This window comes from Streptomyces antioxidans (assembly GCF_000968685.2).
GTDB lineage: Bacteria > Actinomycetota > Actinomycetes > Streptomycetales > Streptomycetaceae > Streptomyces > Streptomyces antioxidans.
This window is the reverse complement of sequence record NZ_LAKD02000070.1, coordinates 1-56,404: the sequence shown is the minus strand read 5'-3', so window position 1 is coordinate 56,404 and position 56,404 is coordinate 1. Positions and strand designations below refer to the sequence as shown.

Below are 56,404 nucleotides of genomic sequence, written 5' to 3'. Positions count from 1 at the left end.
GATGATCTCCATGGTGCGCAGCTTCGGCGCCCCGGTCATCGACCCGCCGGGGAAGCACTGCCGGGCGCAGTCCATCGCGCTGGCCCCGCCAGCGAGCCGTCCGCGCACGGTGGAGACCAGTTGGTGCACGGTCTCGTAGCTCTCGACGGCCAGGTACGGGTCGACCTCGATGCTGCCCACCTCGCACACCCGGCCCAGGTCGTTGCGCAACAGGTCGACGATCATCAGGTTCTCGGCCTGCGTCTTGGCACTCGTGGCGAGGGTGGCGGCCAGTTCGGCGTCGCGCACCGGGTCGGCGTCGCGAGGGGCCGTGCCCTTGATCGGCTTGCTGGTGACCGTGCGGTCCCTCTCGATGCGCAGGAACCGCTCCGGTGAGGAGCTGAAGACCGTGACGTCGCCGAGGCGCAGGAGCGCGGCGTACGGTGCCGGGTTCGCCCGGCGCAGCCTCAGGTAGAAGGACGTGTCGTCGTCATGGAACGGCATGTGCAGCTGGTTGGTCAGGCAGATCTCGTAGCTCTCGCCCCGGTTCAGCTGCCGTTGGCACTCCGTGATGTCCGCCAGGTACTGGCTCCGGCCGCGACCGAGGTACTCCTCGGCGTTCGGGGGCGGGGCGGCGGCGGGTTCGCTCGGCGGCCGCTCGGCGGCGGCCGGGTTCAGGCCTATCAGGAGCGCGGACGTCCGTTCCACCCACTCCTGGGCGTCGCGCCGGGTCTGCTCGTCGTGGACGGCCACCAGGTAGGTCAGTCCCTCCTGGTGGTCGACGGCGATGACCCGGTCGGCGAACATCCAGCTGGCGTCCGGCGTTTCTGCGGTGTGGCGGGCCGTGGCCCCGCATTCGGCCTTGAGTTCGTAGCCGAAGTAGCCGACGTAGCCGCCGTTCAGGTCGAACGGCAGGTCAGAGTCGGGTATGCGCCGTTCGCGCAACCGCCGTTCGAGGACGTCGAACACGCTGCCGGGGACGATCTCGACGCCCTTCGCGTCGCGCACTTCCACGGTCCCGCTGCCGGTGCGGTAGGTCAGGACCTCGCTGAGTGGGCCCGATGTGTCACCGAGGAACGAGAACCGGGACAGGCCTTCCTCCACCCGGCTGCTGTCCAGCCAGAAGCAGTAGGGGGTGTCGCCGAAGAGCTTGAGGAAGATGGCCTCGGAATCGGCGGCGGTCGGCACGACCGTGCTGATGATCCCCAGTTCCCCGGCCGCGCCGGGCGTGTCGTCCGCCCGCGCGGTGACGGCGAGGGTGTCGGCGACGGACGGCCGTTGTCCGTGCCGCGTCCGGCGGGTCAGCGGGGTCAGCTGGGCGAAGTTCTGCAGGATCTCGCGCCCGTACTGGGAAGCGATCGACTCGGGGTGGAACTGCACGCCCCACTGCGGCAGTTCGCGGTGCCGCAGCGCCATGAGCACACCGTCGTCCGCCCAGGCGGTGGCGACGAGTTCATCGGGCAGGGGCTCCCGTACGCACAGCGAGTGGTAGCGCACCGCGACGAATTCACTCGGCACTCCGGCGAACAGCGGATCTCCCTCGTGGGAGACCTTGGCGAGGTACCCGTGTCTCGGCTCGGGCGCGGCGACCACCGACGCCCCGGCCAGGTGCGCGATCATCTGATGGCCGAAGCAGACGCCCAGCACGGGGAGCGTGGCGCGGCGCAGCAGGTCGCCGAGGAGGCCGACGTCGCGGGGGTGCTGCGGCCGTCCGGGGCCGGGTGAGACGACGATGTTGTCGAAGTCCTCCAGCCGCAGGCCGGACAGCTTCGGATCGTCGTTGACCATGACGACGGGTTCCTGGCCGTTGATGTCGGCGATCAACTGGTACAGGTTGAAGGTGTACGAGTCATAGTTGTCCACCAGCAAGGTACGCATCACGGACCGTCCAAGATTTTCCTGAGCGCCTGGACGTCATCCGGTTCCAAGGTGATCCCGAAGATCTCCCCGGGAGCGGAAAGCGTCTCGTCCTTGTCGAGCTCCCGGAAGGTCGCCGGCTCCCCGGGACGTATTTCCGTGAGAGTGCTGCCGGCGAGGAGGTGCCTCACGTCGGGCTGTGTGCGCTGGAGGACCATCCGGTGGTTGAACGGCGAGCGCGGATGGGTGAGGCAGAAGTGGTTGAGGAGCTCGAAGTCCGACGGATAGCGCGCGTCGGTGGTGAAGCCGTAGAGCTCCGCCGGGCCCTCGGGGCGCAGAAACCGCAGCACGTATGCACCATTCGGTTCCCGCACCAGGTCAAAGGGCCATTCGCCGTCCAGTCGCGCGTTCTCCGCGAGGCGGATGGGGACATGCGGCCCGTACGCGCCGAAACTCACGTCGAAGAGCCAGCGCTCGTCGTCGAGCTGCACACACAGGGCGACGTGGAGCGCGGGACCGAATTTGTTCCCGGTGCGGATCCGTGTTCTGCCCGCGAACGCCGAGAACGTGAAGCCGATCCGGTCCAGCACGGCAGCCACCAGGACGACCTGTTCCAGGCACCAGCCGCCGCGGCCCTGTCGCACGATCTTCTCCTGGAGGCTGTCCAGGTCCAGCGGCACCGCGGGCCGCCCCAGCACCGCGTCGAGGTTGTCGAAGGCGATCGCGTCGACGTGGGCGGCGTGCAGACCCCGCAGCGTGGAGAGGTCCGGAGCCACGTCGCCCTGGTAGCCCACACGGGTCAGATAGGCGTCCAGGTCGACGCCGCTCCCCTGCCACATCGAATCCGTCACGCGTAGCTCATCCTTCATGTGAACTGCCCGGCGACCACGGCCGCGAGAACGATCCAGCCGAAGTACGTGTTGGAGACGAAGGCGTCCCAGCACGATTTCGGTTCGTCCAGGTCCACACGTACGACCAGATAGGACAGAAAGGCTCCCGCGCCCAGGACGATCAGGTAGAACGCCCACCCGATCGACGCCTGGGAACCGGCCCACAGGACGCCACCGATGCTGAGCACGCCGAAGATCGCCAGCCACGCCTTGGTGGCGTCGCCGAACAGCAGGGCGGAAGACTTGACTCCGATGTTCCGGTCGTACTCCTTGTCCTGATGGGAGTAGATCGCGTCGTGAATCAGGGTCCAGAAGGCCCCGCCGGCGTACAGGCCGTACACCTCAGGCGGGTAGTCGGCGCTCCCGGTCACCGCCGTCCAGCCGATCAGCACGTAGCAGCTCATCACCAGCGCCAGGAACGCCGTGGGCCAGAAGAAGATGCGTTTCATATAGGGGTACGCGACGATCAACGGGTACGAGGCCCCGGCGACCAGGGCCGCCTCCACGTTCGCCACCGCCAGGATCAGCAGTGCGACCACGCCCTGTGCGGCGGCGAAGAGGAGCGCGTTCCCGACGCTGATCGTCCCCGACGCGACGGGACGCGACACGGTACGGGCGACCCGGGCGTCGACCTCCCTGTCGACCACGTCGTTGACCGCGCAGGCCGCGCCGCGCACCAGCACCGCGGCGAGAGCGACAACCACCACCGTCAGCAGGTCCGGCCGTCGCCCGGAGGCGAGGACGACGGCCCACAGCCCTGGCAGCAGATAGAGCACATAGCCCGTGGGCCGGTCCAGCCGCATCAACAGGAGATACGCGCGGGCTGAATCCGGGCTCTTCGTGACCACGCCCGTAGATATCTTGTGCAGCATCAGGATCCAATCACCATGTCACCGGAAGTTGGATCAACCCGCCGATCAGCGTGTTGTGGCGCAGCCCCAGTTCCTCTACGCCGACAACCAGACGCATGGTGGGGAATCGCGTGACGAGTTGGGTGAGCACCACCTGCAGCTGCGTCCGGGCCAGCATCGCGCCGACGCAGGAGTGCGCGCCGCGCCCGAACACGAGGCTGTCCGTGGTGTCGCGAGCGACATCGATCCGGCCGGGGTCGGCGAAGATCGTCTCGTCGTGGTTGGCCGCGATGATGTTCAGCAGCACGAAGTCGCCGGTCCGGATGGTGACTCCGTCGATCTCGAAGTCCGTCAGCGCATAGCGGGGCATGCCGCCGTTGTGCGGGTTCGGCATCGACATCCGCAGGGTTTCCTCGACCGCGCCGGGGATGAGGCCCGGGTCGTCAAGCAACGCCTGCCACTGCTCGGGGTTGGCCAACAGCAGCGACACACAGGTGCCGATCCGGGCCACCGTGGTCTCATAGCCGCCGAACAGCAACAACGCCGTCAGCCCAAGGACCTCGTTGTCAGTGATCCCCTCGGTCGCGCAGATCCTGGAGATCGCGTCATCGGCCGGGTCTTTCCGCTTGTCCGCGACGAGTTGGCGGCAGTAGCCGAACAACTCGCCCAGTCCCTGCTTGGACTTGACCGGGTCCCCGACGTTGGCGGCGTCCTGGGTCCAGCCGCCGAACCGGTCCTTGTCCTCCTGGGGCACGCCCAACCACTCGCACATCACCTGGATCGGCAGCGGCAGCGCCAGCGCCTGGCGCAGGTCCACCGGTGGCTTCTGCGCTGCCAGTTCGTCCAGGAGCCGCCCGGTCAGCCTTTCGACCTGGGGCCGCAGCGCCAGCATCCGCTCGGGTGAGAAGTGCGGCTCCAGCAGCGCACGCAGCCGGGGGTGGTCGGTGGCGAAGTCGCCCAGCAGGCTGGCGAGCAGCGCCGACCCGCTGTCCTGCGACGCGGCCTCCGGATCGGGATGGGAGCGGCCGAGCCGGTCATCGTCGAGCAACTGCGCCACCTGGGCATGACCGGTGACCAGCCACGCCTCGTCGCCCTCGGCCGTACGAACCCGATGGACCGCGCCCTGGGACTGGAGCGTGCGCAGCCCTGGCGCGAGTCGCAGCACATTCGTCTGCTCAAAAGGCAATTGAGCTGGGGTACTCACTGACGGCCTCCGCCGGAATCGAGGTTCAGACCACTTGTCGAGGACGATCACGATCGATGGACGATGCGGTCGAACAAGGCGGTCAGTTCGGTGGACGCGGCCCGTGACAGCTCGGCTTGTCCAAGGTGCTCCAGGGCCGAGTCCAGATGGTTGCGGGACAGCCGCTCGGCCGTGTGCCGGCCGCCGGATTCCTCGACGAGGTCGGCCATCTGCTGAAGGTGCGCCGCCGTGGTGCCGTCGGCGTGCCACAGCCGGCGCAGCCGTTCACTGGCCGGGGTGTCGGCGGACAGGGCCGCCAGCACCGGAAAGCTCGGGTTGCGCCGCAGGATGTCGCTCCGGACGGGCTTGCCGGTGACGGTGGGGTCGCCCCAGATGTCCTCGACGTCGTTGAAGATCTGGAAAGCGAGGCCCAGATGCCTGCCCGCACTGCGCAGGGCGGCCAGGACGTGTTCCGGTGTGCCCGCCCGCAGGGCGGGCGTCACCAGTGCGCACTCCAGCAGCGCGGACGTCTTCTCCTCCACGATGCGGTCGTACTCCGCGATGCCGGTGTCCGGACCCAGCCGGACGGTGAGCTCGCGAGCCTGGCCCGAGAGCACCAGACCGAGGGCCTTGGCGAACGCGCTGGAGATTTCCGCACGGCCGGGGCCGGGGTCGTCGACGACCATCTGCAGCCCGAGAGCCTGCATCGCGTCCCCGGCCAGGATGGCCAGACTGGCGCCGAACACCTTCCACGCGGCTGGGCGGCCGCGGCGCAGCTCGTCCCCGTCGATGATGTCGTCGTGGATCAGGGTCGAGTTGTGCAGCAACTCCATTGCTGCCGCCTGGCACCGCATGTCCTCCGGCCGCAGGCCGACTCCATCGGCCGCCATCATCATGAGGGCGGAGCGGGTCAGTTTGCCCTCCGCACTGCTGGGGTCACCGCGTTCATCGGTGAAACCGAGGTGGTAAGAGCAGATCCGGGCCAGGGTCGGCTCCAATGCGGAAGTCTGCTGCCGCATGACGGGCGACACCGTGGATTGCACCATCCTCGGCGACCGGAAGGCTTGGAGCCCGGTCGACGAGGTGTCGAGTGCGCTCATCGGGATTCTCCTCCGGTCGCGCGCCTTCCCCATTCCTGGTCAGAATCTACGCGCATGGGGTTCGCGAATTGCACCACTGAAAATCACTGTGCTGGATATGTTGCGTAAATATCTTCTCGGCCCTTGCCCCACCTCGCCGTGCGTTCCGTCCGCCATCCTGAACGACCCCTCCCGTCGTGTCAACGACGCAGCGTGAGCATCCTCGACTTTAGTAAAAACCCCAAAGAAGGCGGCCTAAGGACTGGATTAGACTACCCTGCAGATTGGTAGCTGCTGGCCGGACCAGGGCCGTACTTTGACCGGGTCGACTGTGCCGAGATTGCCGAACAACTCTCAGGCCGGGCAGGCCTGCCTTGGCGCGGACAGCCGAGCGATATCACGCAACGTTACCGATCACTGCCAGGAATGATTTACTGAAAGCTGGAGAGGCGAGATGGCTACGTCGGCCGATTCTGGTCAATTGCATAAGGACAGGCCGTTCGACCCGTACGGCGCACATCGCGACGACCCGTATTCATTCCTGGCTGATGTCGGAGACGAGGAGCCGGTGTTCTACGCTCCTTTGCTCGGCGCGTGGTGCGTCACCCGGCGCGAGGACATGGTCGCCGTGCTGCGGGACGACCGGAGCTTCTCGGCGCGTGACCACAACCCGCGTCCCGCGGTCGCGCTGCCCGAGGACGTGAGCCGGATGTTCCGCACCTGGCGCGGCGCCGATGCGGTGGCCGTCGGCTCGCTCGACCCTCCCGAGCACGCCAGGGTCAGGGAAGTGCTCAACGCCGGGTTCACACCGGCCAGGGTCAGGGCGTTCGAGCCCACGATCCGCGCGATCGCCACCGACCTCGCCGAGCGTGTCGCGGCGCAGACGGAGTTCGATTTCATCTCGGCGTTCGCCGTTCCATACGCCCTCGAGGCGATCTGCCGGCGCCTCGGGGTCCCCGAGGAGTACTTCGAGCGCTGCCGTACGTGGTCCGAGCAGCGCATCGAACTCATGATGTCGCAGCGCAACGCCGATCCCGACCGGCTGCGTGAATACGCCCGCGGGCTGATGGACTTCGGAGCGTTCGCCCGTTCACTCGTACAGGAGCGGCTGGCCGCACCGCAGGACGACCTGATCAGCGAGCTGCTGCACGAGGGCAAGGCGGGCCGCACGCTCACCGCCGACGAGGTCTCCGTCCAGGTCCCCACACTGATCTTCGCGGGCCACATGACCTGTGCCGAGGCGCTTGGCACCCTCCTCTACCAGCAGCTTCGGTCGCCCGGCGGCTGGGCCGAGGTCGTCGACGGGACGATCGACACACGGGACCTGGTCGAGGAGGGGTTGCGGTTCGACAGCCCGCTGGCGGGCATGTACCGGACCGCGACCCGTGACGTAGTGGTGGGTGATGTCCACCTGGCCGCGGGCAGCCGGCTGCTGCTGCTGTACGGAGCGGCGGGCCGGGACAGTCGCGCCCACGCGTGTCCGGCCGCGTTCAGCCCGGACAGCCGCTCCGCCACGCACCTCGCGTTCGGGCACGGCATCCACTTCTGCCTCGGAGCCGGATTCGCCCGCGCCGAACTGGAGATCGCGGTGCAGGCCATCGCCGCCAGGATGCCGGGGCTGACTCTGGCGCCCGGACTGCCGCCACATCACCGGCCGGTGTTTCCGCTTCGGGCGTTGACCGAGCTGCGGGTACGGCAGCAGTGAGGACGGCATCCACATCGGCTTCCGGCCCGCGCCAGGACGTGGCGCGGGCCAAGGGCGTGTGCGGCGGCGGTACTTACCGTTGGACGCCGAGCTGAAGACCGCAGGTACCTACCGTTGCTGAAAGACCGCGGTCATGCGCGGACCGCGGTCAGGTAGAGGTAGCCGCTCTCCGGGATGGACCCGAACCTGCGCACGAAGTCGATGAGCGAGTCGGCCTGTTCCTTGCCGACCACATCGGCCAGCTTGTCGCGGACCGTCTCAAAGGCGTCGGCCATGAGCCCGAGGGTACGGATGACGTTGTCGGTGATGTCACGGATCTCCACGTCGACGAAACCGTTGGCGGCCAGCGCCGTCCGGTACTCGTCCACGGTGCCCAAGGAGCTCACCCCGTAGTTCTCGCAGATGTGGTCCAGGACCACCTGTCCCTCAGGGCTGATCGGGTCGCGCTGGATGACGTCGGCGATGGCGAGGCGGCCGCCGGGGCGCAGGACGCGGGCGGTCTCGGAGAGCACCTGGCCGCGATCGGGCATGTGCCACATCGACTCGAACGCCCAGGCCGCGTCGAACGAGGCGTCGGGGAAGGGCATGTCCATCGCGTCCGCGAACTGGAAGGTGGCCCGGTCGGCGAGCCCGGCCTCGGCGGTGTGTTCCGTGGCCTCCGCCGCCTGGATGTGGCTGATGGTGATGCCCACCACATTCGCCTCAGAGGCGCGGACGAGCCGCCGCGCGGGATGGCCGATGCCGCAGCCGATGTCCAGGACCCGCTGGCCGGCCTGTGCGCCGAGACCCGAGATCATCAGGTCGGTCAGGCGGTCGGTGGCCACCTCGACGGAGCTGTCGTCGGCGTCGTTCTCCCAGTAGCCGTAGTGGATATTGGGGCCCCACACGGAGCCGTAGACGCGACCGAACCCGTCGTACACGTTACGGACGTCGTCGCTGTGAGTGGGAGACTGCTCGATCGTCATGAAGAACTCCGTGTCATGGTGAAAGTGGCGGGAAGCCAGCGGCGGTTCAGCCCGGCCGGCGGTGAGCCCGCGAATGTTCGTGTTGGTACGCCACCGCAGGTCCTGCGGGTCGACCGCGAGTTGGTCCATGTCGGCCGATGACGGATCCTCTGCGGCGAGGATCTAGGTCAACCGCCCTGGAATCCGGCAGTCATATCGAAAGGCGGGTGGAAACCCGCTGCGCTGGGCTGGGCAGCCCCAGCCCAGCGCTTGCGTGCTGCTATTCTCCGCTCGTCGTGAGTTCCCTGCTCACTTCTTCAGCTCGAAGCGCAGGAAACCCAGCTTCAGGCCGCCGGCTCCCCATTCAGCGCCAAGCGCCTGGTTCGCCAGCAGAGATATCCTCAGGTTCCTGCGGTCAACTGGCGAAAGGCTGCTGTCAGTGTCCAGTACCGCCTTCGTCCAGGCGGCACTCTCCTCCCAGAACGGCAGGGTCTCTGACGTAGCGTCGACGTCATCGACCAGTTCAAAACCCGCGGCCTGCGCGGCTTCCGCGTAGTCGCGCACCGTGGCCGGTTTGGTGTAGAAGTATTCGGCCCACACATCGGCCCCGTGAGGGCGTGTGATGAATACTTCCTCGACGCACACGCTCCCGCCCGGACGAAGCACGTGGGCCAGCCGCTCGAACCACTGAGGGCGGTTGAAATACCCGCTGCTCTCGATTGCTACGGCCGCGTCGTAGGGGCCGCCGTCCAAGGGGAGCTGCATCGCATCGCTGACCAGCGCTCGGACCTTGCCGTCCACACCGCATTCCCGCGCGAACCCCTCGACTATCGGGGCGTGCTCCTGCGCGTTGGTGACCGCCGTGACGTCGGCGCCGTATTCCTGCGCCCAGAAGAGCGAGCCCCCGCCAAGGCCGCAGCCGACGTCCAGGATCTTCCCCGACAGCCGGTGTTCGGCGCCCCAGATCTTGGCCGCGTACCGCAGCAGCCCCTCCTGATGACTCCGGATGCTGCCGCGAATGGCATCCGGCGTCGCATCGTCAGCATGCGGTGGCGCCACAGAGGACGGGTAGTGGCCTACGTGATAGTGAATCCTGGGGCCAGGCCCGTATTTGCGAACGAGCCTGGCTGTTTTGTCGTCGTAGTACTGGCCAACGATTTTTACCTCATCCTGAGGCTCCAGCGCTGTTTGAGGTGAACTTGAAAGCTCATCCAGATTTGACACGGTCACTCCTCCAGAGCTCGGATGCCGACGACGTTGGCGAATAGCCTGCTGTGGTCGTTACACTGTGCTCGTCATGGCGTTGGCGAGGATGCGTGGTTTAACAAGGATCGCCGGACCGGATTCCATGTCCATCAACCGTGCCAGCACCTCCCACATGCGAGTCTGCGGCACGAGCAGCGCCTCGTTCGAAATGCAGAACCGCCCTCATTGTCCGGAGCATCGAGTCGCCCCGAAATTGAGTGGCAGCTATTGGATTCCATCCTGGGGGACGACCCTGGTCGTGTCAACGACACAGAGTGAGCATCTTCGACTTTAGGAAAAACCCCAAAGAAGGCGGCGTAAGGACTGGATTAGACTACTCTGCGGAATGGTAGCTGCTGGGCTGCACCAACGCCGAACTTCGGGTCCGGCTATTAAGACCGGCACACATGACACGGAACGGGGTGGGAATGGGTGGCGGTAAGCAGGTCCTGCTGGCCGAGCCGCAGAGTTTGTGTGCCGGTGTGCGCCGGGCGATAGCCATCATCGACCTCGCGCTGGAACAGCACGGCGCGCCGATCTACGTCCGCAAGGAGATCGTGCACAACCACCACGTGGTGGGCGAGTTCCAGCGCCGGGGAGTCCGGTTCGTCGACTCCGAGCAGGAGGTGCCGGAGGGCGCGGTGTGCGTCTTCTCCGCGCACGGCGTCTCCCCGCAGGTGCGGCGGAACGCGGACGCACGCGGGCTGGACGTGCTCGACGCGGCCTGCCCCCTGGTGGCCAAGGTGCACCAGGAGGCCCGCAGGTTCGCCCGCGACGGGCGGACGCTGCTGCTGGTCGGGCACGCGGACCACGAGGAGGTCGAGGGCACTTACGGGCACGCCCCCGACCAGACGGTCATCGTCGAGACGGTCGCCGACGCGGAGGCACTGGACCTTCCACCCGACGCCCCGGTCGCCTACCTCACCCAGACCACGCTCTCGGTGGACGAGACCAGGGACATCGTCGCCGTGCTCCAGCGCAGGTTCACCGACCTGCGCGGACCCGCCACCGACGACATCTGGTACGCCAGCCAGAACCGCCAGGACGGCATCCGCCACCTGGCTGGCCGGCGTGTCCACGGTCGGCGTGAGCGCCGGGGGGAGCGCGCCGGAGATCCTTGTCGACCAGTTGCTCGACCGGCTGGCCGAACTGGGTTACGCGGACACGTCGGTGGAACGGCGGACACGTCGGTGGAACGGGTGGCGACCGAGGACATCGTGCTCTCCCCGCCCACGCGGCTGACCGGAGCGGCGGACGTGCCGTGACCGGGCGATACCGGGCGACCCCTGCCACTGACGGCGCCGGACCATGCGGTTCATGCATGAATGCACGGATTACGCTCTCACGAACCATCGGGCATTAATCCACAGTTTCCCGCGAAATGCGCGGAGGCCACGAATCTGCTCGCAGAATCTGGAGGACGAACGCCCTCGAAACCAACGCGACACGATTCGGCGCCTGCAGTTTGTCGGACATGACGCGGACGTGATAGTCGATGGTTTTCGAGCTGAGGTACAACTCTCTCGAAAGCCGCCCGCTGGAAAAGCCAGCCGCAACACCCTCCAGGATCCTGGCCTGGACCGAGCTGAGAACCCAGTCACCGACCGGCTGGGACACTTCGCAGCCGCTCTGATCATTATCCATGGCACGCATCCATTCCACCATAAACGGAGAAATGCAAAGCGAGAAGCACTGGAATAAGATCCTAGGTGAACCCCTAAATTTTGCAGAATTCCGGCCTTGTTTTCAGCAGACCAACCAGCCCGTCCGGTCTCGTTACCGGTCCACTCCTGCCCAGCGGCCCGCAATTTCGGTTATTTCTCACCGCATCTTCCTGAATGGTGCGGTTGCCCCATAAGCCCACATCTGGCGCTTTCCGTAGATGCCGTATCAGCCGCGCTCCCGGCCAGGAAAGGCAAATCTATCCGAGACCGCGGGGGCGGGCCAAAGCCATTCACCGTGTGACTTTTTCTGGGGGATTTCTATACCCCGTGAAGTTCGTCAGGCATATTCCCATCGCGGACCGCCACGGCGATCAGGAGCGCTTCGCGACTGGTTCGAGGATCGCCACGCACTCCACGTGGTGGGTCACCGGGAAGAGGTCGAAGGCGCGGGTGCGGCGTGGGGTGTAGCCCGCCTCGCGGAAGTACGCGAGGTCACGGGCGAGGGCCGCCGGGTCGCAGGCGACGTAGGCGATGCGGCGGGGGCCCAGGGCCGCGAGGCCGGTGACCGTCTCCTTGCCCGCGCCCGCGCGGGGCGGGTCCAGGACGATCAGATCGGCCTCGGTGATCCCGGTGCGGGGCAGCACCTGCTCGACCTTGCCGTGCTCGACGCGGACGCGCTCCAGGTCCTGGAGGTTGTGCCGGGCGTCCTCGACCGCGCGCTTGCTCGACTCGATGCCCAGCACCGCGCCGCGCTCCCCCACCCGCTCGGCGATCGCGCCAGCGAAGAGGCCGACGCCGCAGTACAGATCGAGGGCCATCTCGCCCTTACGGGGCATCAGCCCCTGCATCACGGCCTCGACGAGGATGTCCGCCGCCTTGGAGTGGACCTGCCAGAAGCCGCCCTCGCCGACCCGCCAGGTGCGGCCCGCCGCGCGCTCGCGGACGAAGGGACGGCCGTGGACGCGGTGCACCAGACGGGTCCGCTCCCGGCCGCGGGGCTCGCTGACCCGGAGCACGGAGACCGGCTGGTCGAGCTCCACGATCGGCAGCCGCCCGCCGGGGCGCGGGGTGAGGACCACCTGCCGGTCGGAGGAGCCGGTGGCGGCGATGGCCTCCACGGTCGCGATCTGGGGCCATTCACGCTTCTCGACGCCGAGTTCGGTGACGCCGGGGGCGGCGATCAGACAGTGGTCGACCGGCTCGACCTCGTGCGAGCGGTGGCGGCGCAGCCCGGGGCGGCCCTGCTCGTCCACCGCGTACTGCACCCGGGTGCGCCAGGCCGGGACCTCGCCGCGGGCCACCTTGTCGCCGGGCGCGGGCTCGACCGTGCCGTCCCAGCCCGCCTCTTCGGGGGTGAGCCCGGCCAGCCGGGCCAGCTGCTCGGTGATCACGTCGGCCTTGAGCCTGCGCTGGGCGCCGGGGGCGACGTGCTGCCAGTCGCAGCCGCCGCACTTGCCGGGCCCGGCGAACGGGCACGGCGCCTCGACCCGGTCCTTGGAGGGGTCCAGCACCCGCACCGCGTCGGCGCGCAGGAAGCGCGCGCCCTCCTCGCCCCCGGTCACCCGGGCGACGACCCGCTCGCCGGGCAGGGCGTGCCGGACGAACAGCACCTGGCCCTCGGCGGTCCGGGCGATGCAGTGGCCGCCGTGCGCCACCGGGCCGACCTCGACCTCGTACTCCTCACCGACGAGCGATGCCTTGGGTTCACTGTGCATGGCGGGCTCAGGCTCCAGAGGGGGTGAGGGGGCGCGGTGGGACAACCGCCCAGCAGGTGGGACAACAACCCGCGGGGCGGGACAACAGCCCACCAGTCTACGTCCCGCCGGACCTCACCCCGTCAACGCCCGGACACCGCCTTAGCGGCCCGCCTGCGAGGTGACGCCGGGCTTCTCGCCCTTCTCCGGCTTGGGCGGGATCACCGGGCCGCGCCGCACCGCACCCGGCGCGTTCCACTCGGCCCGCTTCCGGGCCCGCTTCCGGGCCAGCTCGGAGGAGTCCAGCTGCCACGGTACGGAGGTCACCATGACGCCCGGGGTGAACAGCAGCCGCCCCTTGAGCCGCAGCGCGCTCTGGTTGTGCAGCAGATGCTCGTACCAGTGGCCGACCACGTACTCCGGGATGAAGACGGAGACCACATCGCGCGGGCTCTCCCGGCGCAAGCTCTTGACGTAGTCGATGACCGGCCTGGTGATCTCGCGGTAGGGCGAGTCGAGGATCTTGAGCGGCACGTCTATGCCGCGCTCGTGCCACACCTCCTGCAGCGCCTTGGTCTCGGCGGGGTCCACATTGATGCTCAGCGCCTCCAGCCGGTGGGAGCGCATCAGCTTGGCGTAGGCCAGGGCGCGCAGCGTCGGCTTGTGGACCTTGGAGACCAGGACCAGGGAGTGCACCCGGGAGGGGCGCACCTCCTCCTCGTCGAGCTGTTCGGTGGCCGCCGCCAGCTCCTCGGAGACGCCGTCGTAGTGGCGCCTGATGGCCGTCATGGTGACGTAGAAGATGACCATGCCGAGCAGGGCGACCCAGGCGCCGTGGGTGAACTTCGTCAGCAACACCACGACCAGCACCAGGCCGGTGAAGAAGGCCCCGAAGGTGTTGATCGCGCGGGCGCGGACCATACGGCGGCGGGTGGCCGGGTTCCGCTCGGTGGCCAGATGGCGGTTCCAGTGCCGCACCATGCCGGTCTGGCTGAGGGTGAACGAGACGAAGACGCCGACGATGTAGAGCTGGATCAGCCGGGTGGAGTCGGCCCCGTAGAGGTAGACCAGGACCGCGGCCGCGGAGGCCAGCAGCACGATGCCGTTGGAGAAGGCGAGCCGGTCGCCGCGGGTGTGCAGCTGGCGGGGCAGATAGCGGTCCTGGGCCAGGATCGAGCCGAGCAGCGGGAAGCCGTTGTACGCGGTGTTGGCGGCCAGGAACAGCACCAGCGCGGTGGCCCCGGCCAGCACCACGAAGAAGAACGAGCCGTCGCCGAAGACCGCGGCCGCGACCTGCGAGATCACGGGGTTCTGGGTGTAGTCGGCGCCCACCGGGGTGCCGTTCCTCAGCAGGTCGTGCGCGGGGTGCTCGGCCATCTTGACGTCGGTGGCCAGGGCGAGGGTGATGATGCCGATGAACATGGTCACGGCGAGGCCGCCCATCAGCGCCAGCGTCGTGGCCGCGTTACGGCTCTTGGGCTTGCGGAAGGCGGGCACGCCGTTGCTGATCGCCTCGACGCCGGTCAGGGCGGCACAGCCGTCGGAGAACGCGCGCAGCAGCAGGAAGATCAGCGCGAAACCGGCCAGCCCGGTCTGCTCGGCGTGCACCTCGAAGCCCGCGGTGGGGGCCTTCATGTCGTCGCCCAGGACCAGCCCGCGGTAGGCGCCCCAGAGGATCATCACGAAGACGCCGCCGACGAAGACGTAGGTGGGGACCGCGAAGAGCTTGCCCGACTCCCGTACCCCCCGCAGGTTCATGAGCGTCAGCAACAGGATGATCCCGACCGCGCAGAGGGTCTTGTTCTCGACGATGAAGGGGACGGCCGAGCCGAGGTTCTCCACACCGGAGGAGATCGACACCGCCACCGTGAGGACGTAGTCGACCAGCAGGGCGCTGGCGACGGTCAGTCCCGCCTTGGGGCCGAGGTTGGTGGTGGCGACCTCGTAGTCACCGCCTCCGCTGGGGTACGCGTGCACGTTCTGGCGGTACGAGGCGACCACCGTGAACATCAGCACCACGATGGCGATCGTGATCCACGGGCTGTAGTGGTAGGCCGACGCACCCGCCACGGACAGAACGATCATCACCTGCCCCGGCGCGTACGCGACGGAGGACAGGGGGTCGGAGGCGAAGACGGGGAGCGCGATGCGCTTCGGGAGAAGGGTCTCCCCCAGCTTGTCGCTGCGCAGCGCCCGCCCGATCAGAATCCGTTTCGGGAGGTCGGTCAGTTTGGACACGGAGAGGATCGTAAGGGGTAGCCCCGGCCCCCGCCCACCCGCCCGCCCCCGGGAAAGGGGGCGGGCGGGAGCGTGGGCCTGCGGGCGGTCAGGCCAGCCGCGCGGGCACGGTGCGGTGGCCGTTGGGCTGCGCGGGGTGCGCGATCAGTCGGGAGACGACGTCGGCGGCGCAGCGCCCGACGACCAGGATCTTCGCCGCGGCCCGCACCGTGGCCGGGAGGCAGGCCGTCCGGTCAGAGACACGCGCGGAGTCCGTCGAGCACCTCCTGGAGCAGCTGGACCTCGGGCAGTTCGGCCGGCGGGATGGGGGCCCGCGCGCTGATGTGGCCGCTGTCCACGAGGTCGCCGAGCAGGACCTTGGTGACGCTGACGGGCAGCTCCAGATACCCGGCGACCTCGGCCACCGAGAGTGCGCCGCCCAGGCACAGCTCCATGACCCGCCGCTTCTCCGGGCTGAGCCCGGTGAGCGGCCGGTCGGGGTGGGCCATGACCAGGGTCACCAGGTCGAAGGTGTTACGAGTCGGGTAGGCACGGCCGTCGGTCACGACATACGGCCGTACCAATCCTCGTTCGCGCCTACCAGGGCTCATGTGTGGCTACCGATCCCCTGCCGCGGGAGGCCCTGCCTCGGCGGGCTGGTGAGCTCCTTGCCGAGCCGGTCGACGAGCTTCTGCATCCGGTAGCTGACCGCCTCCATGTCCACGGCCTCGGTGGCCGAGACCGCCAGATAGGCACCGGGCCCGGCGGCGATCAGGAAGACGTACCCGCCGACGAACTCGACCAGCGTCTGCTGCCAGGGCGTCTCGTGCGGATCGCAGAACTCGGAGGTGGAGCGGCTGATCGACTGCAGCCCGGAGAGTGCGGCGGCCTGGCGCTCGGCCTCGTCCCGCGCGATGCCCTGGGAGTGTGCCCGGAGCATCCCGTCCGCGGAGAGCAGGATCGCATGCCGCGCCTCCGGCATCTTGACGACCTCGTCGAGCATCCAGCCGAGCTCGTTGTTGAGATGGTCGTTCATGCCTGGCGATTCCCTTCGTCATGGTGAGGGGCGGAGTCCTGGGCGGCGGAACGGCCGGAGCGGGTGCCGCGGGCGAACGCGCCCATCCGCGAGGCGGTTTCCTTCGCCGACCGCGCGCGGAACGCGCCCGTATCGGCGTCGGCGGCGCCGGTCTGCCCGGCGCCCGTGGTCCAGCCGACGGGCGGCAGGGTGGCGGCGGCCTCCCGGCGGCGGCGCTTGGGCAGACCGCCCGCGGTGGTGCCGTACACGCCGGTGTCCTCGCCGCCGGGGGACGGCTGGGGCGCCGGGGCGGACGCCGGTTCCGGGGCGGACGCCGCCTGGGCCGGTGCCGTGGGCTGGGTCCGCTGCGGGTTCGGCGCCTGGTCGGGTGCCTGGGCCTGGTGCGGGATCGGGGCCCGGCGCGGGAGCGGGGATGCCTCCTGGGCCTGGGCGGGGACGGTCGGCGTCTGGGGCGCCCTCCTGGGGGGAGGGGTCCGGCGGGAGGGCAGGGTGCGCAGCGGTTCGGCGCCCTCGGGGTCCTGCCCGGCGGTGCCCGGCCCCTCGTCGGGGCCGAAGTGGGTGAGCAGCTCGGTCGGCAGGAACAGCACGGCGCGCACACCGCCGTACGGGGACCGGGTGTCCACCGAGACGCTGAAGCCGTACCGCCCGGCCAGCAGGCCGACCACGGCGAAGCCGAACTGCGGCGGGTCGCCGAGCCGGGCGACGTCCACGGCGCGCTGGCCGGAGAGCAGACTGGCGGCGCGCTGGACCTCCTGGCCGTCCATGCCCACCCCGGCGTCGTCGATCACGATGCAGGCACCGTTGTGCACCGGCTGGAGGCTGACCTCCACCGAGGTGTTGGGCTGCGAGTGGCGGGCGGCGTTGTCCAGCAGCTCGGCGACGGCCAGCACGGCGGGCTCCACGGCCCGGCTCACCACGGCGACATCGACCAGGGTGTGCACCTGAACCCGCTGGTAGTCGCGGATGCGGGACTTGGCGCCGCGGACCACATCGGTCAGTGAGGAGGCCAGCCGCTGCCGTCCGGGCCAGGAGCCGCAGAGCACGGCGATGGCCTGGGCACGCCGCCCGAACTGGGCGTTGGCGTGGTCGATCTCCAGCAGGTCCCGCAGCACATCGGGGTTGTCGTGCCGCTCCTGCATCTCGGAGATGGAGAGCTGCTGTTCGTTGGCGAGCCCCTGGACGGCGCGCATCGACGCCTTGAGCGCCGCCTTGGCGGAGGCGTCGGCGCGCGTCTGCGCCTTGTCCACCGCCCGGGTGAACTGCTCCATGACGGCGTGCAGGCTCTGCGCGAAGGCCGTACCGGCCAGCTTCTCGTCGCGCAGGCCCGGCAGCGGGCCGGGCTGGCTCAGGGCGTCGGCGACCGAGGGGAGGCGTACGTCGACGAGGTGGCGCACCTCCTCGTCACGGGCGCGCAGGCTGTCCTCGAGGGTGGCGTTACGCCTGCGGACTCCGGCGGTGATCTGCCGCTGGCGGATCAGAAGCACCAGGACGACGAGAAGCGCGGCGGCCAGACACCAGCTCACCGCCTCCGATATGTGATCAGTCATCAGGAACCTCGTGCAGGGGAAACGCGGGCGCGGAAGGAACGTTCAGAGCCCTGATGTCCCGTCCGGAAACGGAATACGGCGATCATCTTAGCCGTGTCGTGACCTAGCGTCCGACACCCGCGACAAAGTTCGAACCAGTGGACACCGCTGGGCTTTTGTCATGTGGTTTCGGTGAAGATCCGGAATTTCAGACGAAGATGAAGGATCGCGGCCTCCGAGGCGCGCCGCGGCCCGGGCCCACCGTAGTGGTCACGGCTGACCGCCGACAGCCTTTTCACTGCGCGTCCGCAACCGGAAATGATCATTACCTCTTTCCTCACAGGGTGTCCGCGATCGCCTGCCGTCCCCTCCTGCCATCCCCGATCACCGATCCCCGATCACCGCGGGAACTTTCGCGCTATGTCGTACGTCACCCCCTTCATTTCCGGACCGTCACGCGCGGACGGGACGGGGGAGCGGGCCGCCGGTGCGGATACGGTGGGGACAGGTGCCGCCGCGGCCGACTCCCGTCGTCCCCGCGCACCGGCATCGGGGTAACGCCCCGCTGTCGCTCCGTAAGTCCTGGAAGGAAGATGTGAGCAGGGTGTTTGCGCAGGTCGGCACGGTCATCAGGAGTGCGGGGTAGGACGCATGCATATCGTGATCATGGGCTGTGGCCGGGTGGGCGCGGCCCTCGCCCAGACCCTGGAGCAGCAGGGGCACACGGTCGCGGTCGTCGACCAGGACCCCACCGCCTTCCGCCGCCTCGGCGCGGGCTTCGGCGGGCGCCGGGTGACCGGCGTCGGCTTCGACCAGGACACCCTGCGCGAGGCGGGCATCGAGGAGGCCGGGGCCTTCGCCGCGGTCAGCAGCGGCGACAACTCCAACATCATCGCGGCCCGGGTGGCCCGCGAGATGTTCGGCGTGGAGAACGTGGCGGCCCGGATCTACGACCCCCGCCGCGCCGAGGTCTATCAGCGCCTCGGCATCCCGACCGTGGCCACCGTGCGCTGGACCGCCGACCAGATGCTGCGGCGGCTGCTGCCGTCCGGCGCGGAGCCGCTGTGGCGGGACCCCAGCGGCGGGGTCCAGCTGGCCGAGGTGCACATCTCCCCCTCGTGGGTGGGCCACAGGGTCAGCACCCTCCAGGAGGAGACCGGTGTGCGGGTCGCGTTCCTCACCCGGCTCGGCGAGGCGATGCTGCCGACCTCCGGGACGGTGCTGCAGGAGGGCGACCTGGTGCATGTGATGATGCGCACCGATGCGATCCAGAAGGTCGAGGCGGCGTTCGAAAAGGGTCCCGAGGGGGCAGGCCGGTGAGCGCCGCACGCACGGCCGCCGGGCCGCAGGCGACCGCGAAGGCCGCACTTCTGCGCCGTGCGGGCGGAGAAGCGAACGAGGAGGCGCCGTGAGGGTTGCCATTGCCGGTGCGGGCGCCGTGGGGCGTTCCATCGCGAGCGAGCTGCTGGAGAACGGGCACGAGGTGCTGCTCATCGACAAGGCGCCGACCGCCATCTCGGTGGAGCGGGTGCCGCAGGCCGAGTGGCTGCTGGCCGACGCGTGCGAGATCACCTCGCTGGACGAGGCCGCGCTGCAGCGCTGCAACGTGGTCATCGCGGCCACCGGTGACGACAAGGTCAACCTGGTCGTCTCGCTGCTCGCCAAGACCGAGTACGGGGTGCCCCGGGTGGTCGCCCGGGTCAACAACCCCAAGAACGAGTGGCTGTTCAACGAGGCGTGGGGCGTCGATGTGGCCGTCTCCACCCCGCGTCTGATGTCGGCGCTGGTCGAGGAGGCGGTGAGCGTCGGCGATCTGGTGCGGCTGCTCCGCTTCAGCCACGGCGACGCCAACCTGGTGGAGCTGACGCTGCCGCCGGAGGCCGCGCTGGTGGGCACCCGGGTCGGCGATGTGGAGTGGCCGGAGGACACCACGCTGGTCACCATCATCCGTGGCACCCGCGTACTGACCCCGAACAAGGACGATGTGCTGGAGGCCGGGGACGAGCTGCTGTTCGTCGCGGCGCAGGCGCGCGAGGAGCAGCTGGAGCAACTGCTGTCCGTCCAGCGCCAGGACGCCGCGGGCTGACGGGGGCTGGGCCCTGGCACGGTGCCCGCCGCCCGGTCTCCCGGGCGGCGGGCACGATCCACACTGATGCCCCGGTGACGGCCCTAGTGCCGGGGCGGCTGCCGGTCGGCGGATTCGGTACGGGCCTCGGAGACGATCTGGCCGGTCCACTCCGAGAGCAGCGGATCGGCGATCTTGTCGGCCTCCGCCTTCGTCCGCTCGCGCTCCCGCTCGGCCTTCTCCTCCGCCTCCAGCTCCGCGATGACGTCGATCGGCGGCGGGGCCTTGGCCAGGAAGATCCAGGTCAGATAGACGCAGAGCAGGAACGGCGGAATCCCCAGCGCGACCTTGACCCAGCCGAGCTGGGTGGCGTCCCCCCACCAGTAGAGCGGGAACAGCACCGCCGACTTGGCCAGCAGGATCAGCCCCCACGCCCAGGTGGACCGGGTGTAGGCGCGGAACCGGCCCGGGTTGCGGGTGCGCCAGGAGAGGTTCTCCTTGAGCATCGGCCCGAGCAGCACCCCGATCAGCGGGAAGCGGAAGATCGCCGAGAGGATGTAGGCGACCGCCAGGCCCAGGGTGTAGAGCATGCCCGGCAGGTAGAAGTTCTTCGCGTCGCCGGACATCATCGCGAAGATCGCGCCGAACGCGACCCCGAAGACCCCGCTGAAGGCGTGCTTCAGCGTCTCCTTGCGCACCAGCCGGGCGAGCCCGAGCAGCACGGTGAGGCCGAGGGCGGCGATCGCGGCGAGGTGGATGTCCCGCTTGATCGTGTACAGCAGCACGAAGACCAGACCGGGGACGGTGGTGTCCACCATGCCCCGCACCCCGCCGAACGCCTCAAGGAGCGCGGTGTCCGCCGCCGCCCTGCTGTCGGCGGCGGTGCGTCGGTGCCCGGTCGGGGGCGTCTTGTCGTCTGGCGTCACCGGCTACTCCTGTCCGAGCGGTCGGAGTTCGTACTTCGGATTGAACAGCACCCGGCGCCCATGGCTCATGGAGATCCGGCCCGAGGCGATCAGCCTGCGCCCCGGCTCTATCCCGAGGATGGAGCGACGGCCCAGCCACACCACGTCCAGCGCGGCGGTGCCGTCGAAGAGCTCCGCCTCCAGTGCGGGAACTCCGGCCCGCGGCCTGAGGGTCACCGTGCGCAGCGTGCCCGTCACCTTGACGATCTGACGGTCACCGCAGTCGCCGATCTTGGTGCAGCCCGCGGCCTCCGCGTCCTGCTGCAACTCGGCGGAGTGCAGTTCCTCCTGGGAGCTCGACAACCGGTCCAGCATCCGCCGGAACCGGCCGGGCGGCTTCCCCGGCCTGTCTCCCCTGTCAGCCCCGTCGGAGGGGTGGCGTACGGAACTCATACGGCCAGCGTACCGGTGCGCCATCGGCGAAACGCAGTCCCCGCGCTCATCGCTCGAACCGGTAGCCCATGCCCGGCTCCGTGACGAAGTGGCGCGGGTGCGAGGGGTCGGCCTCCAGCTTGCGGCGCAGCTGCGCCATGTACACCCGCAGGTAGTTGCTCTCGGTGCCGTAGGAGGGGCCCCAGACCTCCTGCAGCAGCTGCTTCTGGCTGACCAGGCGCCCGGCGTTGCGCACCAGGACCTCCAGCAGATGCCATTCGGTGGGGGTCAGCCGCACGTCGCGGCCGTCGCGATGGGCCTTCTTGGCGGCCAGGTCGACGGTGAACGTGCCGGTCTCCACCACCACCGAGTCCTCCGGCCGCCCGACGGGCTCGGCGCGGCGGACGGCCGCGCGCAGCCGGGCCAGCAGCTCGTCCATGCCGAACGGCTTGGTGACGTAGTCGTCCGCCCCGGCGTCCAGCGCCTCGACCTTCTCGTCCGAGGTCTGGCGGGCGGAGAGCACCAGGATCGGCACCCGGGTCCAGCCCCGGAGCCCCCTGATCACCTCCACCCCGTCCATGTCGGGCAGCCCGAGGTCGAGCACGATCACATCGGGGTGGCGGGCGGCGGCGAGCCGGAGTGCGGTGGCGCCGTCCGAGGCCGCGTCCACCTCGTACTTGCGCGCCTTGAGGTTGATCACGAGGGCGCGCACGATCTGTGGCTCGTCGTCCACCACGAGCACCCGGTTCATCCGGCGGGCCTGCCTTTCCGTTCCGTCGTGCCTGGGGCGGAGCCGACCTGGACCGGGAGGCCGGGGCCGGCCGGAACGCGGTCGCGGGCGGCACGCAGCGTGAGCACCATCGTCATCCCGCCGCCGGGGGTGTCCTCGGCGGTCAGCCGCCCGCCCATGGCCCCGGCGAAGCCGCGGGCGACGGCGAGCCCGAGGCCGACCCCGGCGCCGCGCGGGGCGTCCCCGTACCGCTGGAAGGGCTCGAAGATGCGGTCCTTCTCGCTGTCCGGTACGCCCGGGCCGCCGTCGGCCACCCGCAGCTCCACCCGGTCGCCGAGGGCGCTCGCGGAGACCAGCACGGGGCGGTCCGGCGGGCTGTACTTCACCGCGTTCTCCACGATGTTGGCCACGGCGCGCTCCAGCAGCCCGGGGTCGACCGCGACCATCGGCAGCTCCTCGGGGATGTCGAGGGCGACCTCGGCCTCGGGGACGCCGACGAGCGCCATCGGCACCACCTCGTCCAGGTCGATCTCCCGGATGAGCGGGGTGACGGTGCCGGTCTGCAGCCGGGACATGTCCAGGAGGTTGCCCACCAGGTGGTCCAGCCGGTCGGCGCCGCTCTCGATACCCTCAAGCAGCTCGGCCTCGTCCTCCGCCGACCAGGCCACGTCGTCGGAGCGCAGGGAGCTCACGGCCGCCTTGATGGCCGCGAGCGGGGTGCGCAGATCGTGGCTGACGGCGGCGAGCAGCGCGGTGCGGATGCGGTTCCCCTCGGCCAGCTCACGGGCCTGCCCGGCCTCCTGGGCCAGCCGCTGCCGGTCGAGCACGACGGCGGCCTGGGCGGCGAAGGCGGCGAGCACCCGGCGGTCCTCCGCGGGCAGGACCCGGCCGGAGAGCGCGAGCGCCAGATGGTCGCCGACCGGCATGTCCACCTCCGCGTCCTCGGGCCGTTCGGGCGGCGGGGTCCCATCCTGGCCGCCGACGCTGCCCGCACAGGTCCAGGGGGCGACATCGCTCTCCCGCTCCAGCAGCGCCACGGAGTCCATGGCGAACGTCTCGCGTACCCGCTCCAGCAGCGCCTCCAGGCTGGTCTCACCGCGCAGCACGCTGCCCGCGAGGAAGGACAGTATCTCGGACTCGGCGCGCAGCCGGGCGGCCTGGTGGGTGCGGCGGGCGGCGAGGTCCACCACGGACGCCACACAGACGGCCACCGCCACGAAGATCGCTATGGCGACGATGTTCTCGGGGTCGGCGATGGTCAGGGTGTGGGTGGGCGGGGTGAAGTAGTAGTTGAGCAGCAGCGATCCGACGGCCGCCGAGGCGAGCGCGGGCACCATGCCGCCCAGCAGGGCGGCCAGCACATTGAGGAACAGGAAGAGCAGCACCTCGTTGGCGAAGCCGGGCCCGGCCTCCGAGGCGAGGGTGGCGCCGGTGCCGGTGAGCAGCAGCGTGAGCGCGGTCGGCCCGGCGACCCCGACCGCCCAGCCCGCGATCAGCCGGGAGCGGCCCAGCCGGGCGCCGCGCGCCACCGGCAGCCCGCGGCCCTTGGCCACCTCGTCATGGGTGACGATGTGGACGTCCAGGTCGGGCCCGGAGTCCCGGGCGACGGTGGCGCCCACCCCGGGTCCGAACACGTACTGCCAGGTCTTGCGGCGGCTGGAGCCGAGCACGATCTGGGTCGCGTTGACCCCGCGGGCGAACTCCAGCAGCGCACCGGGGATGTCCTCCCCTATGACGTGGTGGAAGGTGCCCCCGAGGTCTTCGACGAGGGTGCGCTGGACCGCGAGCTCCTTGGGGGAGGCCGAGGTCAGGCCGTCGCTGCGGGCGATGTAGACGGCGAGGAGTTCGCTGCCCGAGCCCTTGGCGGCCATCCGGGCCGCCCGGCGGATCAGCGTCCGCCCCTCCGGGCCGCCGGTCAGCCCGACGACGATGCGCTCGCGCGCCTGCCAGGTGGAGCGGATGGAGTGCTCGTTCCGGTACTGCTGGAGGTATTCGTCCACCCGGTCGGCGGTCCACAGCAGCGCCAGCTCGCGCAGCGCGGTCAGATTCCCGGGCCGGAAGTAGTTCGACAGCGCGGCGTCGACCTTGTCGGGCGCGTAGACGTTGCCGTGCGCCATCCGGCGGCGCAGCGCCTGGGGCGACATGTCGACCAGCTCGATCTGGTCGGCCCGGCGCACCACCTCGTCCGGGACGGTCTCCCGCTGCCGTACCCCCGTGATCGACTCCACGACGTCCCCCAGCGACTCCAGGTGCTGGATGTTGACGGTGGAGACGACGTCGATGCCCGCCCGCAGCAGCTCCTCGACGTCCTGCCAGCGCTTCTCGTTCCGGCAGCCGGGGACGTTGGTGTGGGCGAGCTCGTCGATGAGCGCGACGGCGGGGCGGCGCGCCAGCACCGCGTCCACGTCCATCTCGCCGAAGGCGGACCCCCGGTACTCCACCTCCCGGCGGGGCACGTCCTCGAGCCCGTGCGTCATCACCTGGGTGCGCCGGCGGCCGTGGTGCTCCACGAAGCCGACCACGAGGTCCGTGCCCCGCTCGACCCTGCGGTGCCCCTCGGAGAGCATCGCGCAGGTCTTGCCGACGCCTGGTGCCGCACCGAGGTAGATCCGCAACTTTCCGCGTGCCATGCCCCCATTTTCCCTGTTGGACGGCTTTGCCCCGCTGGACGGCGCCCGAGCGCTCGGCGAGCTCCGGCGGGCGGTACCCGTCGAGCAAACCGCGCCCCCCGGCCGGACCGGCCGTCCCTTGACGCCTCCCTTACGGCCATCGGCGCCCTCTTGACGCGTCTCTGACGCGCGGCGCCCGGACGCCCCGCGGCGCGCGGGGAAGGCCGGTGGGCCGTACTCCGCAGAGAAGAGTACGGTCCACCAGCAGACGCTCACATCCATCGGACCGGGCCTTGCGCCGTCGGCCCGGTCGGACGCGAGCGAGCGGCCCGCCAAGGATCACAAGGGCTCGCGCCCATGAGTACGGCCGGTGCGGCGGGGGTGTTCAAAGGGTTCAGGGAAAACCCCGAGAACCCCGAGAACCCCGCGGGGAGGCTCCGGAACATGCCGAAGGGGCCCGGGGCCCTGCCCCGGGCCCCTTCCGGGCCTTGGCTCTCCGCCATACGGGAGCCGTCGTACACGAGCTGCCGCACGGGAGCTGCCGTGTGCGAGCTCTCGTGCGCGCGGACGGCTCAGCGCACCTCGGAGATCTCCGGGCCGCGCTGGAGCCGGTCGGCGCCGCCCGCGAACCGCGAGCCCTGCGCCTCGTCCTGCTGCACCCCGTCGGGCACCATCTGCGCGTCGTCCGGCAGCTTGAGGACGATCGGGTCGCGCGGGGCCATCGGGCCCTCACCGCGCACCACGACCGTGTCCCGGAAGATCGCTTCCAGGAGGCTGCCGGTCTCGGGCTGCACCGCGCCCTGCCCGGAGATCACACCGCGCAGGAACCAGCGGGGCCCGTCCACGCCGACGAAGCGGACCACCTGCACACCGTTCTTGCCGTCCGGGAGCTGCACCGGCACCTGGGCGCGCAGCTCCCAGCCGAGCGGGCCCTCGACCTCGTCCACGATCCCGCCCTGCTGGGTGATGCCGGTGGCGATCTCGTCGCGCACCTCGCCCCAGATGCCTTCCTTCTTGGGCGCGGCGAACCCCTGGAGCTGCACGGCGCTGTCCCGCAGCACCACGGTCGCGGCGACGATCGCGTCGCCCGCGACCTCCACCCGCAGCTCCATGCCCTCCACGCCGGGCACGAACAGACCACCGAGGTCCACCCGGCCCTCGCCGGGCTCACGCACCTCGGACACGTCCCAGGGGCCCTCGGGGCGCGGGGCCGGGGGCAGGCTCACCCGCCCGGTCTCCGCGGGCGCGGCGGTGTCCTCAGCGCCGCCCGCGTCCTCCGCGTCCTCGGCCAACTCGTCGGAGGTCACGTCGAGCGACTCGACGTCCTCCTTGCTGCGCTTGCGGCGACGTCCGAACACGTCATCGTCCTTCCCGGTCGGAACCGACCGAAGCGTATCCATTCCCACCCGTTGTGCCGTCCACGGCGGCATGGCCGCCGGTGGACCCGAAGCCCCCTTCGGCCCGCGCCGACCCGGGAAGCTCCGCCACCTCCTGGAAGCGCACCTTCTCGACCTGCTGGACGACCAATTGGGCGATCCGGTCGAAGCGCTCGAACCGCACGCTCTCGCGCGGGTCCAGATTGACCACGATCACCTTGATCTCTCCACGGTACCCGGCATCGATGGTCCCCGGGGCATTCACCATGGCGACCCCGCAGCGCGCGGCAAGTCCGGACCGTGGGTGCACGAAGGCGGCATACCCCTCCGGGAGTGCGATAGACACTCCGGTGGGCAGGACCGCGCGCTCCCCGGGGGCCAGTTCGGCGGGCTCGGTGGTGACCAGGTCGGCCCCGGCGTCGCCGGGGTGGGCGTAGCCGGGGACCGGCACCTCGGGGTCCACCCTGCGGAACAGCACGTCTACGGGGAGCGGGCTCATGGGTTCACCTCGAAGGCGCGCGCGACCCTCACCTGGTCCGGATCGGCGAGCGCCGCGTCGATCTCCTCCGTCCGGCCGTTCTCGATGAAGTGGTCGACCCGCACCTCTATGAAGAGGGCCTGCGCCCGCACCGCGACGGGGCCGTCGGGGGCGTCGATCCGGCCCGTGGCCGAGCAGTAGATCTTGCGTCCGTGCACGGCGTCCACCCGCGCCTCCAGGTGGAGCTCGGCGCCGACCGGCACGGGCCGTACGAAGTCCGTCTCCAGCCGCCCGGTCACCGCGATCACCCGCTGGAGCCAGTTGAGCGATCCGAGCGTCTCGTCCAGCGCCGCGGCCAGCACCCCGCCGTGGGCCAGGCCGGGCGCGCCCTGGTGGCCGGTGCGCACGGTGAACTCGGCGGTGACGCTCACGCCCTCGCCAGCCCGTGTGGTCAGCCCCAGGCCCCCCGGCTGGTGGCCGCAGCCGAAACACTGGTCGTAGTGCGCGCCGAGGGTTTCCCCCGGCGCGGGTGCGTCGGGGTGGCGCACGGGCGCCTTGGAGTCCTCCGGCGGCGTCAGCCCTGTCGTTCGTCCACTCACAACGGCTGACCTTACCCGCGCGGAGAGTTCGGGTTGGCGGCCGTGCCAAGCTGATACGCATGCAGCCTTATGAGGAACGTCTCAGCGCACCCCCTTCCTGGTGGCTCATCGCCATCCTGATCGGGGTCTCGGTGGGGCTGATCATGCTGCCGTTCGGCACTCTGCCGATGCTCGGCGGGCTGATCGGCGGGGCGGCACTGGCCTGTGTGGGGGTGAGTTCGTACGGCTCGGCGCGGGTGCGCGTGGTGGCGGACTCGCTGGTGGCCGGAGAGGCGAAGATCCCGGTGTCGGCGCTGGGGACGCCGCAGGTGCTGGACGCCGAGGAGGCGGCCGCCTGGCGGAGCTACAAGGCCGATCCGCAGGCGTTCATGCTGCTGCGCAGCTACATCCCGACCGCGCTGCGGGTGGAGGTCACCGATCCGGAGGACCCAACACCGTATGTGTATGTGTCCACACGGGATCCCAAGGCGCTCGCCGCCGCGCTCACGGCCGTGCGCTCGGCGTGACGGGGGCGCGCGAGGAGTGCGTTCCTCCAGGGCGGGGAGTTCATTCCTCCAGGGCCACGGGGAGGTCCCAGGGGATCTGCTTGGCCCGCAGATCCTTGCGGACCTTGCGCGCGAGCTTCTTGGTGTCGCGCCGGTTCATCGTGGCTCCCACGGCCGCGCCGACCATGAAGGGCGCCAGGGACGGCATGTTCCGGAAGCTGCGTCTGAGGACCTGCTGGCGCAGCTCGCGCTTCATCTGGACGCCGAGAGCCGCGTTGACGGTCGCCGGCTGGGCGACGTCGATGCCGCGCTCCTCGGCCCAGGCGCCGAGGTAGGCGACGGCGCGCTGGCGTGTGGAGCCGGGCGCGCGCACCCCGTAGACCTCGTGCAACTCGGCGATCAACTTGAACTCTATGGAGGCCACGCCGACGATCTCGGCGGCCAGCTCGGTGGGCATGGCGGGCGGAGCAGGCAGCATCGCCGCGGCACCAACGCCCGCACCCACTGTGGCGGTACCGCCCGCGGCGCCGGCCACCAGCTTGTCCGCGAGCTCTTCGGGGCCCAGCCCCGGGAACTGCTTGCGCAGCGTCGCGAGATCGCGGACAGCGATGCGCGGAGCGTTCGCGATGATCCGGTCGGTGACCGCGTAGACCCCCGCTCTCGCGCGCTCACCGCCTCGCCGCACTCCACGGCCGACAGCGGTCGCGAGCGAGGCCATCCGGCCTCGCTCGGTCTCGTTCATGTCGTCGTGTCCCGCCTCCACGCCGACCCCGCGGCTCAGGCCGCGCAGTCGCGGCAGATCGGCTGGCCGTTCTTGGTCTCGGCGGCCAGCTGGCTGCGGTGGTGCACGAGGAAGCAGCTCATGCAGGTGAACTCGTCGGCCTGGCGGGGCAGGACCCGGACGGACAGCTCCTCGTTGGAGAGGTCCGCACCGGGCAGCTCCAGGCCCTCGGCCTGCTCGAACTCATCCACGTCGACGGTGGACGCGGACTTGTCGTTCCGCCGAGCCTTCAGTTCCTCGATGCTGTCCTCGTTGACGTCATCGTCGGTCTTGCGTGGGGTGTCGTAGTCCGTTGCCATGTCGCTCTCCCCCTCTGGGTGTCTGTGGTGTCTCCAGCGCACGTAACGCGTGAGAGGCCGGACTTGTGCCCGACCCGAGGCGGAGATTTTGCCTCACATCAAGGTCTGTTACTCAATCGACACCCAACCGCACCCCTGAAGAGGTGATCGGGTTGGATGGCCATCGGGACCGTACACGGTCCGAATGTCGCACTCACATGCGCCATGACGTGTACTTCCCGTGATCACGGCCCCTGAAAACCCGGATTTTCCCGGCTTTCCGTCAACCGTGACGATCACGCAGAGTATGTGGCCGGAAAATCGCCCATGTGATCGATCACACACCCTACATCGGGTGGGCGGATCCGGAAAATTCCGCCCAAAGCGAACACCTCCCGACGGGTTTCCGGCCGCTCGTTCTCCGGCCTCACACCGGCAGCACCACCCGCATCACCAGGCCACCTCCCTCGCGCGGCTCCGCCGCGATGCGGCCGCCGTGGGCGCGCGCCACCGAGCGCGCGATCGACAGCCCGAGGCCGACGCCCTTGTCACTGCCGGTGCGCTCCGTACGGAGCCTGCGGAAGGGCTCGAAGATGTTGTCCATCTCGTAGCCGGGGACCACCGGGCCGGTGTTCGCGACCACCAGCACGGCCTGGCCCTGCCGGCTCTCGGTTATGACCTCCACCCAGCCGTCCCGGGCCACGTTGTACCGCACCGCGTTCTGGACCAGGTTCAGCGCGATCCGCTCCAGCAGCACCCCGTTGCCCTGGACCACCGCGGCGGCGCGCTGCCCGCGCAGCTCCACGCCCTTCTCCTCGGCCTCCGCCCGCACCTGCTCCAGCGCCTGGGAGGCCACCTCGGCGAGGTCCACCGGCTTGCGGTCGACGATCTCGTTGTCGCTGCGGGCCAGCAACAGCAGGCCCTCCACCAGCTGCTCGCTGCGCTCGTTGGTGGCCAGCAGGGTCTTGCCCAGCTGGGTCAGCTCGGGGGACGCCTGGGGGTCCGAGAGCTGCACCTCCAGCAGGGTGCGGTTGATCGCCAGCGGGGTGCGCAGCTCGTGGGAGGCGTTGGCGACGAACCGCTGCTGGGCGGTGAACGCCCGGTCCAGGCGCTCCAGCATCTCGTCGAAGGTGTCGGCGAGCTCCTTGAGCTCGTCGTCCGGGCCGTCCAGCTCGATCCGGCGGGACAGGTCCGAGCCGGCCACCTGGCGCGCGGTCCGGGTGATCCGGCCGAGCGGCGAGAGCACCCGTCCGGCCATCGCGTAGCCGAAGGCGAAGGCGATCACGGACAGGCCCAGGAGGGCTATCAGGGAGCGGCGCAGCAGCCCGTCGAGGGCCAGCTGGCGCTGCTCCTTCATACAGGTGTTCAGGACCGCGTTGAACTGGTCAGGGCTGCTCTGGCCGATGATCTCGGGGCAGGTGTTGTTGGTCGGCTGGACACTGCCGCCGACCAGCTTGAACGGCAGCTCGTTGCCGACGTGGAGGGCCTGGGCGGCCAGCAGGTAGATGATCGTCAGCAGCACCACCCCGGCGATCAGGAACATCCCGCCGTACAGCAGCGTGAGCCGTATCCGGATCGTGGGGCGCAGCCAGGGGTTGGGGCGCGAGCCGGCCTGCGGGTCCCAGCTGGGCTTGGGCGGCACCGTCGGCGGCAGTGGGGTCGGAGTCGTCGCCATGCCTGATCAGATCCGGTAGCCCGAGCCGGGGACGGTGACGATCACGGCGGGCTCGCCCAGCTTGCGGCGCAGCGTCATCACCGTCACCCGCACCACATTGGTGAACGGGTCGGTGTTCTCGTCCCACGCCTTCTCCAGCAGCTGCTCCGCGGAGACCACGGCGCCCTCGCTGCGCAGGAGCACCTCCAGCACCGCGAACTCCTTCGGCGCCAGCTGGATCTCCTTGCCGTCCCGGAACACCTCGCGGCGGTTGGGGTCCAACTTGATCCCGGCGCGCTCCAGGACGGGCGGCAGGGCCACGGTCGTCCGGCGGCCGAGCGCCCGGACGCGCGCGATCAGTTCGCTGAAGGCGAAGGGCTTGGGCAGGTAGTCGTCCGCGCCGATCTCCAGGCCCTCCACGCGGTCACTGACGTCACCGGAGGCGGTGAGCATCAGCACCCGGGTGGGCATGCCGAGCTCGACGATCTTGCGGCAGACGTCGTCACCGTGCACGAGGGGCAGGTCCCGGTCGAGGACGACGACGTCATAGTCGTTGACGGCGATCCGCTCCAGGGCGGCGGCCCCGTCATACACGACGTCGACGGCCATGGCCTCCCGGCGCAGTCCGGTGGCCACCGCATCGGCGAGCAGCTGCTCGTCCTCGACGACGAGTACGCGCACGTCGTTGGTCCTTCCTTGATTGCCGCAGTGGGCGGGTGAGCTCGCCAAACTCGATGGGTGTTCGGCGCCTCCATCCTGCCTCGAAGTCTCATAAACCGGCGGTAAGAGGGTCGCCGCGGGATCCCGAGTGCGGATCACGGCCAACGGGTGGAGCGGATCACGGACGACGGGTGGAGGGGCCCGCGGCGGCCGGAACACCGAATTCAGATTCTTTCGGGCCCGGAGGTTTCCCCCAAAGGTGGGGTGGGGAGGACGATTGCACACCCGCGATCACGCCCTGTCCCCGGCATATCTGACTGGCATTGCCGTCGGCAGGGGCCACTCAACGTGATCAACCCGCCGTCGGCACACCCCCGTGCCACCGACCCACGACGAGGGGGCGCAACATGGACGCGTTCACCGCAGGCATTCTGCAGCGCATAGAGAACACCAAGTCCGATCTCATTCGCGCCCGTGAGACGGGCGACGACTTTCTTGTGGACGTGGAGCAGTCGGAGCTGGAAGACCTCCGTCGCCTCGCCGCCGAGCACGGCGTCGAGGTAAGTGCCTCGTTTGCTTGATCCCTTGTGGATTCCGGACCCGATCCAGATCCGGATTCCCCGTAACCGTGTGACCGATTCCCATTCACCGCCGGATGGTGACCCAGAAGACATCCGGTAACCACGTCGAAGCGCCCCGGAGTCCTCGTGACTCCGGGGCGCTTCCGTGTGGATGGGCGCTTGCTGGGGATGGGCGGTTCCGTGTGGGTGGCGGGGCCGCGGGCCGCAGGATCAGACCGGGCCGGAGGGATCAGTCGTGCCAGGCGCCCAGGTCGTCCAGGAGCCCCCGCAGCGACTCGAAGAGGCCGGGGGCGGCGGCGATGGTCAGCTCGGTGGAGGCCGGGACGCCCGGCCGCCCTCCGGTGAGCGCGCCCGCCTCGCGCGCTATGAGCGCACCGGCCGCGAAGTCCCAGGGGTTGAGCCCGCGCTCGTAGTAGCCGTTCAGCCGGCCGCAGGCCACGTCGCACAGATCGATGGCGGCCGATCCGCCGCGCCGGATGTCCCGCACCCGCGGAAGCAGCCCGCCCAGCACCCTGGCCTGCCCGATGCGGCGCTCGCGCACATACCCGAAGCCGGTGCCGATCAGCGACTCCTCGAGCGGGGCCGCGGCGCGGCAGTGCACCCGCTCCCCGTTCCGCCAGGCGCCCCCGCCCAGGACCGCGTGGAAGGTCTCACCGCGCACCGGGGCGATCACCACCCCGGCGACCGTCTCGCCGTCCTTCTCGGCGGCGATGCTGACCGCCCACGACGGCAGGCCGTAGAGATAGTTCACGGTGCCGTCGAGCGGGTCGATCACCCAGCGCACCCCGCTGCTGCCCTCGCTGCTCGCGCCCTCTTCCCCCAGCACTCCGTCCTGCGGGCGGCGGCGCGCGAGGAGGTCGGTGATCAGCTTCTCGGCGGCGATGTCCATCTCGGTGACGACGTCGATCGGGCTGGATTTGGTGGCCGCCACCCCGAGGTCGGCCGGACGGCCGTCGCGCAGCAGGTCCCCCGCGGCGCGCGCGGCCTCCAGCGCCGTCTCGAGGAGTTCGGTCATCAGCGGGTCGGTCATCGTGCTCCTTAGCGGATTGCCCGGAGGGGCGAGCGGCGGTGGCGGGCCGGGACGGCGGGCGCGGTCGGTCGGAGCCCGGGGTACGGGGGCGGGCGCGGTCAGTCCACCTCCGCCCCCGCGGCGGCGGGGCGCGGCGACCGGGCCGGGCAGCAGCCCACCGGGCACACGTCATGGCTCGGGCCGAGGGCGCCCAGGGCGCAGCGCTCCGGGGCGGCCGCCGCCCGGCCCTCGGCGAACCGCTCGGTGGCCGCGCGCTCCAGCACCAGATCGCGCACGCACGCGGCGAACCGCGGATCGGCGCCGACCGTCGAGGCGCGGGAGACCGGCAGCCCCATATCGGCGGCCTTGGCGGTGGCCTCGGTGTCGAGGTCGTACTTGACCTCCATATGGTCCGAGACAAAGCCGATCGGGACCATGACGACGGCGGGCGCCCCCTCGCCGTGCAGCTCCTCGAGGTGATCGCAGATGTCCGGCTCCAGCCAGGGGATGTGCGGGGCGCCACTGCGCGACTGGTAGACCAGCCGCCAGGGGCGCTCGACGCCGGTCTCCTCGCGCACCGCGTCCGCGATCAGCCGGGCGACATCGAGGTGCTGGGCGACGTACGCACCGCCCTCCCCGCCCCCGGTGTGCGCCTCCACCGGGCCCGAAGTGTCGGCGGCGGCGGTGGGGATGGAGTGGGTGGTGAACGCGAGGTGGGCCCCGGCGCGCCGGTCCTCGGGCAGCTCCGCGAGGGCGGCCAGCGTGCTGTCCACCATGGGCCCCACGAAGCCGGGGTGGTTGAAGTAGTGCCGCAGCTTGTCCACGCGCGGCAGCGGCAGGCCCTCGCCCTCCAGGGCGGCCAGGGCGTCCGCCAGGTTCTCGCGGTACTGCCGGCAGCCCGAGTACGAGGCGTAGGCGCTGGTGGCCAGCACCAGGACGCGGCGGTGGCCCTCGGCGGCCATCTCGCGCAGAGTGTCGGTCAGATACGGCGCCCAGTTGCGATTGCCCCAGTAGACCGGCAGGTCCAGGCCGTGCTCGGCGAAGTCCTTGCGCAGCGCGTGCAGCAGCTCGCGGTTCTGCGCGTTGATCGGACTGACGCCGCCGAACAGAAAGTAGTGCTGCCCGACCTCCTTGAGCCGCTCCCGGGGGATGCCCCTCCCCCGCGTGACGTTCTCCAGGAACGGCACGACGTCATCGGGGCCCTCCGGACCGCCGAAGGAGAGCAGCAGCAGTGCGTCATAGGGGTCGGGGGCGGGCTGTACTGGCTGATCCGGCATGCTCCCGATCCTCCCACCCGCCGCTGACGGGCGGGAAACGGCCCTGGCTGGCGGGCGGGAGCTGACGGCCGTAAAACGGTCCTCCCTAGCGGGCGGGAAACGGCCCTGCGCGAACCGGGCGCGGGCCCGTAATCTGTATCAGCGCTCGACGATCCTTACCCTGCATCCTGCTCACGGCGGAGTCTGCCTTGCCCAGTGCCAGCCCCTACCGCGCGATCTTCGCCGCCCCCGGCGCCAAGGAGTTCTCCGCGGCCGGGTTCCTCGGACGGATGCCGCTGTCCATGGCGGGCATCGGCGTGGTCACCATGGTCTCCGAGCTCACCGACCGGTACGGGCTCGCGGGCGCCCTGTCGGCCACACTGGCGCTCTCCGCCGCCGTCATCGGCCCGCAGATCTCCCGGCTGGTGGACCGGCACGGCCAGCGCCGGGTGCTGCGTCCCGCGACCCTTATGGCGCTCATGGCCGTCTGCGGGCTGCTGCTGAGCGCGCACCGGGGCTGGCCGGACTGGACGCTGTTCGTCTTCGCCGCCGCGTCCGGCTGTGTGCCCAGTGTGGGCTCCATGGTGCGGGCACGCTGGGCGGCGATCTACGGGGACTCCCCGCGCGAGCTGCACGCCGCGTACGCGTGGGAGTCCATCGTCGACGAGATCTGCTTCATCGTCGGGCCGGTCATCTCGATCGGGCTGTCCACCTCCTGGTTCCCCGAGGCGGGCCCGCTGCTGGCCGCCTGCTTCCTGGCGGCCGGGGTCTTCTCGCTGACCGCGCAGCGGGCCACCGAGCCCGTACCGCATCCGCGCGGGCACCACACCGGCGGTTCCGCGCTGCGCTCGCGCGGGCTCCAGGTGCTGGTGGCCACCTTCATGGCGACCGGCGCGATCTTCGGGGCGATCGACGTGGTGACGGTGGCCTTCGCCGAGGACGAGGGCCACAAGGGCGCGGCCAGTCTGGTCCTGGCGGTGTACGCGACGGGCTCCTGCCTCGCGGGCGCGGTCTTCGGGGTGCTGCGGCTGAGCGGTCCGGTGTCCCGTCGTTGGTTGTGGGGAATTTGTGCGATCGCCGTGAGTATGATCCCGCTCCAACTGGTCGGGAACCTGCCGTTCCTGGCCGTGGCGCTCTTCGTCGCTGGCCTGGCCATCGCACCCACGATGGTCACCACCATGGCCCTCGTCGAACGGCACGTACCACGCGCGCACCTGACCGAGGGGATGACCTGGGTGAGCACCGGGCTCGCGGTCGGGGTGGCGCTCGGCTCGTCGGCCGCCGGATGGGTGGTGGACGCGGCCGGCGCCCGGGCGGGGTACGCGGTGCCGGCCGTGGCCGGGGCGCTCGCGGCCGCGGTGGCGTTCCTCGGGTACCGCCGGCTCCGGCCGGCGCCACAGCGGGAGGGGTCGGGTGCGGATGGCCGTCAGGACCGTGAAGACCGTACGGAGCAGCGTGTGGCGTAACTGGGCGGGGAACGTGATGGCCCGCCCGGCGCGGATCGTCACCCCGTCGTCCACGCAGGAGCTGGCCGAGGTGGTGCGCAGGGCGACGGAGGAGGGGCTGAAGGTGAAGGCGGTGGGCACCGGGCACTCCTTCACCACCGCGGCCGCCACCGACGGGCTGCTGATACGCCCCGACCGGATGGTGGGGGTGCGCGGTCTTGACCGCGAGGCGGGGACCGTGACCGTCGCGGCCGGGACCTCGCTCAGACAGCTCAACGAATCGCTGTCGGCCCATGGTCTCTCGCTGGTCAACATGGGCGACATCATGGAGCAGACGGTGGCCGGGGCGACCTCCACCGGCACCCATGGCACCGGACGGGACAGCGCCTCGATAGCCGCCCAGATCAAGGGTCTGGAGCTGGTGACGGCGGACGGTTCGGTGCTGCGCTGCTCGGCGGAGGAGCACCCGGAGATCTTCGCGGCGGCCCGGATCGGGCTCGGCGCGCTCGGCGTGGTCAGCGAGATCACCTTCGGGGTGGAACCGGAGTTCCTGCTCTCGGCGCGCGAGGAGCCCATGCCCTTCGACCGTGTGATGGCCGAGTTCGAACAGCTCGTGGCCGAGAACGAGCACTTCGAGTTCTACTGGTTTCCGCACACCGGCAACTGCAACACCAAGCGCAATAACCGCAGCACCGGCCCCGCAGCACCGGTGGGCCGGGTCAGCGGCTGGGTGGACGACGAGCTGCTGTCCAACGGCATCTTCCAGGTGGCCTGTTCGGTGGGGAGGGCGGTCCCCGCCACCATTCCCGGAATCGCCAAGATCTCCAGCCGCGCCCTGTCCGCCCGGACCTACACGGACATCCCTTACAAGGTCTTCACCTCGCCGCGCCGGGTGCGGTTCCTGGAGATGGAGTACGCCGTGCCGCGCGAGGCCGCCGTCACCGTGCTGCGCGAGCTCAAGGCGACCGTCGAGCGGTCCGGACTGCGGGTCAGCTTCCCGGTGGAGGTGCGCACCGCGCCCGCCGACGACATCCCGCTGTCCACCGCCTCCGGGCGCGAGACCGCGTACATCGCCGTCCATCTGTACCGGGGCACCCCGCACCGGGCGTACTTCACGGCGGCCGAGCAGATCATGACCGCGCACGGCGGCCGTCCGCACTGGGGAAAGCTGCACAGCCGCGACGCCGCCTATCTGGCCGGGGTCTACCCCCGGTTCGGCGAGTTCGCGGCGGTGCGCGACCGGCTGGACCCGGACCGGCTGTTCACCAACGACTATCTGCGGCGGGTGCTCGGCGACTAGCCGTATCGATCAACCGGCGCGTCACGGCGCGCCGGTGGCGCCGGGGGTGGGTGCGGCGTCGCCGGAATCGTCCGCTCCGCCCTCCGTGGCGCCGCCGGACGGGGTACGGGAGGGGCCCGGGGTGGCGGGCGCGGAGGTGCCGGGCGCGGTGGTGCCGCCGGTGCCGCCGTCCTGGCCGGAGCCGGCGTCAGAGCCGTCACCGGAATCCTTGCCGGAGTTGTTTCCGGAGCCGGATGAACCGGACGCGTCGGGCGTCGGCGTGGTCGAGGCGTCGGCCGCGCCGCCCCCGCGGGAGGTGCCCGGGGACGGCGTCTCATCGCCGCCCCGGGAGGAGCCGGGGCCATGCGACGGGCCGGACGGATCCGGGCGCGGGGGGCCGGGGGTGGACGTCGAGCCCGAGGAGCCGCGCACGCTGTCGCTGACGGTGGTTCCGGTCCGGTTCTCCCCCCATACGTTGGACACCGGGCCGCCGGAGAGCATCTCGATCCCCGTGATCACGCTCATGGCGACGATGAAGACGGCGGCCGCCCCGACCGCATGCCGCCGTCGGACGCGCGGCCTGGCGCCGTGCGTGGTCGGCTCGCCGTACTCACCGCGCTCGCCGTGCTCACCGGGGGCCGGGGGCGGCGTCGGGCTCGGGCTCAGGTTCGGGTCCGGCGGGGACTCGCCCGGCCCGGCCCACTCAACCGGACCGGCGGGACCGCCGTACCGGCGGCGCCCGGTCGGCCGCGTCGTCTGGACCCGCACCTCCTTGATCTGCTCACCGGTGCGCCGGAACAGATGCTGGAAGACGGTGCCGCCCGCGGTCGCCACCACGCTCACCACCCCGGCGCCCAGGATCGTCCCGTAGACGCCCAGTTTGGACGCCAGCACCGCGGCGGCGACGGCCGCCAGCGCGCTGCCCGCCACATGGGCCACGCTCAGGTCGATCCGTCCGCTCTTGCGCTGTCCGTCGCTCTCGGCCTTGCCGTGCATCTCCCGCCTCGCTTGGACATTCGTTCCACCCTGCAGGGAGAAGTGACCGATAAACGAAGCAGATCGTTCCGATTCTGTCGTTTCTGTGAAACTTGCCACCCAAATTGGGCCTCGCTTCGAAGGATTCAGGCTGCCATCCCCCTCCTGGCCATGAACTCGGCTGGCGTGCCGCTCCACCCGAGCGGCCCGAATGGAGTACTGTGGCGAGCCTTGGCCCCGCTTTCCCGTCCGGCCGCCCGGACCCAACGGGAGGGGTCAGAGGGCGGCAACCAACCGGCCCGGGCAACTCGGCAAAGTTGTGGCAGGCTGCACCCGGGCAGGCCACACTCGTCTAGCGGGAGAGCAGCGACGCAACCGTGACGTCGGCAGGCACCACCCGGGAGGTCCCCATGCCCGAACTGCGTGTCGTGGCCGTCAGCAACGACGGCACACGGCTGGTGCTCAAGGCTGCGGACAGCACGGAGTACACACTTCCCATCGACGAGCGACTGCGCGCCGCGGTGCGCAATGACCGCGCTCGGCTCGGCCAGATCGAGATCGAGGTCGAGAGCCATCTCCGGCCCCGTGACATCCAGGCCCGTATACGTGCGGGGGCCACCGCCGAAGAGGTCGCGCAGATGGCGGGCATCCCCGTCGACCGCGTGCGGCGCTTCGAGGGCCCGGTGCTGGCCGAGCGCGCCTTCATGGCCGAGCGCGCCCGTAAGACTCCCGTGCGCCGCCCCGGCGAGAACACCGGACCGCAGCTCGGCGAGGCCGTAGCGGAGCGGCTGTTGCTGCGCGGCGCCGAGAAGGACACCACCCAGTGGGACTCCTGGCGGCGCGATGACGGCACCTGGGAGGTGCTGCTGGTCTACCGGGTCGCCGGTGAGCCGCACTCGGCGAGCTGGACCTACGACCCGCCCCGGCGGCTGGTCCAGGCGGTGGACGACGAGGCGCGGGCGCTGATCGGCGAGGCCGACGACACACCCGAGCCCAGCTTCCCGTTCGTGCCGCGGATCGCCCGGCTGCCGCGTGACCGGGATCGCGACCGGGACCGGACGTCGCCCGAGCGCCTTGGCGACGACGACGCCCCGGCGCCCGCGTCCGCCTCGCTGGACGACGGCCTCGGTGAGCGGGACTCGCTCACCAGCCTGCTGGAGGCCGTGCCCAACTTCCGGGGCGACATGGTCGTGCCCGAGGCGCCGGTCGCGTCGGCCGCCCCGCCGCAGGACGAGCCCACCGAGGAGCCGGAGGCCGTCGAGCCGCCCGCCTCCGCGGCGAGCGCGGGTTCGGCGTACGCGGACGTGCTGATGCCGCGCTCGGTGGCGGGCCACCGGGACCGGCTGACCGGTACGACGGACCGCCAGGCGGAGGCGGACGGCGTCCGCCCGGGCCGCCGGGCCGCGGTGCCGAGTTGGGACGAGATCGTCTTCGGCACCCGCCGCAAGAAGCAGGAGTAGCGGCCACCGCCGCGCCGAGGGGCCCTGCCACCGCACTCCGGTGGCAGGGCCCCTCGGTGTGGTCAGCCCCGCTCGGGGCCCGTGGCCACCGGGCGGGCGCCGTCCGAGGACCATTCGCTCCAGGAGCCGACGTACAGGGCCGCCGGGACGCCCGCGACCGCGAGGGCCAGCACCTGGTGCGCGGCCGAGACCCCGGAGCCGCAGTACACCCCGACCTCCGCGTCCCCGGTGGCGCCCAGGTCCGCGAACCGCTCGGCCAGCCGCTCGGCGGACAGGAAGTGGCCGTCGTCCGTGACGTTCTCCGCGGTGGGGGCGGAGACCGCGCCCGGGATGTGGCCGCCGACGGGGTCGATGGGCTCGACCTCCCCCCGGTAGCGCTCGCCCGCCCGCGCGTCCAGCAGCACCCCGCGCCGCGCGAGCGCCGCCGCGTCATCCGCCTCCAGCAGCGGCAGGGCCCCCGGGCGGGGGACGAAGTCGCCCTCGGCCTCCTCCGGCACCCCGGTGGTCAGCGAGCCGCCGACCGCCGTCCAGGCGGGCAGGCCCCCGTCGAGCACTCGGACGGACGGATGCCCCGCCCAGCGCAGCAGCCACCACGCGCGCGCCGCGGCCCACCCCTGTCCGCCGTCGTACACCACCACGCGCCGGTCCTGGCTCACCCCGGCTCGGCGCATCGCGGCCGCGAACGCGGAAAGATCGGGCAGGGGGTGGCGGCCGGACTTTCCGGGCGGGCCCGCGAGCTCGGTGTCGAGATCGACGTAGACGGCACCGGGGAGATGCCCCGCCTCGTATGCGGGGCGGCCGGGAGGCCCGCCGAGTTGCCAACGCACATCGAGCAGGACCGGAGGATTCTCCTCCGACAGCTCGCTCATGAGATCGGATGCGGCGATGATGGCATGCATGGGAATCATCCTTGCGTAGGTATCTCTGCGTCGATTGGACCACCCGGTCACCCGGTGTACGTCTGGGTGACACCAGAGCGCAATGAAGCCGAAACGGATGTGGGGCAATAATTCGGGCATTCTGCTGCGAGGCACGGCGAATTGCGGCGCCGCCAGGGCGCCATGTGCGACAGGTGGTGCAAACATCTGTCGGACCCCCCGCATCAGCACCTCCGCACGACCGCCCCGCGCCGCCGACCGGCCCGGGGCCGTACGTCCACCCCGATGGTCCGAGGAGAGAATGACGTATGACCGAGGCAGCGACTCGGCGCACACCGGGCACGCCCTGCTGGACGAGCCTGATGGTGCACAGCCTTGCCGCGACACAGGACTTCTACCACTCCCTGTTCGGCTGGGAGTTCAGCCCGGGCCCCCAGCAGCTCGGCGCGTACGTCCGCGCGGTCCAGGACGGCCGACCGGTCGCCGGGTTGAGCGAGCTGCCTCCGGAACGCCATCTGCCCGTGGCCTGGATGACCTATCTGGCCTCCGACGACGCCGATGAGACCGCCGAGATGATCCGCGCGTGCGGCGGCACCGTGGCGGTGGGCCCGCTGGACGCCGACGAGGCGGGCCGGATGCTGATCGCCGCCGACCCCGAGGGCGCGGTGTTCGGGGTGTGGCAGGAGTGCACCCACGCGACGGCGGAGCCCGGGGCGCCGGGCACCCCGGTCTGGCATGAGCTGCTGACCCGTGAGGGCACCGGGGTGCTGAAGTTCTACCGGATGGTCTTCGGCTACCAGGCGGAGGCGGCGGCCCCGGAGGAGCCGGGCTGCCGCACGCTGCACCTGGACGGCCGGCCGGTCTGCGCGATCCAGAGCGTGGGCGACGCCCTGCCGCGCGGCCGGGGCCCGTACTGGATGACCCATTTCGCGGTGGACGACGTGGACGAGACGGTGCGCCAAGTGACCGCGCTGGGCGGTCAGGTGGTACGGCCTCCGTCGCAGGGGCCGAGCGGCCATCGGGCCACGGTGCGGGATCCGGAGGGGGCCGCCTTCACCGTCGTACGGCGCACCTGAGGTGGAGCCGGGGCCGGGGTGCCAGCAAGCTGGACGCCCCGGCCTGAGAACCGGGGGCCGGGGCCGGTGCGCGGCAGGCGCCGTCAGTCGACGGGCAGCACATCCGGCGACAGCGCGGCGGCGCGCGCCCGGGCGGCCGTCATCCGGCGCCGGTGGTGGCGTCGGCACAGCACCTCGTAACCGACCTCGTTCCCCAGCCGGTTGACGTCGCCCACGACCACCTGGGCGCCCTCGACGACCATCTGGCCGCCGACGGTGCGGGCGTTGTGGGTCGCCCGGGCGCCGCACCAGCACAACGCCTCCACCTGCAGCACCTCCACCCGGTCGGCGAGCTCCACCAGGCGCTGGGAGCCGGGGAAGAGCTTGCTGCGGAAGTCGGTGGTGATGCCGAAGGCGAAGACGTCCACCTCAAGGTCGTCCACCACCCGGGCGAGTTGGTCGACCTGCGGCGGGGTCAGGAACTGCGCCTCGTCCGCGATGACGTAGTCGACCCGGCCCCCGGCGGTCAGCGCCTGGACCACATGGGTGTAGAAGTCGAGGTCGTCGGCGACCTCGATCGCCTCGGTGGCCAGCCCGAGCCGTGAGGAGAGCTTGCCCTCGCCCTCCCGGTCGTCCCGGGTGTAGATCATCCCCTGGAGCCCGCGCGCCGAGCGGTTGTGCTGGATCTGCAGAGCGAGGGTGCTCTTTCCGCAGTCCATCGTTCCGGAGAAGAACACCAGCTCGGGCATGAGGAGGCGGGGCCTTTCGTCGGGCGGGGGTCAGTCGGGACGAGCGTGAAGCGGCGCCGGGTGTGAACGGGGGCGCTCAGGAGCGTACTTCGAGGAGCGGCACCAGCTGCTCCAGGGGGGTCATCGAACCGTGCAGCCCGACCATGGCGGACTCCTTCGGCTCGGTGTGCGAGGCGACGATCGCGACGTCGTCGCGCGCGGCGGCCACGATGTCGCCGATCCGCCGGTACACCCGGTCGTCGACGCCCTTACCGCCGCCATCGGCACCGCCGGGCCCGCCGAACCAGCCCGCCTCGATGGCCTCGTCCCGACCGGCCACCCACATCCGCTCCCCCAGCACCTCGCGCCAGACGGCCAGCACATCGCCCGCGGCGCCGGGGACGGCGTACACATGGCGGGCGCGGCCCTCTCCGCCGAGCAGCGAGACGCCCGCGCGCAGCTCCCAGTCCTCGTCGAAGTCGATGCGCGACTCCGGGTCGAAGGGGATGTCGATCATGCCGTGGTCGGCGGTGACATAGAGCGCCGAGCGGGGCGGAAGGCTCTCGGCGAGCCGCTGGGCGAGCCCGTCGACATAGCGGAGCTGATCGCGCCACTCGGGCGAGTCCACACCGAAGCGGTGCCCCTTGCCGTCCACCTCGCTGTAGTACGTGTAGACGAGCGAGCGGCCCGCGGCGCCCAGCTGCTCGGCAGCGAGGTCCATCCGCTCCTCGCCGGTGAGCCGCCCGTGGAAGGTGCCGCCGCTGAGCGCGACCTTGGTGAGCGGGGTCTCGGCGAAGGTCGGCGCGGAGACCTGGCAGGTGTGCACCCCCGCGGCGTCCGCGAGCTGGAAGACGGTCGGATACGGCTGCCAGGTGTGCGGCTCCGTCCAGGGCTGCCAGCGCAGCTGGTTCATCAGCTGGCCGCTGTCCGGGTCGAGCACCGTGTAGCCGGGCAGGCCGTGGGCGCCGGGGGGCAGTCCGGTGCCGACCGAGGCGAGCGAGGTCGCGGTGGTGGACGGGAAGCCCGCGGTGAGCGGCTTCCCCGAACCGTTCAGCGAGCTGGACAGCAGCGAGGTCAGAAAGGGCGCCTCGCCGGGATGGGCGCGCAGCAGCTCCCAGCCGAGGCCGTCCACCAGGAAGACGCAGACGCGATCGGCGGGGGCGAGCACCAGATCGGAGGAGAGCCCCGGGACCTCCTGGCCCGCGGCCACGGCGGGCAGCAGATCGGCGAGCGAGCCGGTGCCGTACCGCGGCAGGGGGGCGGAGCGCGGGTCGAGCGGGGCGGGCTCGGGCCAGAGGGAGTCGGTGGAGGGCAGCGGGCCGGTGGTGGGGCCGGACATCAGCGGCCGGCGTCCGGGGCGGCCGCGGTGGCCTCGGAGAGCGCCTGGGCGAAGGCGAGGGTCTGACGGACGGTGTCGGGGCCGTCCCCGGCCTCGCTGACGCGCAGGCTGAGGTCGTCGGCGGTGGAGGAGCCCGTGTAGCCGTGGTCGGCCTCGCAGTTGGGGTCGCCGCAGGCGGCGGGCTCCAGGTCGAGGCGGCTGACGGCGCCCCAGCCGATGGTCAGCACGACCTCGCGGGGCAGCGTGCCCGGGGTGTACGACTCGGGGTTGGCGACGACGCGGCTGAGCACGACCGAGGCGATCCGCTGGACCTTCACGGACTCGGTGGAGGTGGTGGCGTACGGCGACGGGGAGGTGCCGTCCGCGGCCTGCTCGTCGGTGTGGCTGACGATGAAGCGATTGTCCGTGAGGACCAGCACCGTCACATGGCGGCGGACCTCGTTGGCGTCGAAGGTGGTCTCCTGGTGGACCAGGTACGACACGATGGGCTCGCCGCCCACGGCGGCCTCCACCGCCTCGGCCACGAGTGCCGGGTAATAGCCGCTGCGCTCGATCGCCGCGCGCAGCCCCTGGGTCGTCGTACCGGTCTTCGCCATGTGCACCATCCTACGGGGCGACGCCGACGCGGGCGCCCGTGCCCGTCGAGGCCCGGACGACACCGGCGAGCTTCGGGCGCCCGCACACCGAGCTTCGGACGGCTCAGCGGGCGGCTCAGTAGGCGGGCATGTGGCGGGGGCCGAGGTCGGTGCGCGGGGGCGGCGGGGCGAGCCGCGCCGAGGCGCCCAGCACGGACAGGCCGTGCTGGGCGACGACGACGGGCTCGAGGTCGACGGCGACCATCTCGGGGTGGTCGTCCACCAGGCGGGACACCCTCAGCAGCAGCTCCTCGAGGGCCGCGGTGTCCACCGGCTTGGAGCCGCGCCAGCCGAACAGCAGCGGCGCGGTCCTGATGGACCGGATCAGCTCGGCGGCGTCCCGGCCGGTGACGGGGACGAGACCGTGGGCGGTGTCGCCGAGCAGTTCGGACGGGGCACCGGCGAGCCCGAAGGAGAGCACGGCCCCGGCGGCGGGGTCGATGGCGGCCCGTACGACGGTGTCCACGCCGCGCGGCGCCATCCGCTGGACGACCAGCCCCAGCTCCTCGGGGCGGCCCAGGTAGTCGGTCAATTCGGCGTAGGCCCGGCGCAGTTCGGTCTCGCTGCCCAGCTCCAGCCGCACCCCGCCCAGGTCGGCGCGGTGGCGCAGTTGGGCGGCGGTGGGCTTGAGCGCGACCGGGAAGCCGAGCCGCTGGGCTGCCCTTACGGCGGTGTCGGGGTCGGGCGCGGGAAGGGCGGGCAGCACGCTGACGCCGTAGCGGGCCAGGAGGCGCTGGGTGTCGGCGGCGGACAGCTCGATGCCGGGGCCGGGGCCGTCGAAGACCCCACCGCTCATGGCTTCGCCGGTCGCGGCGGCCGCGTCACGGCCGGTCCCACCGCGCGGACCCCCGTTCCCTCCGCCCTCGCCGCCCGGGCCGTCGGCAGGGGCGAGCAGCACCTGGATGTCGGCGGCGGCGCCCGCCTCGTCGATGTCGTCGTACTCCGGGACCCGCCCGGGCTCCGCGGCCTCCTCCCGCCAGCGCGCGTACCGTACGGCCTCGGCGAGCGCGCGCACGGCCCGCTCGGCGGCGGGGTACGCGGGGATCCGGCGGGTGCCCGGGGCGGGCTCGCCGCCGGTACCGGCCAGGGCCTCCGCGAGCTCCTGGATCTCCAGGTGGACCACCGCCACCGGTTTGGCCGGACCGGGCCCTGGAGCCTGCGCCGCCTCCCTCACGGCCGCGGCGAGGGCCTGGGCGCTGCCGTCCCCGACCCAGGGGATGGCGGTGACGACCACGGCGTCGCAGGCGTCGTCGGCAAGGGCCCCGGTCAGGGCGCGCCGGAAGTCGTCCGGGGCGGCGTCCGTGGTCAGGTCGCGGGGCGGCAGCGGGCGGAGTTCCTCGGTGAGGCAGGCGTCGTAGGTGATCAGGCCGAGCGATTCCGAGTTGCCGAGGATGGCGACCCGCGGACCGGCGGGCAGCGGCTGGGAGGCGAGCAGCACCCCGGTGTCGGCGAGTTCGGTCACGGTGTCGACCCGGATGACGCCCGCCTGCCGCAGCAGATCGGAGACGGTGGCGTCCGGGATCCGGGTGGTGGGCACGGCGTGGCCGGTGGGGGCGCTGCCGGTGTGGCGGGCGCCCTTGACGACGACCACCGGTTTGACGGCGGCGGTGCGCCTGGCGAGCCGGGTGAACTTGCGGGGGTTGCCGATCGACTCCAGGTACATCAGGACGACGTCGGTCAGCGGATCGTCGTACCAGTACTGGAGCAGGTCGTTGCCCGAGACGTCGGCGCGGTTCCCGGCGGACACGAAGGTCGATATCCCCGCGATCCCGGCGAGGCTCGCCAGCCCGCCGCCGCGCCGGTTCAGCCCGGACAGCAGCGCGATGCCGATCGCCCCGGACTGGGTGAACAGGCCCAGCCGCCCGGGATTGGGCAGCTGCGGGGACAGGGAGGCGTTCAGCCGGACGCCGTCCGCGGTGTTGATGACACCGAAGGCGTTGGGGCCGATGACGCGCATGCCGTAGGACCGGGCCTGGCGGACGAGTTCGCGCTGCCGGTCGCGGCCCTCGCTCCCGCTCTCGGCGTATCCGGCGGAGAGCACGACGAGCCCCTGGACGCCGTGGTCGCCGCATTCGGCCACGACGGCGGGGACCCGCTCGGCGGGGACGGCGACGACGGCCAGGTCCACGGGCTCCTCTATGGCGCGCAGCGAGCGGTGGGCCGGGACACCCTCGGGCTCCAGGCGTGCCATGTCGTCGGGGAAGGCGTGGTTGACGGCGTGGACGCGCCCCGTGAAGCCGCCGTCCAGGAGGTTGCGCAGCACGGTGCGGCCGACGCCGCCGGGGGTGCGGCTGGTGCCGATGACGGCCACGGAGCCGGGCGCGAGCAGCCGCTGGACGGAACGGGCCTCGGCCCGCTGCTCGCGGGCGCGCATGACGGCCAGGGAGCGGTCGGTGGGTTCGAGGTCGAACTCGAGGCGGACGACCCCGTCCTCGAAGCTGCGCTTCTGGGTGTAGCCCGCGTCCGTGAACACCTTGATCATCTTGGTGTTGGCGGGCAGCACCTCGGCCGCGAACCGCCGGATGCCCCGCTCGCGCGCCACGGCGGCGATGTGTTCGAGGAGCGCGGAGGCCACCCCGCGGCCCTGGTGGGCGTCCTGGACGAGGAAGGCGACCTCGGCCTCGTCCGCGGGGGCCGTGGCCGCCATCCCCCGGCTGTCGATGCGGTCGTACCGAACGGTGGCGATGAACTCATCCCCCACGATGGCCGCCAGGCCCACCCGGTCGACGTAGTCGTGGTGGGTGAAGCGGTGGACGTCGCGGTCGGAGAGACGGGGGTAGGGCGCGAAGAAGCGGTAGTACTTCGACTCGTCCGAGACCCGCTCGTAGAAGCTGACCAGCCGCTGGGCGTCATCGGTGGTGATGGGACGGATCTGTGCCGTACCGCCGTCCCGGAGCACCACATCGGCTTCCCAGTGGGTCGGGTACGCGTGATGGTCCGACGGGCTCCGCATGGGAGCCAGGGTACGGGCCCGCCCGGTCCGGATGGTGGACACCCTTGCGTCGGGGCCGAGTGTCGGGGGAAGGTCCGTATCGGGCTAGTCCGGGCATGGCCGGGCCCACTCGGACATCGTTCGGGTAGATCCGGACACCGTATGATTTTGGTCTAGACAACACCACCGTCACACCTGAAGGGCAACACCATGGCTGAGCGCCGCGTCACCATCGGCTGGGCCGAGGGCCTGCACGCCCGCCCTGCGTCGATCTTCGTCCGGGCGGCCACCGCCGCCGGCGTCCCCATCACGATCGCCAAGGGCGACGGCACCCCGGTCAACGCCGCCTCCATGCTGGCCGTGCTCGGCCTGGGGGCCCAGGGCGGCGAGGAGGTCGTCCTCGCCTCCGACGCGGACGACGCCGAGGTCGCGCTCGACCGACTGGCGAAGCTGGTGGCGGAGGGCCTTGAGGAGCTTCCCGAGACCGTCTGACCGGCTGACCCCGGCCGGACTCAGTCCGCAATTCCCGGGGTGATTCCCCGGCGATTTCAGGGATTCGGCACGGCGGGGCCGCGGTGGCCGTAATGGTCATCGCGGCCCCCGCCGTTTTTCTGTTTCCGCGCACAGAATTCCCAAGGAGTTGTATACGGGAGCTCTGTTAATTCCGGCCGCTCGCCGTGTTGACGGAATGTTTCGAAGTCCTCACCGGAATCGGACGGCGCAGCCGGTATTCCGACAGCGCGCGCTCGGTGTGGGTGGTGGCGAGCGCCCGCGCGCGGTCGGCGTCACCGCGCGCCACCGCGTCCACCAGCGCGCCGTGCTCCGCCCAGGACTCCACGGCCCGCGCGACCGGGTCGGGGCGCCGGGAGCCCTCAGGCGCGGGCCGCGGCCCGGGAGCGGCCGCGTACACCCACGCGGTCTTACGGCGCAGCTGGACGAGCAACGCGGCCATGCTCGGGCTGCCGGACGCCTGGGCCAGCGTCTCGTGGAACCAGTCGCCAAGCGGCCGCAGTTCCCCGAGCTGACCGCCCTGGGCCCGCTCCCGGCCGAGCCGCACCAGCCCGCGCAGCACCTTCAGATGGGCCTCGGTGCGGCGCTGTGCGGCCCGTGCGGCGCCCAGGGGCTCCAGCAGCGCGCGGATGTCCAGCAGATCGGCCGCCTCGCTCTCCGAGGGCTGGGCGACACAGGCCCCCGCGTGCCGCCGGGTCGTCACGAAGCCCTCGGACTCCAGGGTGCGCAGGGCCTCCCGGACCGGCACCCGGGAGACGCCGTAGCGCCGGGCGAGCAGTTCCTCGGTGAGGCGGCTGCCGGGCCGATATGCGCCGGAGACGATGTCGTCGCGAATCGCCGCGCAGACCGCGTGTGCCGAAATCCGGCGACCGCCCTGGACCGCGTTCGTATCCCCGCTCACTTACGGTCCCGCATTGTCGAACCTCCGCCTTAACGCCCGCGAAACGCGGCCATGGAACGCGCATTGAACGACTCTATTCCACGCGGACGTCATTTCCGATGGCGGGGAGCATTTCATGGATATTTTTTGGTCAGCGGGCGGTGGCACGCCGAAGGCCCCGTCCGGCGGACGGGGCCTTCTCGGAAGTCTCACGGGATCCCTGGATCCCTGGACCGCATGGCGTTCGCGGCGGACGCCGCGACGGGTCAGACGTTGACGCCGTGCGTGCGCAGGTACGACAGCGGGTCGATGTCCGAGCCGTAGTCCGGGCTGGTGCGGGCCTCGAAGTGCAGATGCGGGCCGGTGACGTTGCCGGTGGCGCCCGACAGGCCGATCTGCTGGCCGGGGGTGACCTTCTGGCCGACCGAGACGCTGATCGACGACAGATGGCCGTACTGCGTGTACGTGCCGTCGTTCATCTTGATGACGACGTTATTGCCGTAGGAGCCGCCCCAGCCCGCCTCGACGATCTCGCCCATGCCCACGGAGTGCACCGAGGTGCCGGTGGACGCGTGGAAGTCGATGCCGGTGTGGCTGCCGGAGGACCACAGTCCGCTGGACGCCTGGTAGCCGGTGGAGACGTAGGAGCCGCTGATCGGCGACACGAAGGTGTTCAGGCGCTTGCGCTCGGCCTCGCGCGCCGCGCGCTCCTTGGCCTCGCGCTCGGCCTTGGCCTTCTTCGCCGCGGCCTCCGCCTTTCTGGCGGCCTCCTGGCGGGCGATCGCCTCTGCCTTGGCCTTGGCCGCGGCCTGCTCGGCGGCGGTCTCCTGGGACTGCGCCTGGGCCTCGACGTGGTCCGCGATCCCGTCGCCGATCACGACCGCCTGGGTCAGACCGCTCTGCTGGGGGCTGGGGCCTCCGTCGGCCGCGAACGCCTGCCCGGTGATCCCGGCGACCACGCCCGAGGCGACGGTCGTGATGCCCACGACATTCGCGCCCGTGCGGATGTTCACCTTACTGGTGCGGCGGTGCTTCCCGGTGGCAGTGGTGGACGCCATGCTGAGGCGCACTCCTTTCCCTCCTTCTCGCCTACCGGGTTAGCTGACGGGTTCGGAGCAGGAAGGTCTCCTACGGACTCCTCCCCCGGCCGGGGAAGGCGCCCGATTCACCCCTGGGGACGTATTGGGTCCCCGGCTCCCCTGGCTCGCGCCGTACGGGGACTCGGCGATGACTGTCCGGTGCCGCGGGTGCGGCGGGTCGCTGGCGAACAGCCGGACTGACGCTAAACGGGCCCGCTTTCGATCACCAAACGGTTCCGGTTTTTTGTTGCTCTCCCCACAAACCAAACAAGCAGCCAATCCCATAAATCGGGCATGTCGGAAGGGCCTCGGCGGCCTTACGGGGCCGGGGCCCTTCCGCTGTCGGCTCATGGACCGGACGTCCGCCGGACAGTCCGCCAGACCGTCTGCCGGGCCGCCTGCCGGGCAGTCAGCGCGTCGGCCGGACCGGTGGATCGGCGCACGGATCCGGCCAACTCCCCTCGGCTCAGTTGGAGATGACGCGCACCTCGCCGATGCCGAGCGCCCGGACCGGCTCCTCGATCGCCGAGGCGTCCCCGACCACCACCGTGACCAGCCGGTCTGCCGGGAAGGCGCTCACCACCGCGGCGGTGGCCTCCACCGTGCCGGTCTCCGCCAGTCGGGCGTACAACTGCGCCTGGAAGTCGTCCGAAAGGTGCTGCTCGACCTGGTCGGCGAGGGTGTTCGCGACGGACGCCGCCGTCTCGTACTTCAGCGGGGCCACGCCCACCAGGTTCTGCACCGCGACATCGCGCTCGTCGTCGGTCAGCCCCTCCTCCTTCAGCGTGCGCAGCACCTTCCAGAGGTCGTCCAGCGCGGGGCCGGTGACCTCGGTGGCCACCGAGCCGCTGATCGCCAGCATCGAGGCGCCCGTGGAGCCGCCCGTGGGCGACGGGGGGCCGGAGCGCAGCACCTGGCCGAAGGCACGCACCCCGTAGGTGTAGCCCTTCTCCTCGCGCAGCACGCGGTCGAGGCGGGAGGTGAGGGTGCCGCCCAGGCAGTACGTGCCGAGCACCTGCGCGGGCCAGACCCGGTCATGGCGGTCGGCGCCCACGCGCCCGATGAGCAGCTGGGTCTGCACCGCGCCCGGCCGGTCGACGATCACCACACGTCCGGTGTCGTCCGCGACGATCGGGGGAGCCGTGCGCGGCGCGCCCGCCCCGCCCGTCCAGGCGCCAAGGGTGTCCGCGAGCGCCCGGTCCAGGTCGACGCCGCCGAGGTCGCCCACGACGACGGCGGTGGCGGTGGAGGGGCGCAGATGCGCCTCGTAGAAGGCGCGCACGGCCGCGGCGTCGATGCCCTCGATGGTCTCCTGGGTGCCCTGGCGCGGCCGGGACATCCGCGACTCGGGCGGGAAGAGCTCCGCGGAGAGTGCCATGGAGGCGCGGCGGGCCGGATTGGCCAGCTCATGGGGGATCTCGTCCAGCCGGTTGCGCACCAGCCGCTCCACCTCGCCGTCCGGGAAGGCGGGGGCGCGCAGCGCGTCGGCCAGCAGACCGAGCGCCTTGGGCAGCCGGGAGGCCGGGACCTCCAGGGAGACCCGGACACCGGCGTGGTCGGCGTGGGCGTCCAGCGTGGCGCCGCAGCGCTCGAGCTCGGCCGCGAACTCCTCGGCGTCGTGCTTGTCGGTGCCCTCCGACAGGGCGCGCGCCATGATCGTGGCGACGCCTTCGAGCCCGGTCGGCTCGGCGTCCAGCGGCGCCTCCAGGTTGATCTCCACGGCGACGACCTGCTGGCCGGGGCGGTGGCAGCGCAGCACGGTGAGGCCGTTGGGCAGCTGACCGCGCTCGGGGGCCGGGAACGCCCACGGCCTGGGGGCGCCGCCCTTGGGCTGCGGGTGGAAGGTCATGGTCGCGGTGACGGCGTCGCTCACTGGGCCGCCTCCCCTTCTGCGTCGGTGTCAGCGGCTTCGGCGGTCTCGGCTGCGTCCTCGGCGCCCTGGACGGGCTCGTAGACCAGCACGGCGCGGTTGTCCGGGCGCAGCCGCGCCGCGGCCACGGCCCGCACCTCCTCGGGGCTGATGTCGAGCACCCGCTCCACGGCGGTCAGCGCAAGCTGCGGGTCGCCGAAGAGCACCGCGTAACGGCAGAGCTCGTCGGCCCGGCCGCCGACCGTGGCCAGCCGGTCCAGCCACTCGCGCTCGATCTGCGCCTGGGCGCGCTCCATCTCCTGCGGGCTCGGTCCCTCCTCCGCGAAGCGGGCCAGCTCCTCGTCGACGGCGGCCTCGATGGCGGGCACCTCGACCCCGCCGGAGGTCTTCACGTCCAGCCAGCCCAGCGAGGGGGCGCCGGACAGCCGCAGCAGGCCGAACCCGGCCGCCACGGCGGTGCGGTCACGGCGCACCAGGCGGTTGTGGAGCCGGGAGGACTCGCCGCCGCCGAGGACGGTCAGCGCCAGGTCGGCGGCGTCGGACTCACGGGTGCCGTCGTGCGGCAGCCGGTAGGCGGCCATCAGGGCGCGGGCCGGGACCTCCTCCTCCACGACCTCGCGCAGCTGACCGCCGATCACCTCCGGGAGGGTGCCGTCACGGGGCGGCCGCTTGGCCTCGTGGGAGGGGATGGAGCCGAAGTACTTCTCGACCCAGGCGAGCGTCTGCTCGGGGGCGATGTCGCCGACGATGGACAGCACGGCGTTGTTGGGAGCGTAGTAGGTGCGGAAGAACTCCCGCGCGTCCTCCAGGGAGGCCGCGTCCAGGTCGGCCATGGAGCCGATCGGGGTGTGGTGGTACGGGTGGCCCTCGGGGTACGCCATGGCGACGAGCTTCTCGAAGGCGGTGCCGTACGGGACGTTGTCGTACCGCTGGCGGCGCTCGTTCTTCACCACATCGCGCTGGTTCTCCAGGCTCTCCTCGTCCAGCGCGGTCAGGAGGGACCCCATCCGGTCGGCCTCCAGCCACAGGGCGAGCTCGACCTGGTGGGCGGGCATGGTCTCGAAGTAGTTGGTGCGCTCGAAGCTGGTCGTGCCGTTGAGCGAGCCGCCGGCCCCCTGCACCAGCTCGAAGTGGCCGTTGCCAGTGACCTGCGCGGAGCCCTGGAACATCAGGTGCTCGAAGAGGTGCGCCAGGCCGGTGCGCCCCTTGACCTCGTGGCGCGAGCCGACGTCGTACCACAGACAGACCGCGGCGACCGGGGTCAGATGGTCCTCGGAGAGCACCACGCGCAGGCCATTGGCCAGGCGGTGCTCAGTCGCTTTCAGGCCGCCGGAGCCGGCCTGCTGCGTGGCCGTGTGACCCATGGGCATGTACGTCCCTTCGATCGCGTGATGGAGCGCGTGCCAGCCGCTCGCGCAGCGCTTCTGTCACTGTATGCAAGGGGACGGACATCTGGCGAAGTTCCGGTCCACTCCCGTGCTGCCGAGCTGTCCCGAACCGTTTCGGCAGGCCCTCCGGCACCGGATCCTGGTCCCTTCGAGGGGGCTTCGCGCGGTGCCGGAGGGCGCGCTTCCGGGGCCGGCCCCGGACGCGAGCGCCCCGGCCCGTTCCACACTTGTCGGTGGGCCGGGCCACAATGGTCCGCGTCAGATCCCGCATCGGCAGTTGAAGGAGCCCCAAGCGCGATGGCCCGCCGCCGCACGAAGACCCCGCCGCCGGACGACTTCGAGGAGCGCATCCTCGACATCGACGTCGTCGACGAGATGCAGGGCTCCTACCTCGAGTACGCCTACTCGGTCATCTACTCGCGCGCACTGCCCGACGCCCGTGACGGGCTCAAGCCCGTGCACCGCCGCATCCTCTACCAGATGAACGACATGGGGCTGCGCCCCGAGCGCTCCTATGTGAAGTGCGCCCGCGTCGTCGGCGAGGTGATGGGAAAGCTCCACCCGCACGGCGACGCGTCGATCTACGACGCGCTGGTGCGAATGGCGCAGCCGTTCTCCATGCGCCTGCCGATGGTCGACGGCCACGGGAACTTCGGCTCGCTGGGCAACGACGACCCGCCGGCCGCGATGCGGTACACCGAGTGCCGAATGGCGTCGGCGACCTCGCTGATGACCGAGTCGATCGACGAGGATACGGTCGACTTCTCCCCGAACTACGACGGCAGTGAGCAGGAGCCGGTCACCCTCCCCGCCGCCTATCCGAACCTGCTGGTGAACGGCACGTCCGGAATCGCCGTGGGCATGGCCACCAATATGCCGCCGCACAACCTGGGCGAGGTCATCGCCGCCGCCCGCCATCTGATCAGGCATCCGGGCGCGGACCTCGACACGCTGATGCGGCACGTACCGGGGCCCGATCTGCCCACCGGCGGCCGGATCGTGGGCATGAGCGGCATCCGGGACGCGTACGAGACGGGCCGCGGCACCTTCAAGATCCGTGCCACGGTGGCCGTGGAGGACGTGACGGCCCGCCGTAAGGGCCTCGTCGTCACCGAGCTGCCCTTCGCGGTGGGACCCGAGAAGGTCATCTCCAAGATCAAGGACCTGGTCGGCGCGAAGAAGCTGCAGGGCATCGCGGACGTCAAGGACCTCACCGACCGTGAGCACGGGCTCCGGCTGGTGATCGAGATCAAGAACGGCTTCAACCCCGAGGCCGTGCTGGAGCAGCTTTACAAGCTCACGCCGATGGAGGAGTCCTTCGGCATCAACAACGTGGCGCTGGTGGACGGCCAGCCGCTCACGCTGGGCCTGAAGGAGCTGCTTGAGGTCTACCTCGACCACCGCTTCGACGTGGTCAGGCGGCGCAGCGAGTTCCGGCGCACCAAGCGGCGGAACCGGCTGCACCTGGTCGAGGGTCTGCTGGTGGCCCTGCTCGACATCGACGAGGTCATCCGCCTCATCCGGCAGAGCGAGAACGCGGCGGAGGCCAAGCGGTCCCTCATCGAGCGCTTCGGACTCTCCGACATCCAGACGCAGTACATCCTGGACACCCCGCTGCGCCGGCTGACCAAGTTCGACCGGCTGGAGCTGGAGTCGGAGCGCGACCGGCTGAACGCCGAGATCGAGGAGCTGACCCGGATCCTCGACTCCGACGCCGAGCTGCGCAAGCTGGTCTCCGCCGAACTGGCCTCGGTGGCCAAGAAGTTCGGCACACCGCGCCGCACGGTACTGCTCGAGTCCTCGAACGCACCGGTGACCGCGGTGCCGCTTGAGGTCGCCGACGACCCCTGCCGGGTGCTGCTGTCCTCCACCGGACTGCTGGCCCGCACCGCCGACGGCGAGCCGTTCCCGGTCGAGGGGAAGGCCAAGCGCGCCAAGCACGATGTGATCCTCTCCGCGGTCCCTGCCACGGCCCGCGGCTCCGTGGGGGCGGTGACCTCCACCGGGCGGCTGCTGCGGCTCTCGGTGATCGACCTCCCGATGCTCCCGGAGTCGGCCGCGCCCCCGAATCTGTCGGGCGGGGCGCCCATCGCCGAGTTCCTTTCGCTGGAGGAGGACGAGGAGCTGATCTGCCTCACCACCCTGGACGAGTCCTCACCGGGGCTCGCGATCGGCACGGAGCAGGGCGTCGTCAAGCGCGTGGTCCCCGACTACCCCGCCAACAAGGAAGAGTTGGAGGTCATCGGGCTCAAGGAAGGCGACCGGATCGTGGGCGCGGTGGAGCTGAGCACCGGCGAGGAGGACCTGGTCTTCATCACCGACGACGCCCAACTGCTGCGCTATACGGCCAGCCAGGTGCGGCCGCAGGGCCGTGCCGCGGGCGGCATGGCGGGCGTCAAGCTGGGCTCCGGCGTCAAGGTGATCTCGTTCACGGCGGTCGACCCGGCGAGTGACGCGGTGGTCTTCACGGTCGCGGGCGCCAGCGGCACGCTCGATGACTCGGTGCAGCAGTCGGCCAAGGTCACCCCCTTCGACCAGTACCCGCGCAAGGGCCGGGCCACCGGCGGGGTGCGCTGTCAGCGGTTCCTGAAGGGCGAGGACCGCCTGGTCATGGCCTGGGCGGGCACGGTCCCGGCCCGCGCGGCGGGGCCGAACGGCGCCCCGGTGGCCCTGCCAGAGATCGACCCCCGCCGCGACGGCTCGGGCGAACCCCTCGCCCATCCGGTGACGGTGGTGGCCGGGCCGGTGTAGCGGGGAGGGCGGGTCCGGCCGGTCCGGCCGGTCCGGCCAGACGAGCAGGACGAGCGTGGAGGGGCGCGGCACCGCGAGGTGCCGCGCCCCTCGCCGTTCCCGCGCCCCTCACGGGCCAGGCCCTCGGGGCCGCCGCCCGGGGGGCGTTGAGGCTCCGTACGGCCGCGGTCGCCCGTCCCTCCACCACGGCTCCGGCGCGTACGCACGGCCCGACGCGCGCTCTCGATCAAGAGAGGTTAGGCTTACCTTCGTGAGCACGTGCGCGACCGCCTCCCGCGACCTGTCCGAGCCGCTCGCCGGGACGGCGGCCACCGCTTCCACCTGGCTGCTGGTGGAACAGCCCGGGCCCTGGGGCACCGAGGCCCTTACCGCCAGCCGCCTCGACCCGGCCGTGGGGCGCGCCCTGGAGCGCGCCGCCGAGGGCACCGGCGTACGGGTCGCGCTGATCCGCCGCCCCGGCCGTCACGCCGATCTGCACACCGGCGCCCGGCACCGGGTGTTCGTGGCCCACACCCGGCCCGGCCGCTCCTGGATCCGCACCACCGCTCTGGACGACCCGGCACGGCTGCTCGGACTGGGCTTCACCGCGCTGGGCGCGGGCGACCCCGACGGGCTCACCCTGCGGCCCCACACGCCCTGTGCGCCCCACGAGGCCCACATGCCCCATGAGACCCACGCGCCCCACGCCCCCGCCGCCTGGGAGGAATACACCGGCGATCCGCTGGTGCTGGTGTGCACCAACGGCAAGCGCGACCGCTGCTGCGCCCTCCTGGGCCGCCCCCTGGCCGGTGAGCTGGCCGCGTCCGGGGTCCATGGCACCTGGGAGATCACCCATATCGGCGGCCATCGCTTCTCCCCCACCCTCGTCGTGCTGCCGCACGGCTACACCTACGGCCGCGCCACCGCGCAGGGCGTCAAGGACATCATCGAGGCGCTGCGCCAGGGCCGGGTGGTCACCGACGGCTGCCGCGGCCGCTCCGCCTGGGAGCGCCCCGGCCAGGCGGCGGAGCTGGCCGTCCGCGAGCTGACCGGCGAGGACGGCGCCGACGCGCTGAGCGTCGTACGGACTGACGGCGGGGCCCCGGTCTGGTCCGTGACCGTGGCGCACCGCGACGGCCGGGCCTGGCGGGTGAGCGTCGCGCAGCTCGCCGCGGCGCCGCCGCGGCCGGAGAGCTGCGGCCTCCCCCTGGGCTCCCCGGCCCGGATGGAGGTCGTCGGGATCCGGACCGCCCGGCGACCCGAGCACGGCGTACGGGCGATGGCGGCCGGACGCCTCTGACCGTCAAGCGCCACCAGCGCCTCTGGCCTTAGGCCCCGTCCTCGTAAACCCGCCCTCGTAAGCCCGCACCCACCCCCGTGGCACCTCGGGGCCGCCGCTCCCGGTGCGGCCCGCGGGCCCCTCCCCACGTCCCGCCCCGGCCCCTCCCACCCG

At 71.2% G+C, this 56,404-nt stretch carries 49 protein-coding genes and 1 riboswitch (1 of these 50 cut by a window edge); of the genes, 13 read left to right on the top strand and 36 right to left on the bottom strand.

The window, feature by feature from the left end:
- The 5 genes from pabB to VT50_RS24925 form a co-directional block, all read right to left on the bottom strand.
- Positions 1-1,857 carry the 5' portion of an aminodeoxychorismate synthase component I gene (gene pabB / locus VT50_RS24945; protein WP_206269478.1) on the bottom strand. Its footprint begins 258 nt before the window's first position, so the window shows 1,857 of its 2,115 coding nt (coding positions 1-1,857); the start codon lies at positions 1,855-1,857; its stop codon lies beyond the left edge, outside the window.
- Entirely contained in the window at positions 1,857-2,687 is an 831-nt protein-coding gene (locus VT50_RS24940) for an arylamine N-acetyltransferase family protein (RefSeq protein WP_046088439.1), read from the bottom strand. The genes pabB and VT50_RS24940 overlap by 1 nt, the downstream gene beginning before the upstream one ends.
- A 14-nt stretch (positions 2,688-2,701) precedes the next feature.
- Entirely contained in the window at positions 2,702-3,598 is an 897-nt protein-coding gene (locus VT50_RS24935; protein ID WP_046088440.1) for a UbiA family prenyltransferase, read from the bottom strand.
- Between the two features lie 10 nt (positions 3,599-3,608).
- A complete protein-coding gene (locus tag VT50_RS24930) occupies positions 3,609-4,763 on the bottom strand; it encodes a cytochrome P450 (RefSeq protein ID WP_240529302.1) in 1,155 nt (384 codons plus the stop codon).
- A 65-nt stretch (positions 4,764-4,828) separates the two neighbouring features.
- Positions 4,829-5,860: a polyprenyl synthetase family protein gene (locus tag VT50_RS24925; RefSeq protein ID WP_240529301.1), complete on the bottom strand. Its 1,032-nt coding sequence runs from the start codon at positions 5,858-5,860 to the stop codon at positions 4,829-4,831.
- Between the two features lie 460 nt (positions 5,861-6,320).
- On the opposite strand from VT50_RS24925, the gene VT50_RS24920 reads away from it, so the two are divergent.
- A complete protein-coding gene (locus VT50_RS24920; protein WP_240529300.1) occupies positions 6,321-7,544 on the top strand; it encodes a cytochrome P450 in 1,224 nt (407 codons plus the stop codon).
- Positions 7,545-7,675: 131 nt separating this feature from the next.
- Here the strand turns inward: VT50_RS24920 and VT50_RS24915 are convergent, their stop codons facing one another.
- Positions 7,676-8,509, bottom strand: a complete 834-nt coding sequence (locus VT50_RS24915; protein WP_046088479.1) for a methyltransferase domain-containing protein — start codon at positions 8,507-8,509, stop codon at positions 7,676-7,678.
- A 288-nt stretch (positions 8,510-8,797) separates the two neighbouring features.
- The gene (locus VT50_RS24910; RefSeq protein ID WP_053048696.1) at positions 8,798-9,712 is read right to left on the bottom strand and encodes a methyltransferase domain-containing protein; all 915 of its coding nucleotides are present in this window, start codon (positions 9,710-9,712) and stop codon (positions 8,798-8,800) included.
- A gap of 428 nt (positions 9,713-10,140) precedes the next feature.
- Here VT50_RS24910 and ispH point away from each other — a divergent pair, with 428 nt between their 5' ends.
- On the top strand, positions 10,141-10,998 hold the full coding sequence (gene ispH / locus VT50_RS24905) for a 4-hydroxy-3-methylbut-2-enyl diphosphate reductase (RefSeq protein ID WP_240529299.1): 858 nt from the start codon (positions 10,141-10,143) through the stop codon (positions 10,996-10,998).
- A gap of 94 nt (positions 10,999-11,092) precedes the next feature.
- Here ispH and VT50_RS41445 read toward each other — a convergent pair whose 3' ends face one another.
- The 6 genes from VT50_RS41445 to VT50_RS24875 form a co-directional block, all read right to left on the bottom strand.
- Positions 11,093-11,377, bottom strand: a complete 285-nt coding sequence (locus tag VT50_RS41445; RefSeq protein ID WP_046088443.1) for a LuxR C-terminal-related transcriptional regulator — start codon at positions 11,375-11,377, stop codon at positions 11,093-11,095.
- Between the two features lie 391 nt (positions 11,378-11,768).
- The gene (locus VT50_RS24895; protein ID WP_046088444.1) at positions 11,769-13,112 is read right to left on the bottom strand and encodes a class I SAM-dependent RNA methyltransferase; all 1,344 of its coding nucleotides are present in this window, start codon (positions 13,110-13,112) and stop codon (positions 11,769-11,771) included.
- A 141-nt stretch (positions 13,113-13,253) separates the two neighbouring features.
- Positions 13,254-15,329 carry an APC family permease gene (locus VT50_RS24890; protein ID WP_046088445.1) on the bottom strand — a complete coding sequence of 692 codons (2,076 nt, stop codon included), beginning with the start codon at positions 15,327-15,329 and terminating at the stop codon, positions 13,254-13,256.
- 233 nt (positions 15,330-15,562) lie between these two features.
- On the bottom strand, positions 15,563-15,919 hold the full coding sequence (locus VT50_RS24885) for a DUF742 domain-containing protein (RefSeq protein ID WP_046088446.1): 357 nt from the start codon (positions 15,917-15,919) through the stop codon (positions 15,563-15,565).
- A complete protein-coding gene (locus VT50_RS24880) occupies positions 15,916-16,344 on the bottom strand; it encodes a roadblock/LC7 domain-containing protein (RefSeq protein WP_046088447.1) in 429 nt (142 codons plus the stop codon). Before VT50_RS24880 ends, VT50_RS24885 begins: the two co-directional genes overlap by 4 nt.
- Entirely contained in the window at positions 16,341-17,891 is a 1,551-nt protein-coding gene (locus VT50_RS24875) for an ATP-binding protein (RefSeq protein ID WP_046088448.1), read from the bottom strand. Before VT50_RS24875 ends, VT50_RS24880 begins: the two co-directional genes overlap by 4 nt.
- 630 nt (positions 17,892-18,521) lie before the next feature.
- On the opposite strand from VT50_RS24875, the gene VT50_RS24870 reads away from it, so the two are divergent.
- Together VT50_RS24870 and VT50_RS24865 are read left to right on the top strand one after the other, a co-directional pair.
- Positions 18,522-19,190 carry a potassium channel family protein gene (locus tag VT50_RS24870; protein WP_046088449.1) on the top strand — a complete coding sequence of 223 codons (669 nt, stop codon included), beginning with the start codon at positions 18,522-18,524 and terminating at the stop codon, positions 19,188-19,190.
- An 88-nt stretch (positions 19,191-19,278) separates the two neighbouring features.
- Positions 19,279-19,956, top strand: a complete 678-nt coding sequence (locus VT50_RS24865) for a potassium channel family protein (protein WP_030834322.1) — start codon at positions 19,279-19,281, stop codon at positions 19,954-19,956.
- A gap of 83 nt (positions 19,957-20,039) precedes the next feature.
- Here the strand turns inward: VT50_RS24865 and VT50_RS24860 are convergent, their stop codons facing one another.
- The 7 genes from VT50_RS24860 to VT50_RS24830 all read right to left on the bottom strand — a co-directional run bounded on the left by VT50_RS24860 (position 20,040) and on the right by VT50_RS24830 (position 27,064).
- Positions 20,040-20,861, bottom strand: coding sequence for a DUF3159 domain-containing protein (locus VT50_RS24860; RefSeq protein WP_046088450.1), 822 nt, complete (start codon positions 20,859-20,861; stop codon positions 20,040-20,042).
- Between the two features lie 3 nt (positions 20,862-20,864).
- The gene (locus tag VT50_RS24855; protein ID WP_046088451.1) at positions 20,865-21,215 is read right to left on the bottom strand and encodes an OB-fold nucleic acid binding domain-containing protein; all 351 of its coding nucleotides are present in this window, start codon (positions 21,213-21,215) and stop codon (positions 20,865-20,867) included.
- A 124-nt stretch (positions 21,216-21,339) separates the two neighbouring features.
- Positions 21,340-22,023 carry a response regulator gene (locus tag VT50_RS24850; protein WP_046088452.1) on the bottom strand — a complete coding sequence of 228 codons (684 nt, stop codon included), beginning with the start codon at positions 22,021-22,023 and terminating at the stop codon, positions 21,340-21,342.
- Entirely contained in the window at positions 22,020-24,632 is a 2,613-nt protein-coding gene (locus VT50_RS24845; protein ID WP_046088453.1) for a sensor histidine kinase, read from the bottom strand. The genes VT50_RS24850 and VT50_RS24845 overlap by 4 nt, the downstream gene beginning before the upstream one ends.
- A gap of 551 nt (positions 24,633-25,183) precedes the next feature.
- Positions 25,184-25,969 (bottom strand): DUF3710 domain-containing protein, encoded by a 786-nt coding sequence (locus VT50_RS24840; RefSeq protein WP_046088454.1) that lies wholly within the window; start codon positions 25,967-25,969, stop codon positions 25,184-25,186.
- A 1-nt stretch (position 25,970) separates the two neighbouring features.
- A complete protein-coding gene (gene dut, locus VT50_RS24835) occupies positions 25,971-26,486 on the bottom strand; it encodes a dUTP diphosphatase (RefSeq protein WP_075200456.1) in 516 nt (171 codons plus the stop codon).
- Complete coding sequence (locus VT50_RS24830) at positions 26,483-27,064, bottom strand: PaaI family thioesterase (RefSeq protein WP_046088456.1); 582 nt, start codon at positions 27,062-27,064, stop codon at positions 26,483-26,485. The genes dut and VT50_RS24830 overlap by 4 nt, the downstream gene beginning before the upstream one ends.
- A gap of 59 nt (positions 27,065-27,123) precedes the next feature.
- Here VT50_RS24830 and VT50_RS24825 point away from each other — a divergent pair, with 59 nt between their 5' ends.
- Positions 27,124-27,570, top strand: a complete 447-nt coding sequence (locus VT50_RS24825; protein WP_046088457.1) for a DUF3093 domain-containing protein — start codon at positions 27,124-27,126, stop codon at positions 27,568-27,570.
- 40 nt (positions 27,571-27,610) lie between these two features.
- Here the strand turns inward: VT50_RS24825 and VT50_RS24820 are convergent, their stop codons facing one another.
- From VT50_RS24820 to VT50_RS24805, 4 genes are all read right to left on the bottom strand, one after another.
- Positions 27,611-28,417 (bottom strand): hypothetical protein, encoded by an 807-nt coding sequence (locus VT50_RS24820; RefSeq protein ID WP_420822223.1) that lies wholly within the window; start codon positions 28,415-28,417, stop codon positions 27,611-27,613.
- Positions 28,327-28,629, bottom strand: a complete 303-nt coding sequence (locus VT50_RS24815; RefSeq protein WP_009714537.1) for a DUF4193 domain-containing protein — start codon at positions 28,627-28,629, stop codon at positions 28,327-28,329. Before VT50_RS24815 ends, VT50_RS24820 begins: the two co-directional genes overlap by 91 nt.
- A 406-nt stretch (positions 28,630-29,035) precedes the next feature.
- Complete coding sequence (locus VT50_RS24810) at positions 29,036-30,283, bottom strand: sensor histidine kinase (RefSeq protein ID WP_046088458.1); 1,248 nt, start codon at positions 30,281-30,283, stop codon at positions 29,036-29,038.
- Positions 30,284-30,289: 6 nt separating this feature from the next.
- A complete protein-coding gene (locus VT50_RS24805) occupies positions 30,290-30,943 on the bottom strand; it encodes a response regulator transcription factor (RefSeq protein WP_046088459.1) in 654 nt (217 codons plus the stop codon).
- A 386-nt stretch (positions 30,944-31,329) separates the two neighbouring features.
- On the opposite strand from VT50_RS24805, the gene VT50_RS39725 reads away from it, so the two are divergent.
- Positions 31,330-31,503: a hypothetical protein gene (locus VT50_RS39725; protein WP_020867951.1), complete on the top strand. Its 174-nt coding sequence runs from the start codon at positions 31,330-31,332 to the stop codon at positions 31,501-31,503.
- A 229-nt stretch (positions 31,504-31,732) separates the two neighbouring features.
- On the opposite strand, the gene VT50_RS24800 is transcribed toward VT50_RS39725, so the two are convergent.
- Positions 31,733-32,533, bottom strand: a complete 801-nt coding sequence (locus VT50_RS24800; protein WP_046088460.1) for an inositol monophosphatase family protein — start codon at positions 32,531-32,533, stop codon at positions 31,733-31,735.
- Positions 32,534-32,631: 98 nt separating this feature from the next.
- Positions 32,632-33,789, bottom strand: coding sequence for a ferrochelatase (locus tag VT50_RS24795; RefSeq protein WP_046088461.1), 1,158 nt, complete (start codon positions 33,787-33,789; stop codon positions 32,632-32,634).
- A 188-nt stretch (positions 33,790-33,977) separates the two neighbouring features.
- On the opposite strand from VT50_RS24795, the gene VT50_RS24790 reads away from it, so the two are divergent.
- Together VT50_RS24790 and VT50_RS24785 are read left to right on the top strand one after the other, a co-directional pair.
- Complete coding sequence (locus VT50_RS24790) at positions 33,978-35,234, top strand: MFS transporter (RefSeq protein ID WP_046088482.1); 1,257 nt, start codon at positions 33,978-33,980, stop codon at positions 35,232-35,234.
- Positions 35,188-36,513 carry a D-arabinono-1,4-lactone oxidase gene (locus VT50_RS24785; RefSeq protein WP_046088483.1) on the top strand — a complete coding sequence of 442 codons (1,326 nt, stop codon included), beginning with the start codon at positions 35,188-35,190 and terminating at the stop codon, positions 36,511-36,513. The genes VT50_RS24790 and VT50_RS24785 overlap by 47 nt, the downstream gene beginning before the upstream one ends.
- A gap of 21 nt (positions 36,514-36,534) precedes the next feature.
- Here VT50_RS24785 and VT50_RS24780 read toward each other — a convergent pair whose 3' ends face one another.
- A complete protein-coding gene (locus VT50_RS24780; RefSeq protein ID WP_053048698.1) occupies positions 36,535-37,488 on the bottom strand; it encodes a hypothetical protein in 954 nt (317 codons plus the stop codon).
- Positions 37,489-37,877: 389 nt separating this feature from the next.
- Here VT50_RS24780 and sepH point away from each other — a divergent pair, with 389 nt between their 5' ends.
- Positions 37,878-38,927: a septation protein SepH gene (gene sepH / locus VT50_RS24775; protein WP_046088462.1), complete on the top strand. Its 1,050-nt coding sequence runs from the start codon at positions 37,878-37,880 to the stop codon at positions 38,925-38,927.
- A gap of 62 nt (positions 38,928-38,989) precedes the next feature.
- On the opposite strand, the gene VT50_RS24770 is transcribed toward sepH, so the two are convergent.
- Entirely contained in the window at positions 38,990-39,826 is an 837-nt protein-coding gene (locus VT50_RS24770; protein ID WP_046088463.1) for a sulfurtransferase, read from the bottom strand.
- 287 nt (positions 39,827-40,113) lie between these two features.
- Between VT50_RS24770 and VT50_RS24765 the strand changes: the two genes are divergently transcribed.
- The gene (locus tag VT50_RS24765) at positions 40,114-40,881 is read left to right on the top strand and encodes a VOC family protein (protein WP_046088464.1); all 768 of its coding nucleotides are present in this window, start codon (positions 40,114-40,116) and stop codon (positions 40,879-40,881) included.
- A gap of 83 nt (positions 40,882-40,964) precedes the next feature.
- On the opposite strand, the gene VT50_RS24760 is transcribed toward VT50_RS24765, so the two are convergent.
- The 4 genes from VT50_RS24760 to VT50_RS24745 all read right to left on the bottom strand — a co-directional run bounded on the left by VT50_RS24760 (position 40,965) and on the right by VT50_RS24745 (position 46,515).
- Entirely contained in the window at positions 40,965-41,609 is a 645-nt protein-coding gene (locus tag VT50_RS24760) for a thymidine kinase (protein ID WP_046088465.1), read from the bottom strand.
- Positions 41,610-41,685: 76 nt separating this feature from the next.
- The gene (locus VT50_RS24755; RefSeq protein WP_046088466.1) at positions 41,686-42,927 is read right to left on the bottom strand and encodes an alkaline phosphatase family protein; all 1,242 of its coding nucleotides are present in this window, start codon (positions 42,925-42,927) and stop codon (positions 41,686-41,688) included.
- Complete coding sequence (locus tag VT50_RS24750; protein ID WP_046088467.1) at positions 42,927-43,523, bottom strand: DUF5998 family protein; 597 nt, start codon at positions 43,521-43,523, stop codon at positions 42,927-42,929. The genes VT50_RS24755 and VT50_RS24750 overlap by 1 nt, the downstream gene beginning before the upstream one ends.
- Before the next feature lie 115 nt (positions 43,524-43,638).
- Positions 43,639-46,515, bottom strand: coding sequence for a bifunctional acetate--CoA ligase family protein/GNAT family N-acetyltransferase (locus tag VT50_RS24745; protein ID WP_046088485.1), 2,877 nt, complete (start codon positions 46,513-46,515; stop codon positions 43,639-43,641).
- Positions 46,516-46,704: 189 nt separating this feature from the next.
- Here VT50_RS24745 and VT50_RS24740 point away from each other — a divergent pair, with 189 nt between their 5' ends.
- Positions 46,705-46,986, top strand: a complete 282-nt coding sequence (locus VT50_RS24740) for an HPr family phosphocarrier protein (RefSeq protein WP_020867963.1) — start codon at positions 46,705-46,707, stop codon at positions 46,984-46,986.
- 166 nt (positions 46,987-47,152) lie between these two features.
- Here the strand turns inward: VT50_RS24740 and VT50_RS24735 are convergent, their stop codons facing one another.
- The 4 genes from VT50_RS24735 to VT50_RS24720 all read right to left on the bottom strand — a co-directional run bounded on the left by VT50_RS24735 (position 47,153) and on the right by VT50_RS24720 (position 52,203).
- The gene (locus VT50_RS24735) at positions 47,153-47,905 is read right to left on the bottom strand and encodes a GntR family transcriptional regulator (protein ID WP_046088468.1); all 753 of its coding nucleotides are present in this window, start codon (positions 47,903-47,905) and stop codon (positions 47,153-47,155) included.
- Positions 47,906-48,150: 245 nt separating this feature from the next.
- Positions 48,151-48,942 (bottom strand): M23 family metallopeptidase, encoded by a 792-nt coding sequence (locus VT50_RS24730; protein WP_046088469.1) that lies wholly within the window; start codon positions 48,940-48,942, stop codon positions 48,151-48,153.
- 13 nt (positions 48,943-48,955) lie between these two features.
- Positions 48,956-49,121, bottom strand: a riboswitch (cyclic di-AMP (ydaO/yuaA leader).
- Between the two features lie 308 nt (positions 49,122-49,429).
- Positions 49,430-50,812, bottom strand: coding sequence for a M16 family metallopeptidase (locus tag VT50_RS24725; RefSeq protein WP_075200460.1), 1,383 nt, complete (start codon positions 50,810-50,812; stop codon positions 49,430-49,432).
- Between the two features lie 20 nt (positions 50,813-50,832).
- Entirely contained in the window at positions 50,833-52,203 is a 1,371-nt protein-coding gene (locus tag VT50_RS24720) for a M16 family metallopeptidase (RefSeq protein WP_075200458.1), read from the bottom strand.
- Between the two features lie 315 nt (positions 52,204-52,518).
- On the opposite strand from VT50_RS24720, the gene VT50_RS24715 reads away from it, so the two are divergent.
- Together VT50_RS24715 and VT50_RS24710 are read left to right on the top strand one after the other, a co-directional pair.
- Positions 52,519-54,972 (top strand): DNA gyrase/topoisomerase IV subunit A, encoded by a 2,454-nt coding sequence (locus VT50_RS24715; RefSeq protein WP_079343885.1) that lies wholly within the window; start codon positions 52,519-52,521, stop codon positions 54,970-54,972.
- 250 nt (positions 54,973-55,222) lie between these two features.
- Positions 55,223-56,251 (top strand): sucrase ferredoxin, encoded by a 1,029-nt coding sequence (locus VT50_RS24710; protein WP_079343884.1) that lies wholly within the window; start codon positions 55,223-55,225, stop codon positions 56,249-56,251.
- The last annotated feature ends 153 nt before the right edge of the window (positions 56,252-56,404 follow it).

What these genes read in the sequence shown, in the direction of transcription:
- VT50_RS24935 (WP_046088440.1), bottom strand. Translation starts at nt 3,598, where the DNA reads ATGCTGCACAAGATATCTACGGGCGTGGTCACGAAGAGCCCGGATTCA.
- VT50_RS24925 (WP_240529301.1), bottom strand. Translation starts at nt 5,860, where the DNA reads ATGAGCGCACTCGACACCTCGTCGACCGGGCTCCAAGCCTTCCGGTCG.
- VT50_RS24915 (WP_046088479.1), bottom strand. Translation starts at nt 8,509, where the DNA reads ATGACGATCGAGCAGTCTCCCACTCACAGCGACGACGTCCGTAACGTG.
- ispH (WP_240529299.1), top strand. Translation starts at nt 10,141, where the DNA reads ATGACACGGAACGGGGTGGGAATGGGTGGCGGTAAGCAGGTCCTGCTG.
- VT50_RS41445 (WP_046088443.1), bottom strand. Translation starts at nt 11,377, where the DNA reads ATGGATAATGATCAGAGCGGCTGCGAAGTGTCCCAGCCGGTCGGTGAC.
- VT50_RS24895 (WP_046088444.1), bottom strand. Translation starts at nt 13,112, where the DNA reads ATGCACAGTGAACCCAAGGCATCGCTCGTCGGTGAGGAGTACGAGGTC.
- VT50_RS24885 (WP_046088446.1), bottom strand. Translation starts at nt 15,919, where the DNA reads ATGAGCCCTGGTAGGCGCGAACGAGGATTGGTACGGCCGTATGTCGTG.
- VT50_RS24880 (WP_046088447.1), bottom strand. Translation starts at nt 16,344, where the DNA reads ATGAACGACCATCTCAACAACGAGCTCGGCTGGATGCTCGACGAGGTC.
- VT50_RS24875 (WP_046088448.1), bottom strand. Translation starts at nt 17,891, where the DNA reads ATGACTGATCACATATCGGAGGCGGTGAGCTGGTGTCTGGCCGCCGCG.
- VT50_RS24870 (WP_046088449.1), top strand. Translation starts at nt 18,522, where the DNA reads ATGCATATCGTGATCATGGGCTGTGGCCGGGTGGGCGCGGCCCTCGCC.
- VT50_RS24855 (WP_046088451.1), bottom strand. Translation starts at nt 21,215, where the DNA reads ATGCTGGACCGGTTGTCGAGCTCCCAGGAGGAACTGCACTCCGCCGAG.
- VT50_RS24850 (WP_046088452.1), bottom strand. Translation starts at nt 22,023, where the DNA reads ATGAACCGGGTGCTCGTGGTGGACGACGAGCCACAGATCGTGCGCGCC.
- VT50_RS24845 (WP_046088453.1), bottom strand. Translation starts at nt 24,632, where the DNA reads ATGGCACGCGGAAAGTTGCGGATCTACCTCGGTGCGGCACCAGGCGTC.
- dut (WP_075200456.1), bottom strand. Translation starts at nt 26,486, where the DNA reads ATGAGCCCGCTCCCCGTAGACGTGCTGTTCCGCAGGGTGGACCCCGAG.
- VT50_RS24825 (WP_046088457.1), top strand. Translation starts at nt 27,124, where the DNA reads ATGCAGCCTTATGAGGAACGTCTCAGCGCACCCCCTTCCTGGTGGCTC.
- VT50_RS24815 (WP_009714537.1), bottom strand. Translation starts at nt 28,629, where the DNA reads ATGGCAACGGACTACGACACCCCACGCAAGACCGACGATGACGTCAAC.
- VT50_RS24810 (WP_046088458.1), bottom strand. Translation starts at nt 30,283, where the DNA reads ATGGCGACGACTCCGACCCCACTGCCGCCGACGGTGCCGCCCAAGCCC.
- VT50_RS39725 (WP_020867951.1), top strand. Translation starts at nt 31,330, where the DNA reads ATGGACGCGTTCACCGCAGGCATTCTGCAGCGCATAGAGAACACCAAG.
- VT50_RS24800 (WP_046088460.1), bottom strand. Translation starts at nt 32,533, where the DNA reads ATGACCGACCCGCTGATGACCGAACTCCTCGAGACGGCGCTGGAGGCC.
- VT50_RS24795 (WP_046088461.1), bottom strand. Translation starts at nt 33,789, where the DNA reads ATGCCGGATCAGCCAGTACAGCCCGCCCCCGACCCCTATGACGCACTG.
- VT50_RS24785 (WP_046088483.1), top strand. Translation starts at nt 35,188, where the DNA reads ATGGCCGTCAGGACCGTGAAGACCGTACGGAGCAGCGTGTGGCGTAAC.
- VT50_RS24780 (WP_053048698.1), bottom strand. Translation starts at nt 37,488, where the DNA reads ATGCACGGCAAGGCCGAGAGCGACGGACAGCGCAAGAGCGGACGGATC.
- sepH (WP_046088462.1), top strand. Translation starts at nt 37,878, where the DNA reads ATGCCCGAACTGCGTGTCGTGGCCGTCAGCAACGACGGCACACGGCTG.
- VT50_RS24770 (WP_046088463.1), bottom strand. Translation starts at nt 39,826, where the DNA reads ATGCATGCCATCATCGCCGCATCCGATCTCATGAGCGAGCTGTCGGAG.
- VT50_RS24765 (WP_046088464.1), top strand. Translation starts at nt 40,114, where the DNA reads ATGACCGAGGCAGCGACTCGGCGCACACCGGGCACGCCCTGCTGGACG.
- VT50_RS24760 (WP_046088465.1), bottom strand. Translation starts at nt 41,609, where the DNA reads ATGCCCGAGCTGGTGTTCTTCTCCGGAACGATGGACTGCGGAAAGAGC.
- VT50_RS24755 (WP_046088466.1), bottom strand. Translation starts at nt 42,927, where the DNA reads ATGTCCGGCCCCACCACCGGCCCGCTGCCCTCCACCGACTCCCTCTGG.
- VT50_RS24750 (WP_046088467.1), bottom strand. Translation starts at nt 43,523, where the DNA reads ATGGCGAAGACCGGTACGACGACCCAGGGGCTGCGCGCGGCGATCGAG.
- VT50_RS24745 (WP_046088485.1), bottom strand. Translation starts at nt 46,515, where the DNA reads ATGCGGAGCCCGTCGGACCATCACGCGTACCCGACCCACTGGGAAGCC.
- VT50_RS24740 (WP_020867963.1), top strand. Translation starts at nt 46,705, where the DNA reads ATGGCTGAGCGCCGCGTCACCATCGGCTGGGCCGAGGGCCTGCACGCC.
- VT50_RS24730 (WP_046088469.1), bottom strand. Translation starts at nt 48,942, where the DNA reads ATGGCGTCCACCACTGCCACCGGGAAGCACCGCCGCACCAGTAAGGTG.
- VT50_RS24725 (WP_075200460.1), bottom strand. Translation starts at nt 50,812, where the DNA reads ATGACCTTCCACCCGCAGCCCAAGGGCGGCGCCCCCAGGCCGTGGGCG.
- VT50_RS24720 (WP_075200458.1), bottom strand. Translation starts at nt 52,203, where the DNA reads ATGCCCATGGGTCACACGGCCACGCAGCAGGCCGGCTCCGGCGGCCTG.
- VT50_RS24715 (WP_079343885.1), top strand. Translation starts at nt 52,519, where the DNA reads ATGGCCCGCCGCCGCACGAAGACCCCGCCGCCGGACGACTTCGAGGAG.